Annotated in this window: 76 protein-coding genes, 1 tRNA gene and 6 pseudogenes (2 of these 83 cut by a window edge); 45 read left to right on the top strand and 38 right to left on the bottom strand. The window is 45.8% G+C overall.

Translation table 11 applies throughout. The features are described 5' to 3' along the window. The 4 genes from RS881_RS45125 to RS881_RS45110 all read right to left on the bottom strand — a co-directional run. Positions 1-376, bottom strand: the 5' portion of a protein-coding gene (locus tag RS881_RS45125) for a hypothetical protein (RefSeq protein ID WP_315816800.1). It extends 119 nt beyond the left edge of the window; only the first 376 of its 495 coding nucleotides appear in the window; its start codon is at positions 374-376; its stop codon lies beyond the left edge, outside the window. A 16-nt stretch (positions 377-392) separates the two neighbouring features. Then, entirely contained in the window at positions 393-587 is a 195-nt protein-coding gene (locus RS881_RS45120) for a hypothetical protein (RefSeq protein ID WP_315816799.1), read from the bottom strand. Between the two features lie 148 nt (positions 588-735). Then, entirely contained in the window at positions 736-1,257 is a 522-nt protein-coding gene (locus RS881_RS45115) for a hypothetical protein (protein WP_315816798.1), read from the bottom strand. 84 nt (positions 1,258-1,341) lie between these two features. Beyond that, entirely contained in the window at positions 1,342-1,728 is a 387-nt protein-coding gene (locus RS881_RS45110; protein WP_315816797.1) for a BlaI/MecI/CopY family transcriptional regulator, read from the bottom strand. Positions 1,729-1,923: 195 nt separating this feature from the next. Between RS881_RS45110 and RS881_RS45105 the strand changes: the two genes are divergently transcribed. Both RS881_RS45105 and RS881_RS45100 read left to right on the top strand, forming a co-directional pair. Next, positions 1,924-2,601, top strand: coding sequence for an alpha/beta hydrolase (locus RS881_RS45105; protein WP_315816796.1), 678 nt, complete (start codon positions 1,924-1,926; stop codon positions 2,599-2,601). Then, entirely contained in the window at positions 2,598-2,735 is a 138-nt protein-coding gene (locus RS881_RS45100) for a hypothetical protein (RefSeq protein ID WP_315816795.1), read from the top strand. Before RS881_RS45105 ends, RS881_RS45100 begins: the two co-directional genes overlap by 4 nt. Before the next feature lie 251 nt (positions 2,736-2,986). Here RS881_RS45100 and RS881_RS45095 read toward each other — a convergent pair whose 3' ends face one another. Both RS881_RS45095 and RS881_RS45090 read right to left on the bottom strand, forming a co-directional pair. Beyond that, entirely contained in the window at positions 2,987-3,940 is a 954-nt protein-coding gene (locus tag RS881_RS45095) for a M1 family aminopeptidase (protein WP_315816794.1), read from the bottom strand. Continuing rightward, positions 3,921-4,955 (bottom strand): gluzincin family metallopeptidase, encoded by a 1,035-nt coding sequence (locus tag RS881_RS45090; protein ID WP_315816793.1) that lies wholly within the window; start codon positions 4,953-4,955, stop codon positions 3,921-3,923. The genes RS881_RS45095 and RS881_RS45090 overlap by 20 nt, the downstream gene beginning before the upstream one ends. A gap of 214 nt (positions 4,956-5,169) precedes the next feature. Between RS881_RS45090 and RS881_RS45085 the strand changes: the two genes are divergently transcribed. The 6 genes from RS881_RS45085 (at position 5,170) to RS881_RS45060 (ending at position 7,292) form a co-directional block, all read left to right on the top strand. Further along, positions 5,170-5,535: an MBL fold metallo-hydrolase gene (locus RS881_RS45085; protein ID WP_315816792.1), complete on the top strand. Its 366-nt coding sequence runs from the start codon at positions 5,170-5,172 to the stop codon at positions 5,533-5,535. Next, entirely contained in the window at positions 5,463-6,071 is a 609-nt protein-coding gene (locus RS881_RS45080; RefSeq protein WP_315816791.1) for an MBL fold metallo-hydrolase, read from the top strand. The genes RS881_RS45085 and RS881_RS45080 overlap by 73 nt, the downstream gene beginning before the upstream one ends. A 251-nt stretch (positions 6,072-6,322) precedes the next feature. Beyond that, positions 6,323-6,396, top strand: a tRNA-Asp gene (locus RS881_RS45075). A gap of 173 nt (positions 6,397-6,569) precedes the next feature. Then, positions 6,570-6,887 carry a hypothetical protein gene (locus RS881_RS45070; RefSeq protein ID WP_315816790.1) on the top strand — a complete coding sequence of 106 codons (318 nt, stop codon included), beginning with the start codon at positions 6,570-6,572 and terminating at the stop codon, positions 6,885-6,887. A 23-nt stretch (positions 6,888-6,910) separates the two neighbouring features. Beyond that, positions 6,911-7,066: a hypothetical protein gene (locus RS881_RS45065; RefSeq protein ID WP_315816789.1), complete on the top strand. Its 156-nt coding sequence runs from the start codon at positions 6,911-6,913 to the stop codon at positions 7,064-7,066. A 19-nt stretch (positions 7,067-7,085) separates the two neighbouring features. After that, complete coding sequence (locus RS881_RS45060) at positions 7,086-7,292, top strand: phage integrase SAM-like domain-containing protein (protein ID WP_315824809.1); 207 nt, start codon at positions 7,086-7,088, stop codon at positions 7,290-7,292. Between the two features lie 18 nt (positions 7,293-7,310). Here RS881_RS45060 and RS881_RS45055 read toward each other — a convergent pair whose 3' ends face one another. The 4 genes and pseudogenes from RS881_RS45055 to tnpA form a co-directional block, all read right to left on the bottom strand. Then, on the bottom strand, positions 7,311-7,475 hold the full coding sequence (locus RS881_RS45055) for a transposase domain-containing protein (RefSeq protein ID WP_315824491.1): 165 nt from the start codon (positions 7,473-7,475) through the stop codon (positions 7,311-7,313). After that, positions 7,476-8,857 (bottom strand): annotated as a pseudogene (tnpC, locus tag RS881_RS45050) (IS66 family transposase); the annotation flags it as partial. It abuts the gene before it with no gap. A 234-nt stretch (positions 8,858-9,091) separates the two neighbouring features. Further along, positions 9,092-9,474: pseudogene (tnpB, locus tag RS881_RS60820) on the bottom strand (IS66 family insertion sequence element accessory protein TnpB). A 3-nt stretch (positions 9,475-9,477) separates the two neighbouring features. Further along, positions 9,478-9,795: an IS66 family insertion sequence element accessory protein TnpA gene (tnpA, locus tag RS881_RS45040; RefSeq protein WP_315814461.1), complete on the bottom strand. Its 318-nt coding sequence runs from the start codon at positions 9,793-9,795 to the stop codon at positions 9,478-9,480. Positions 9,796-10,127: 332 nt separating this feature from the next. On the opposite strand from tnpA, the gene RS881_RS45035 reads away from it, so the two are divergent. The 13 genes from RS881_RS45035 (at position 10,128) to RS881_RS44975 (ending at position 20,771) form a co-directional block, all read left to right on the top strand. After that, positions 10,128-10,472, top strand: coding sequence for a site-specific integrase (locus RS881_RS45035; protein WP_315816788.1), 345 nt, complete (start codon positions 10,128-10,130; stop codon positions 10,470-10,472). Between the two features lie 228 nt (positions 10,473-10,700). Continuing rightward, positions 10,701-11,522 (top strand): AraC family transcriptional regulator, encoded by an 822-nt coding sequence (locus RS881_RS45030; RefSeq protein WP_315816787.1) that lies wholly within the window; start codon positions 10,701-10,703, stop codon positions 11,520-11,522. 526 nt (positions 11,523-12,048) lie between these two features. Then, on the top strand, positions 12,049-12,231 hold the full coding sequence (locus RS881_RS45025; RefSeq protein WP_315816786.1) for a class I SAM-dependent methyltransferase: 183 nt from the start codon (positions 12,049-12,051) through the stop codon (positions 12,229-12,231). A 430-nt stretch (positions 12,232-12,661) separates the two neighbouring features. Continuing rightward, the gene (locus RS881_RS45020) at positions 12,662-12,931 is read left to right on the top strand and encodes a DoxX family protein (RefSeq protein ID WP_315816785.1); all 270 of its coding nucleotides are present in this window, start codon (positions 12,662-12,664) and stop codon (positions 12,929-12,931) included. A gap of 180 nt (positions 12,932-13,111) precedes the next feature. Then, complete coding sequence (locus RS881_RS45015) at positions 13,112-13,408, top strand: hypothetical protein (protein ID WP_315816784.1); 297 nt, start codon at positions 13,112-13,114, stop codon at positions 13,406-13,408. A 304-nt stretch (positions 13,409-13,712) separates the two neighbouring features. After that, complete coding sequence (locus RS881_RS45010; RefSeq protein WP_315816783.1) at positions 13,713-13,889, top strand: hypothetical protein; 177 nt, start codon at positions 13,713-13,715, stop codon at positions 13,887-13,889. 35 nt (positions 13,890-13,924) lie between these two features. Continuing rightward, positions 13,925-15,082: a TolC family protein gene (locus RS881_RS45005; RefSeq protein ID WP_315816782.1), complete on the top strand. Its 1,158-nt coding sequence runs from the start codon at positions 13,925-13,927 to the stop codon at positions 15,080-15,082. Positions 15,083-15,089: 7 nt separating this feature from the next. Then, entirely contained in the window at positions 15,090-15,650 is a 561-nt protein-coding gene (locus RS881_RS45000; RefSeq protein WP_315816781.1) for an efflux RND transporter permease subunit, read from the top strand. After that, a complete protein-coding gene (locus RS881_RS44995) occupies positions 15,581-18,241 on the top strand; it encodes an efflux RND transporter permease subunit (protein ID WP_315816780.1) in 2,661 nt (886 codons plus the stop codon). The genes RS881_RS45000 and RS881_RS44995 overlap by 70 nt, the downstream gene beginning before the upstream one ends. Before the next feature lie 169 nt (positions 18,242-18,410). Beyond that, positions 18,411-19,151 carry an efflux RND transporter periplasmic adaptor subunit gene (locus tag RS881_RS44990; RefSeq protein WP_315816779.1) on the top strand — a complete coding sequence of 247 codons (741 nt, stop codon included), beginning with the start codon at positions 18,411-18,413 and terminating at the stop codon, positions 19,149-19,151. Further along, on the top strand, positions 19,055-19,366 hold the full coding sequence (locus tag RS881_RS62430; RefSeq protein ID WP_484557608.1) for an efflux RND transporter periplasmic adaptor subunit: 312 nt from the start codon (positions 19,055-19,057) through the stop codon (positions 19,364-19,366). Before RS881_RS44990 ends, RS881_RS62430 begins: the two co-directional genes overlap by 97 nt. 220 nt (positions 19,367-19,586) lie before the next feature. Further along, positions 19,587-20,231: a helix-turn-helix domain-containing protein gene (locus RS881_RS44980; RefSeq protein ID WP_315816777.1), complete on the top strand. Its 645-nt coding sequence runs from the start codon at positions 19,587-19,589 to the stop codon at positions 20,229-20,231. Between the two features lie 72 nt (positions 20,232-20,303). Then, positions 20,304-20,771 (top strand): DUF6223 family protein, encoded by a 468-nt coding sequence (locus tag RS881_RS44975; protein WP_315816776.1) that lies wholly within the window; start codon positions 20,304-20,306, stop codon positions 20,769-20,771. A gap of 171 nt (positions 20,772-20,942) precedes the next feature. Here RS881_RS44975 and RS881_RS44970 read toward each other — a convergent pair whose 3' ends face one another. Genes RS881_RS44970 through RS881_RS60815 form a run of 3 tightly spaced genes read right to left on the bottom strand, consistent with a single transcriptional unit; the run spans position 20,943 to position 22,146 of the window. After that, a complete protein-coding gene (locus tag RS881_RS44970; protein WP_315816775.1) occupies positions 20,943-21,128 on the bottom strand; it encodes a hypothetical protein in 186 nt (61 codons plus the stop codon). Continuing rightward, the gene (locus RS881_RS44965) at positions 21,122-21,718 is read right to left on the bottom strand and encodes an IS4 family transposase (RefSeq protein WP_315816774.1); all 597 of its coding nucleotides are present in this window, start codon (positions 21,716-21,718) and stop codon (positions 21,122-21,124) included. The genes RS881_RS44970 and RS881_RS44965 overlap by 7 nt, the downstream gene beginning before the upstream one ends. Further along, positions 21,691-22,146, bottom strand: coding sequence for a DUF4372 domain-containing protein (locus RS881_RS60815; protein WP_350340016.1), 456 nt, complete (start codon positions 22,144-22,146; stop codon positions 21,691-21,693). The genes RS881_RS44965 and RS881_RS60815 overlap by 28 nt, the downstream gene beginning before the upstream one ends. A gap of 97 nt (positions 22,147-22,243) precedes the next feature. Between RS881_RS60815 and RS881_RS44960 the strand changes: the two genes are divergently transcribed. Together RS881_RS44960 and RS881_RS44955 are read left to right on the top strand one after the other, a co-directional pair. Further along, positions 22,244-22,555, top strand: coding sequence for an MBL fold metallo-hydrolase (locus RS881_RS44960; protein WP_315816773.1), 312 nt, complete (start codon positions 22,244-22,246; stop codon positions 22,553-22,555). Positions 22,556-22,583: 28 nt separating this feature from the next. Continuing rightward, positions 22,584-22,826: a hypothetical protein gene (locus RS881_RS44955; RefSeq protein WP_315816772.1), complete on the top strand. Its 243-nt coding sequence runs from the start codon at positions 22,584-22,586 to the stop codon at positions 22,824-22,826. Positions 22,827-22,837: 11 nt separating this feature from the next. On the opposite strand, the gene RS881_RS60810 is transcribed toward RS881_RS44955, so the two are convergent. Further along, positions 22,838-22,993: a helix-turn-helix domain-containing protein gene (locus RS881_RS60810; RefSeq protein WP_350340015.1), complete on the bottom strand. Its 156-nt coding sequence runs from the start codon at positions 22,991-22,993 to the stop codon at positions 22,838-22,840. Then, positions 22,969-23,331: a hypothetical protein gene (locus RS881_RS44950; RefSeq protein ID WP_315816771.1), complete on the bottom strand. Its 363-nt coding sequence runs from the start codon at positions 23,329-23,331 to the stop codon at positions 22,969-22,971. Before RS881_RS44950 ends, RS881_RS60810 begins: the two co-directional genes overlap by 25 nt. Positions 23,332-23,728: 397 nt before the next feature. Between RS881_RS44950 and RS881_RS44945 the strand changes: the two genes are divergently transcribed. Then, complete coding sequence (locus RS881_RS44945; RefSeq protein ID WP_315816770.1) at positions 23,729-24,037, top strand: hypothetical protein; 309 nt, start codon at positions 23,729-23,731, stop codon at positions 24,035-24,037. Positions 24,038-24,059: 22 nt separating this feature from the next. Here the strand turns inward: RS881_RS44945 and RS881_RS44940 are convergent, their stop codons facing one another. Beyond that, positions 24,060-24,215, bottom strand: coding sequence for an NAD(P)H-dependent oxidoreductase (locus tag RS881_RS44940; RefSeq protein ID WP_315816769.1), 156 nt, complete (start codon positions 24,213-24,215; stop codon positions 24,060-24,062). Next, the gene (locus RS881_RS44935; RefSeq protein ID WP_315816768.1) at positions 24,212-24,661 is read right to left on the bottom strand and encodes an FMN-dependent NADH-azoreductase; all 450 of its coding nucleotides are present in this window, start codon (positions 24,659-24,661) and stop codon (positions 24,212-24,214) included. Before RS881_RS44935 ends, RS881_RS44940 begins: the two co-directional genes overlap by 4 nt. A 150-nt stretch (positions 24,662-24,811) precedes the next feature. Here RS881_RS44935 and RS881_RS44930 point away from each other — a divergent pair, with 150 nt between their 5' ends. Beyond that, a complete protein-coding gene (locus RS881_RS44930; protein ID WP_315816767.1) occupies positions 24,812-25,174 on the top strand; it encodes a winged helix-turn-helix transcriptional regulator in 363 nt (120 codons plus the stop codon). A 1-nt stretch (position 25,175) separates the two neighbouring features. Here RS881_RS44930 and RS881_RS44925 read toward each other — a convergent pair whose 3' ends face one another. The 16 genes and pseudogenes from RS881_RS44925 to RS881_RS44850 all read right to left on the bottom strand — a co-directional run bounded on the left by RS881_RS44925 (position 25,176) and on the right by RS881_RS44850 (position 34,382). After that, a complete protein-coding gene (locus RS881_RS44925; protein ID WP_315816766.1) occupies positions 25,176-25,442 on the bottom strand; it encodes a hypothetical protein in 267 nt (88 codons plus the stop codon). 70 nt (positions 25,443-25,512) lie between these two features. Continuing rightward, a complete protein-coding gene (locus RS881_RS44920; RefSeq protein ID WP_315816765.1) occupies positions 25,513-25,743 on the bottom strand; it encodes a hypothetical protein in 231 nt (76 codons plus the stop codon). Between the two features lie 5 nt (positions 25,744-25,748). Beyond that, complete coding sequence (locus tag RS881_RS44915) at positions 25,749-26,192, bottom strand: serine hydrolase (protein WP_315824808.1); 444 nt, start codon at positions 26,190-26,192, stop codon at positions 25,749-25,751. A 459-nt stretch (positions 26,193-26,651) separates the two neighbouring features. Then, a complete protein-coding gene (locus tag RS881_RS44910; RefSeq protein WP_315816764.1) occupies positions 26,652-26,834 on the bottom strand; it encodes a hypothetical protein in 183 nt (60 codons plus the stop codon). A 165-nt stretch (positions 26,835-26,999) separates the two neighbouring features. After that, the gene (gene xth, locus RS881_RS44905) at positions 27,000-27,773 is read right to left on the bottom strand and encodes an exodeoxyribonuclease III (RefSeq protein ID WP_315816763.1); all 774 of its coding nucleotides are present in this window, start codon (positions 27,771-27,773) and stop codon (positions 27,000-27,002) included. Between the two features lie 32 nt (positions 27,774-27,805). Continuing rightward, positions 27,806-28,285, bottom strand: coding sequence for a hypothetical protein (locus tag RS881_RS44900; protein WP_315816762.1), 480 nt, complete (start codon positions 28,283-28,285; stop codon positions 27,806-27,808). Further along, the gene (locus tag RS881_RS44895; RefSeq protein ID WP_315816761.1) at positions 28,282-28,776 is read right to left on the bottom strand and encodes a ChbG/HpnK family deacetylase; all 495 of its coding nucleotides are present in this window, start codon (positions 28,774-28,776) and stop codon (positions 28,282-28,284) included. The genes RS881_RS44900 and RS881_RS44895 overlap by 4 nt, the downstream gene beginning before the upstream one ends. Before the next feature lie 46 nt (positions 28,777-28,822). Beyond that, positions 28,823-29,664: pseudogene (locus tag RS881_RS44890) on the bottom strand (copper resistance protein NlpE N-terminal domain-containing protein). Between the two features lie 164 nt (positions 29,665-29,828). After that, positions 29,829-30,314, bottom strand: a complete 486-nt coding sequence (locus tag RS881_RS44885) for a molybdopterin-dependent oxidoreductase (protein WP_315816759.1) — start codon at positions 30,312-30,314, stop codon at positions 29,829-29,831. A gap of 2 nt (positions 30,315-30,316) precedes the next feature. After that, complete coding sequence (locus RS881_RS44880) at positions 30,317-30,550, bottom strand: hypothetical protein (RefSeq protein WP_315816758.1); 234 nt, start codon at positions 30,548-30,550, stop codon at positions 30,317-30,319. Beyond that, a complete protein-coding gene (locus RS881_RS44875) occupies positions 30,511-31,230 on the bottom strand; it encodes a cytochrome-c peroxidase (RefSeq protein WP_315816757.1) in 720 nt (239 codons plus the stop codon). The genes RS881_RS44880 and RS881_RS44875 overlap by 40 nt, the downstream gene beginning before the upstream one ends. 323 nt (positions 31,231-31,553) lie before the next feature. After that, complete coding sequence (locus RS881_RS44870) at positions 31,554-32,567, bottom strand: TonB-dependent receptor plug domain-containing protein (RefSeq protein WP_350340322.1); 1,014 nt, start codon at positions 32,565-32,567, stop codon at positions 31,554-31,556. Between the two features lie 470 nt (positions 32,568-33,037). Beyond that, positions 33,038-33,208 (bottom strand): annotated as a pseudogene (locus RS881_RS44865) (TonB-dependent receptor plug domain-containing protein); the annotation flags it as partial. A gap of 2 nt (positions 33,209-33,210) precedes the next feature. Then, positions 33,211-33,432 (bottom strand): hypothetical protein, encoded by a 222-nt coding sequence (locus tag RS881_RS44860; RefSeq protein ID WP_315816756.1) that lies wholly within the window; start codon positions 33,430-33,432, stop codon positions 33,211-33,213. 123 nt (positions 33,433-33,555) lie between these two features. Further along, positions 33,556-33,813 (bottom strand): winged helix-turn-helix domain-containing protein, encoded by a 258-nt coding sequence (locus RS881_RS44855; RefSeq protein ID WP_315816755.1) that lies wholly within the window; start codon positions 33,811-33,813, stop codon positions 33,556-33,558. Positions 33,814-34,082: 269 nt separating this feature from the next. Next, positions 34,083-34,382 carry a LytR/AlgR family response regulator transcription factor gene (locus RS881_RS44850; RefSeq protein WP_315816754.1) on the bottom strand — a complete coding sequence of 100 codons (300 nt, stop codon included), beginning with the start codon at positions 34,380-34,382 and terminating at the stop codon, positions 34,083-34,085. A 315-nt stretch (positions 34,383-34,697) separates the two neighbouring features. Between RS881_RS44850 and RS881_RS44845 the strand changes: the two genes are divergently transcribed. Then, positions 34,698-35,555: a sugar phosphate isomerase/epimerase family protein gene (locus tag RS881_RS44845; RefSeq protein WP_315816753.1), complete on the top strand. Its 858-nt coding sequence runs from the start codon at positions 34,698-34,700 to the stop codon at positions 35,553-35,555. 97 nt (positions 35,556-35,652) lie between these two features. After that, positions 35,653-35,850, top strand: coding sequence for a hypothetical protein (locus tag RS881_RS44840; protein ID WP_315816752.1), 198 nt, complete (start codon positions 35,653-35,655; stop codon positions 35,848-35,850). Between the two features lie 148 nt (positions 35,851-35,998). Here the strand turns inward: RS881_RS44840 and RS881_RS44835 are convergent, their stop codons facing one another. Next, positions 35,999-37,033 carry a metallophosphoesterase family protein gene (locus RS881_RS44835; protein WP_315816751.1) on the bottom strand — a complete coding sequence of 345 codons (1,035 nt, stop codon included), beginning with the start codon at positions 37,031-37,033 and terminating at the stop codon, positions 35,999-36,001. 261 nt (positions 37,034-37,294) lie between these two features. Between RS881_RS44835 and RS881_RS44830 the strand changes: the two genes are divergently transcribed. The 10 genes and pseudogenes from RS881_RS44830 to RS881_RS44780 all read left to right on the top strand — a co-directional run bounded on the left by RS881_RS44830 (position 37,295) and on the right by RS881_RS44780 (position 45,475). After that, the gene (locus tag RS881_RS44830) at positions 37,295-37,585 is read left to right on the top strand and encodes a BlaI/MecI/CopY family transcriptional regulator (RefSeq protein WP_315824806.1); all 291 of its coding nucleotides are present in this window, start codon (positions 37,295-37,297) and stop codon (positions 37,583-37,585) included. Between the two features lie 132 nt (positions 37,586-37,717). Then, a complete protein-coding gene (locus RS881_RS44825; protein WP_315816750.1) occupies positions 37,718-38,443 on the top strand; it encodes a M56 family metallopeptidase in 726 nt (241 codons plus the stop codon). A 2-nt stretch (positions 38,444-38,445) separates the two neighbouring features. Next, positions 38,446-38,673: a hypothetical protein gene (locus RS881_RS44820; protein WP_315816749.1), complete on the top strand. Its 228-nt coding sequence runs from the start codon at positions 38,446-38,448 to the stop codon at positions 38,671-38,673. Positions 38,674-38,817: 144 nt separating this feature from the next. Then, a complete protein-coding gene (locus RS881_RS44815; RefSeq protein WP_315816748.1) occupies positions 38,818-39,078 on the top strand; it encodes a polysaccharide deacetylase family protein in 261 nt (86 codons plus the stop codon). Positions 39,079-39,092: 14 nt separating this feature from the next. Beyond that, the gene (locus RS881_RS44810) at positions 39,093-40,025 is read left to right on the top strand and encodes a hypothetical protein (protein WP_315816747.1); all 933 of its coding nucleotides are present in this window, start codon (positions 39,093-39,095) and stop codon (positions 40,023-40,025) included. A 503-nt stretch (positions 40,026-40,528) separates the two neighbouring features. Continuing rightward, positions 40,529-41,527 carry a glycoside hydrolase family 95 protein gene (locus RS881_RS44805; RefSeq protein ID WP_315816746.1) on the top strand — a complete coding sequence of 333 codons (999 nt, stop codon included), beginning with the start codon at positions 40,529-40,531 and terminating at the stop codon, positions 41,525-41,527. Then, positions 41,470-42,643, top strand: a pseudogene (locus RS881_RS62000) (glycosyl hydrolase family 95 catalytic domain-containing protein); the annotation flags it as partial. The gene RS881_RS44805 and the pseudogene RS881_RS62000, both read left to right, overlap by 58 nt. 45 nt (positions 42,644-42,688) lie before the next feature. Further along, the gene (locus RS881_RS61995) at positions 42,689-43,024 is read left to right on the top strand and encodes a glycoside hydrolase family 95-like protein (RefSeq protein ID WP_425476404.1); all 336 of its coding nucleotides are present in this window, start codon (positions 42,689-42,691) and stop codon (positions 43,022-43,024) included. A gap of 149 nt (positions 43,025-43,173) precedes the next feature. Further along, positions 43,174-43,833, top strand: coding sequence for a hypothetical protein (locus RS881_RS44785; RefSeq protein WP_315816742.1), 660 nt, complete (start codon positions 43,174-43,176; stop codon positions 43,831-43,833). Between the two features lie 401 nt (positions 43,834-44,234). Further along, a pseudogene (locus RS881_RS44780) lies at positions 44,235-45,475 on the top strand (IS110 family RNA-guided transposase). Positions 45,476-46,845: 1,370 nt separating this feature from the next. Here the strand turns inward: RS881_RS44780 and RS881_RS44775 are convergent. After that, positions 46,846-47,931, bottom strand: coding sequence for a polysaccharide lyase 6 family protein (locus tag RS881_RS44775; RefSeq protein ID WP_315816740.1), 1,086 nt, complete (start codon positions 47,929-47,931; stop codon positions 46,846-46,848). A gap of 50 nt (positions 47,932-47,981) precedes the next feature. Further along, entirely contained in the window at positions 47,982-48,254 is a 273-nt protein-coding gene (locus RS881_RS44770; RefSeq protein ID WP_315816739.1) for a chondroitinase-B domain-containing protein, read from the bottom strand. Between the two features lie 237 nt (positions 48,255-48,491). Here RS881_RS44770 and RS881_RS44765 point away from each other — a divergent pair, with 237 nt between their 5' ends. The 7 genes from RS881_RS44765 to RS881_RS44740 all read left to right on the top strand — a co-directional run bounded on the left by RS881_RS44765 (position 48,492) and on the right by RS881_RS44740 (position 52,875). After that, a complete protein-coding gene (locus tag RS881_RS44765; protein ID WP_315816738.1) occupies positions 48,492-49,178 on the top strand; it encodes a YncE family protein in 687 nt (228 codons plus the stop codon). Then, positions 49,109-49,600: a YncE family protein gene (locus tag RS881_RS44760; RefSeq protein WP_315816737.1), complete on the top strand. Its 492-nt coding sequence runs from the start codon at positions 49,109-49,111 to the stop codon at positions 49,598-49,600. The genes RS881_RS44765 and RS881_RS44760 overlap by 70 nt, the downstream gene beginning before the upstream one ends. Next, positions 49,503-50,642: an alkaline phosphatase family protein gene (locus tag RS881_RS44755; protein ID WP_315816736.1), complete on the top strand. Its 1,140-nt coding sequence runs from the start codon at positions 49,503-49,505 to the stop codon at positions 50,640-50,642. The genes RS881_RS44760 and RS881_RS44755 overlap by 98 nt, the downstream gene beginning before the upstream one ends. Then, positions 50,570-50,965, top strand: a complete 396-nt coding sequence (locus tag RS881_RS44750) for a hypothetical protein (RefSeq protein ID WP_315816735.1) — start codon at positions 50,570-50,572, stop codon at positions 50,963-50,965. Before RS881_RS44755 ends, RS881_RS44750 begins: the two co-directional genes overlap by 73 nt. A 61-nt stretch (positions 50,966-51,026) precedes the next feature. Next, positions 51,027-51,371 carry a DUF488 domain-containing protein gene (locus tag RS881_RS44745; RefSeq protein WP_315816734.1) on the top strand — a complete coding sequence of 115 codons (345 nt, stop codon included), beginning with the start codon at positions 51,027-51,029 and terminating at the stop codon, positions 51,369-51,371. An 803-nt stretch (positions 51,372-52,174) separates the two neighbouring features. Then, on the top strand, positions 52,175-52,456 hold the full coding sequence (locus RS881_RS60805) for a DUF3307 domain-containing protein (RefSeq protein WP_350340321.1): 282 nt from the start codon (positions 52,175-52,177) through the stop codon (positions 52,454-52,456). Beyond that, positions 52,426-52,875, top strand: a complete 450-nt coding sequence (locus RS881_RS44740) for a hypothetical protein (protein WP_315816733.1) — start codon at positions 52,426-52,428, stop codon at positions 52,873-52,875. The genes RS881_RS60805 and RS881_RS44740 overlap by 31 nt, the downstream gene beginning before the upstream one ends. Positions 52,876-52,909: 34 nt before the next feature. Here RS881_RS44740 and RS881_RS44735 read toward each other — a convergent pair whose 3' ends face one another. Continuing rightward, complete coding sequence (locus RS881_RS44735) at positions 52,910-53,059, bottom strand: hypothetical protein (RefSeq protein WP_315816732.1); 150 nt, start codon at positions 53,057-53,059, stop codon at positions 52,910-52,912. 88 nt (positions 53,060-53,147) lie between these two features. Between RS881_RS44735 and RS881_RS44730 the strand changes: the two genes are divergently transcribed. Beyond that, positions 53,148-53,396, top strand: a complete 249-nt coding sequence (locus tag RS881_RS44730) for a hypothetical protein (RefSeq protein ID WP_315816731.1) — start codon at positions 53,148-53,150, stop codon at positions 53,394-53,396. Between the two features lie 26 nt (positions 53,397-53,422). Here RS881_RS44730 and RS881_RS44725 read toward each other — a convergent pair whose 3' ends face one another. Beyond that, positions 53,423-54,104: the 3' portion of a hypothetical protein gene (locus RS881_RS44725; protein ID WP_315816730.1), read on the bottom strand. Its footprint extends 119 nt past the window's final position; the window shows 682 of its 801 coding nt (coding positions 120-801); its start codon lies beyond the right edge, outside the window — the gene reads right to left on this strand; the stop codon is at positions 53,423-53,425.

Genomic DNA, 54,104 nt, shown 5'->3' with positions numbered 1-54,104 from the left:
GTTTTCCATAGTTCATCGCATTTTTGGCCAGTCGGCTTGACGAACACAAGGCAAAATCTTCGGGCTTGTAATTGGACAGTACTTCATTGCTTACCCGTTTATTGTCGATCCAAACCCCGTACATTTTCGCATCTTCCCAGTCCTTAAGTTGGGCTGCACTGGGCGTTTTGCGGGTTGGCGGGGTGACAAACATAAGGGTGGGATATTCCTTTCTTTGCTCGAGGGTCATGGCCCGGTATATATCTTTTAGCCACTTTACATCCTCCTTGCTATAATGATAGCGGCCTTCACCTCCACTTGGGTTCTTGAAAACAGTATTAAATTTTTCCAATTGCGTGGCACTTGCGCCGGGGCCAGGAGGGAGGTAGGGGCCCACGTGTACTAATTTGTCGCTATCTACCGTCGGGGGTTAAGGCTATCCTTTTCCCCTGTTTTGGCGGTAGCAGCAGCGGGCTGTTGTTTTTAGTTTGGGGTTTTTCCTGTGCGTAAGTTCTTTCACTGAATAAGAAAACGGCAGCCAGGAAAAGGGGGAGTAATGCCAGTTGGAGGCAAGTAATCCTTTTGTTGTTGGGGATTTGGGTCATCATTACCAATCGTTTTTAGTGATGAAATAATTGAATGCACTCGTTAGCCTGAGGGATGGAGGTTGTTGTATTTTGTCCAGGAGTAAATACTGATAACTACGGATATCGCCATGCGCTTTGATTACCGCATCATCGGCCTGCAGTTCATGATTCAGTTGAATAGCTTTTTATAGAAGAAGTAAATGGGATTGAACCAATAAAACACCTGCAGCAACTCCAGGAAGAGGATATCCCAGGAGTGTTTTTGGCGTACATGAGACAGCTCATGGGTGAGTAAAGCATTGCGGGTATGCGGATCGTTGTAATCAGCACTGCTCATAAATACATATTGCAGGAAGGAATGGGCTGGTATGTCTTTGTTTACCAGGATGAGCCATGCTTCGTGGTAGTGGAGCACCTTATTGCCCGTTATTGCCTGCCGGATGCGGTACAGGTTGCGAATAAAACGAACTAATAAGATAAAGGTCACCAACACATATATGATCAAAGCTATTAGGGAGAAGGGTATTGTTCTAGCTGCTTCCACCGGTGGGTTGGTTACTTCCGGGGCCTGTTCCTGGGTTATCGGGATGATGGCAGGCAGGTAGATGTTTTCCAGTACATCGGGTGTGTGTTGAGTTACCTGGAACGAAAGATAAGGGACCAGGAGGGAAAACAGGATGCTGAATAACAAATACAGCCTGTTAAAGGCATACATTTTTCCCGCTGCAGGATGAACCTATAAACAAGCAGGAATAGTATGGCACAGCAAGCGGATTTAATGATATAAGTAATCATTTTTTTCTTTTTCGATTTCCAGATCAATGATCTTTCTTAACTCTTCCAACTCCTTGGCAGACAGTTTGGTGGATTTGGTAAAGAAGGAAGCAAACTGAAGAGCTGAGTCGTTAAAGAAGTTCTTGATCATACCATTGACATGTTTCGAGAAATAGTCGGCCTTTTTCACCAATGGAAAATACTGGCGTGAGTTTCCAAATAGTTTATGGTCCACAAATCCTTTGTCCTGCATTCTTTTGAGCAGGGTTACCACCGTGGTGGTAGCTGGTTTGGGGTCAGGGAAACAGTCGATCAACTCCTTCAGGAAGGCCTTTTCCTGTTGCCATAGATATTCCATTAACTGTTCTTCTGCTTTGGTTAGTTGCATGCTCTACATTTTTAGATGTTGTTCTACAAATGTAGAGTAAAAGACCGAACGAGCAAATATATTTTTGTGGGCACAGAAAGAGAGAGGGGCCATGGTAGCCATTGGCGGTTTTTCAAGCTGGGATACACTGATTTTAACGGGGGATATTTATATTTACAAACACGCTCATTCAATACTTATATGATGATAAACAACATGTTTAGGAAGATAAGTTTCATTTGTGTACTGCTATTTATGGTGGCTGGTGTTTTAGGCGCCACGATAGATACGGTAACAACCTTCAGTGCTTCTATGAAAAAGGGAATTAAGACGGTAGTAGTATTGCCTGCCGGGTACGACAAGGGCAAAACCTATCCGGTGGTATACCTGCTGCATGGGTACAGTGGCAACTATGCCGATTGGGTAAAAAAGGTAAAGGGAGTGGGTCTGGCGGCCGACCTGTATAATATGATCATTGTTTGTCCGGATGGTAATTTTTCCAGCTGGTATTTTGATAGCCCGATAGACAGTGCCTGGCGGTATGAAACGTATGTATCGAAGGAATTGGTGAACTGGGTGGATGAGCATTACAGTACTATTAGGAATAGAGCGGGCCGGGGTATTACGGGCCTGAGTATGGGCGGGCATGGTGCTTTGTACCTGGCTTTCCGCCACCAGGAGGTGTTTGGTGTAGCAGGTAGTATGAGTGGCGGTGTAGACTTAAGGCCATTTCCTTTGAACTGGGATATTGCCAAACGCATTGGAAGTTATAAAGATAATCCCGAGCAATGGGAAAAGAACAGTGTTATCAATCTTACTCATTTGCTTACCAAAGATGCATTGGCATTGATTATTGACTGCGGTACGGCTGATTTTTCTATACAGTCAATGTGAACCTGCATGAAAAATTGTTGGAGAGAAATATTCCCCATGATTTTATCAGTCGGCCCGGAGCGCATAACTGGGAGTATTGGGAAAATGCAGTGAACTACCAGTTTTTGTTTATGAGTAAGTACTTTAAGAAATAGCTTAATTGTCACTTTCTTTGCCTTGATGCAAAGAAAGTAACCAAAGAAAAATCAAGGCAGGCCCGATCGCTCTGCGCGTCCTGCTTTGCCAACTCCCCCAGTTACAACAACGTAAGTATATTCAAGCAACCATAGCCTTAAGTGGATAAAGAATGCTAAGGGTTTAATTGTAAAAAAAGTTGGGCCTCCCAAAAAGGAGACCCAACTTTTTCAATCTGTTATCAGTAAACGCTTGCAGTTCGTTGCTTTTCCTAAAACCCTTGCAATGGCCAGGTGTTGTTTTTGTTGTTTACATCAGGCAAGGTATTGTCGGGATCGATGGTAACCTTTTGGAGTTTGGAAGTAGACTTGTAGCCAAATTTCCAGGTAGCGCCATGTTGCCAAACTTCAACAGGCAATTGTATACGATCTTTCTTGCCATTTTCTTCAGTTACTTCAACCACTACAGGCATGGGTAATTTTTGAAGATTGGCAATAGTGATGATGCTTCCTTTGGCAGCATCATCCTGTATGTAGGTTACATCCTGCACGGCCTGATCGACTTTCCAGTTTTCGAGGAACCAGCCTCTCCAGAACCAGTCGAGTGTTTCACCGGCATGGTTTTCTATGCAATGGAAGAAATCGTAAGGAGTAGGATGTTTGAAAGCCCATTTGTGCACATAATACCGGAATGCACTGTCAAAGCGTGCGGGCCCCAGGATATTCTCACGCAGCAATTGCAAGCCAAAGCCTGGTTTACGGTAGGCAATGGTGCCCAGGTTGGCAGGACTGGTAACATCGGGTACGGTAGAGATGCTTTCTGCATTGGGGCCAAAGAAAGCATTCACAAAGTTGGTAGCATTCATGGCACGATTGCCAGCATACTCACCATTGTTGAATTTCTTTTCGGCCAGGGTATTGATGAAAGTATTGAAGCCTTCATCCATCCACGGAAATTTTCTCTCATTGCTTCCTACGATCATGGGAAACCAGTTGTGGCCAAATTCGTGCGAGGTTACACCCCATAAGCCACCCTTCCTGGCGCGTGAGCCGCAAAATACAATGCCGGGATACTCCATACCACCCACAATACCGGCTACATTGACGGCCATGGGATAAGTATAGGGATAGAGGTAATCAGAATAAAATTCAATAGCGCCTTTTACGTATTCTGTTGAGCGGCTCCAGGTTGTATCAGTAGCCACTTCAGCTGGGTAAGCCGACATGGCTAGTGATTTTTTTACCACCAGGCAGGTTCATCCGGGCAGCATCCCACACAAAGGAGGTAGAACTGGCCCAGGCTACATCACGTGTATTGATGCATTTGAATTTCCAGGTCAGGTTTTTAGTACTGGTAGGACGTGTGGCCGGATTGGTCACTTCTTCGGCAGAGCGCAGTAATACTGTTTTATCACTGTTTTTCGCTGCATTCCAGCGTTTCAGTTGTTCGGCAGTTAAAACTTCCTGTGGGTTCAACAATTCACCGGAACCTACTACAATGTGGTTGGCGGGAGCGGTGATGTTGTAAGTAATGTCGCCATATTCGAGGTAGAACTCGCCCTGCCCTAAATAGGGCAGAGTGTTCCAACCTTGTACATTGTCATATACACAGAGGCGGGGGAACCATTGGGCGATCTCATAGATCCAACCGTTTTTGGTTTGGAGTCGTCCCATACGATCGGTTCCATATTCAGGTACCGTAAAGTTGTAGGTGATCTTTAATTGCGTATTGCCGCCATTGCCTTTTACGGCCTGGGGCAACCTGATCTTCATGCGGGTATCTATTATGTCGTAAGGCACCGGAGTAGCTTTACCATTTACGATGAGGCTTACAGACTGTACGGTGTAACCTCCATCGAAGGCATTGCGGTTGGCCCAGCGGCCACCGCCTACGGCTGTAGCTGCTACGCCCCTTGATTGAAGGTTGTAAATATTCTGGTCAAGCTGTAGCCAAAGGAAGGACAATGCTTGTGGGCTATTGTTGGTATAAGAAATTTGTACACTGCCTGCCACCTGATGCTGAGCATCGTTGAGGGTAGCTTCAATTTTATAATCGGCTTTGTTTTGCCAGTATTTAGGGCCTGGGGTACCATCAGCTGCTCTTACTTCATCGCCATAGGCAGGGTAGAAGAAGGGCGCGAAAGCTTCGTGCTGGTCATATACAGAGGTGGTTTGTGCAGCAGCCTGTAGTCCCATAACTACCAGACAGCTACTAAGGAGTCTTTTGGATGAAAAGATCATGATGAATAGCGTTGATTTTAATGAAAGAAAACCTAAATATAACAAAACGGCGATGTTGCGCTATGCCATTAATCAAATAGCATGCGTTTTTAATGTGACGGAGCTTTTATAGTGAATAGGATGACTTTTTTGGAGACAATGTGGTAGTAGGGCAGCCAGGCATGGGATTTAAAGCCGGGAAAGGGCAACAAGGTTAAACAGGAAGAAATGTTGATTGAATAGTTATAATTTGCAGCCCGATATGTCATTATACATCACTTCACTCAATTCGGGCAGTAATGGGAATTGCTACTACATTGGCAACGATGAGGAAGCGATCTTTGTGGATGCTGGTATTTCATGCCGGGAAACGGAGCGGCGGATGCGCCGATTGGGGTTACTGATGGAGAAGGTCAGGGCCATTTTTGTATCGCATGAGCATTCGGACCATATCTCCGGAATTCCGGTATTGGCCAAAAAGTACCGCTTACCTGTATATGTAACGGCGGGCACCTTAAAAATGGCGGTTTGCAATTGGCGCCGGAGCAGGTGGTCCCTTTCCAGGCCTATGAAGGAGTACAGATTGGGGGATTGGAGGTGACGGCATTTCCTAAATTTCATGATGCCTATGATCCCCATAGTTTTATTGTATCGTCGGGAACCGTGCGGGTTGGGATCTTTACTGATATTGGTAAAACTTGTGCGCATGTGATCAATCATTTTCAGCATTGCCATGCTGCTTTCCTGGAAACGAATTATGACGAAGATATGTTGATGAATGGGCGTTATCCGGCTGCTTTGAAAAACCGGATCCGGGGCGGACAAGGGCATTTGTCGAATGCTCAGGCATTGGAGTTGTTTAAACAACACCGGCCTGAGTTCATGAGTCATTTGTTGTTGTCACATTTATCGAAGGACAATAATGATCCCCAGTTGGTGAAGGCATTATTTGACCAGCACCGGGATAACACTTCAATTGTAGTCACTTCCCGTTTTGAAGAAACAGCGGTATATCATATACAATCAACGGGCGAAATATTGGCTGATATTGAGCGGCCGGTGGAGCCTGTGGCGAAGGCGTTTGTTTTATCAAAGTCCCGGCGTCGACCGAATGACCAGCAATTGTCGTTGTTTTAATGGGAATTGATAAATTGCTGGGTTGTTGAATAGTGGAGTGGAGTGTCTAAAATGGGGTAAAAAACATGCTGGCCGGTGGGGATCAAAAAAGTAGAAAAATAAAGTTTCTGAAATCTGTTTTTTTGTTGGTTGAAATCAAAAAACTGCTATCTTTGCCATCCCAAAAACGACAGAACGGTAGATAGAAGGGATTGGTTATGAGTCGTTTACGGCGCAATAATGTTTTTAAGCGATCATTCGCTCAACATATTGGATCGGTAGTTCAGTTGGTTAGAATGCCGCCCTGTCACGGCGGAGGTCGCGGGTTCGAGTCCCGTCCGGTCCGCATCTTAGGTTCATCAGCAATGATGGACCTTTTTTGTTTTTATCCATCCTTACTTTCAAGGGTTGATTTTCAGTATTTAGCAACAAAATCACCTAGTCATTCTTCCTACCTTTATTTCAGCTTGGCAATTTAAAAACTCGACCCAAAATTCGGCCCTTTAAAATGTCAAGATTATGCGGTTACCTATCAAGTTTATTTGTCGCGCCAATAAGATGAATAGCGACGGCACTTCTACAGTGTTTATACAGTACTGCTACAATGCAGAACAAAAACGCTGCTGCACACTGGTATTAAAATCCCACCCACGTATTGGAACAGTGCCCAATGGCGCATTACCAATAATGCTCCCTGCTCATCATGGCAACCACGAAGCAATGAATAAGGAGCTTAGGCGGCTATTCAGGATCGCGGAGGACCTGGTATCTCATGCCATTGACAAGAAAATGCCCGATAAGGGTGCTTTTGTAAAAAGACTTTCTCTCCCTACCTAGAAGTAACAACTGTGGAAGAACGAGTGAGCGAGGTTACCAAAAAGGAGGCTGAAGAAAAAAGGTCCAAGCTGGATCTTTATTATCAGTTTGACGAATACATCAAAACAAAGCAATGGAAGGTTAGCCCCGCTACGCTTACGGTTTATGGTAACGTAAAAATCCCACCTTCAGGCATTTGAAGTCTTTCGAGGCGGCAAGATCACCTTTGATAGCTTCAATTTCACGTTCTACGAAGATTTTGTGGACTACCTGACTTTCGAGCAGGTTCGCATGCGCCGGCAAACTGTTTTAACCGGCTTAAAACTCAACACCATTGGCAAAACCATCAAATACCTACGCGGCTTAATTAAAGACCGGGTGAAAAGAAATATCATTGCGCCCATTGAACTGTGTGTCTCCGAGTAGCCTAAAAAATCGTATTGTTTAGTTGCCTAATTTTGCTTTAAGCCTTAGTGATGGCTTGTGTTTTTTCCACTGGTGGGGTAAGAGTTTCCTGAGTTGCGCGGTAGTCATCTCGTTGATGTTATGACTAAGCACTTCGCGGAGCCACTCATAAGGGTTTACGGTATTAAGTTTGCAGGTAACCAGCAGCGAGTATAAGAGGCCTGCTCTTTTGGCCGCTTCATGCGAGCCACAGAACAGGTAGTTTTTGCGTCCGACAGCCAGGTTTTTCATACAGCGCTCTATGGGATTATTATCAATATGCAAATGATTAGTAGAGGCATAGAGACTTAAGCCGTCCCAGCGTTTGATGCTGTAAGCTATAGCCTGTGCTATAGGGCTTTTCGGTTTTAGCTTTACATACTCCTGCTTCATCCACTCTCCCAGTTCTTTTAAAATAGGCACAGATTGTTCTGTCCGCCGCACTTTGATCTGGTCCGGGTTGAGCTGCTCTTCTCTACATTGCTCCTCGATCTTATAAAGCTTCGCTATCTCGGTCAAAGCATATTCTGCCCGAACTTTATCATTGCCTTTCGCCTCATAAAAATGACGACGGGCATGGGCCATACAAAAGAACACATGTATTCCTTTGATGTCCAACTCTTCATAGACATCATAACCATCTACCTGCAAGTGACCCTTAAAATGTTGTAAGATATGTTTGGCTGCCAATGTATCCCTCCCCGATGATAATCAAAGTAGATCAGTTGCCCGTTATGCGTTAAGTACGTCCAGTAATACCCCTGGTGGGTATCTTTCTTCTTATTCCTGTCCAGAACCTGTATGGTTGTTTCATCACCATGCCAATAATCATATTGGTACATCTCATGCAGGTGCAGATGGCCCAGTGGCGCTACCACGTTCGCAACCTGCCGTACCCAATCGGTAATGGTTGAATAAGCAATGGTGACATTACTTCTCTTGAAGCAGTCCAACTGACGATTCAGCGGTTTATGATCTATAAACTTATCTATAATGATCTGTGCTAACAACTCCGGCGTGGCAATGCTCTTAGACAAGGCTTGCTCTGGAAGATGCGCCTGCACTATACGATGCTGATCAGGCCGTTCTGCTACAGAGCATTTATACTGAGGGATAATAGTACGTTGGAGAAATATTTCTCCCGGCTTCCAGCCAAGCTGTTCCTTTACTTCTTCTCCCACCTTCTCGCATCCGCTCACATCTTCCGGAGGCTCTATCACGGTCTCTTCCACCCGTAGATGATCCGGAAAGGCATTGGCTAACCCGTTTTCCCGTTGAACCTGTTTTTGCTTTACGTAACTTATCTTTTGAACATCAGCAAGGTTGGTTGCTTTATACCCCTGCTCAAAGGAAAGGCCTAATTCCTGCTGTTGCTGTAAAGGGGAAGGAACAAACTTCTCAGTCTTAAAACCACCCAGTAACTTCGTTAGTTGATACAATTGATATTGAAGCTGCGTTACCTGATCGCGTAATTCTTTATTGCTTTGTAATAGCTCCTGGTTGTTTTGTGGTAATTGTCCATTATTTTGTTGCTGTAGTTGCAGCATTGGAAGCAGTTGCTCATAGAGCGCTTTGTAATCTATATTTTCTGCTGCTGCTGACATTATACAAAGATAGCCCGGCTATGCATTTAAGCTATATCGTATAACCGAAAGTTATACAGCCGATGCGTGGATAAACCCGCATTCAAAAATGATTTTAAAAAACAGCACCAAAAATGTGGATAACCCGGCCTGTTTTTCTTAAAATAAAAAACGTTGCCATTTTTTTCGATGGCAACGTCAAATATATTCAACCCATGATCCATAAGGATTACATCGTACCGATGTACCGCTTTCGAAAAACGCTTTCTTCAAAGAAACGCCCTGTAAGATCATACTTAATTGTTTAGCCGTAATACTACTGTGAGTGCCTTCCATAATACCTGCCGGTAACTCAAAGGTACCTTCCTCTAATCGCTTATAGTATAAGCTAAAACCATCCCCTTCCCATTCTAACGCCTTCAGGTGCGTTTGCCGTTTGTTCAAAAGATAAATACATCACCCGTCTGAATTTCCATTCCCAGTTCGTTGGTAACAAGCCCGCTCAAACCGTCAAAACTCTTCCTTACATCCGCCCACTTATGATACAACCAGTAATGGGTGCCGTTGTTGATCTGTAACATAAGTTAACTGATTAAAGCTTTTAAAAAACTCACAGATGGCTCCCGGTAAAAACGGATGCCCCGGTATTCCGCAAAGAGATCCTGGGAAATGGAAACCTCTTGCTGCCCTGTCACTGTTAGCAAAGTGAAACTACTTTGATTCTCCATCGGCTTATCTTCCAACCGGGCGTGATATTTCTTCTGCCAGTAGTGATATGTACCAGGTGAAAGATCATACAACTCACAAAAATCTTTTACTGTCATCGAACTGGCTTCATGTTCAGCTATCAACGCGAACATTTTTTGCTCCTTCGATAAGCCACTTGATTGCTTTTGTTCCATACGTTTACATTTTTGATAAGCCCAAAAAGTAAACTTTTTATAATATCTTAATTTTTAGCTACTCGGAGGTACACATTGAACTTACTGATTTCAAGATACCTGAATCGGAAAGCGACGCTATTTACCTTTCGCATGAGGAAATAGCAACGATCTATCAAACAGATTTATCTGAGCATTCCCACCCGGTTGGGTACCGGGATTTGTTTATCCTGGCTGCCTGACGGGGCTAAGGTTTTCGGACCTCTCCACCCTGAAGCCGGAGGATTTGCGGCAGGATATGCTTTATAAAAAGCAGGAAAAGTCTGATCACCCCGTAGTCACCCTCTTGCAATATGAAGCAAAGCCTGATCTTCACCCGGCAGTTCCAGGACCGGATTCCTAAATTGACTAACCCGGAGTTTAACCGCCATATTAAGGCCATTGGAAAGCTGGCTGGTATTACACAGCCCATTATGTTCTCGTACAAAAAGGGAAACCAGCAGGTGGTTGTCATCAAGTCCAAATATGACTGGATTACCTCGCACACCGCCCGGCGCTCATTCTGTACCAATGAGTTTTTAGCAGGTACCCTAGTGGATTTGATCATGAGAATTAGCGGCCGCAGGAGGGAAAAGGATTTTTATAAATATATCCGTATCAGCCTGGAAGAGGCGGCTAAAAAGGTCAAGGATTTGTAGCTGGCAAGGGGTGATATGAAACTAATTAAAGAGAAAGTGGAAAAGATGGGATTGGCAATTTAAGTACATCATAGTTTCTGTCGGGATAGCGCTATAATAGAAAGATTTCGGCTATTTTTGTGACATCGTTTCATAATCCGGGATATTCTGTACATTGAATGCGGAGCCTTGGTTTTTCTATAAATATCTTTGGATTACCTACTCCATCTAAACAGTTCAAATGCTATAATGGCCACCAAATTTCAAATAAAGGATAAAATCGAAAGTGGAAAGCCCATTAAGATTGCACCTTTCAAAAAGGAAATCAGGAAAACAACGCCGCATAAACACAATAACTATTTTGAAATTCTTTACCTCTCACAGGGTAAAGGGTTCCATTATATTGATGCGCTAAAATTTGAAGTCAAGCCGCCTGTCATGTATTTCATCCGCAGGGAGCAGGCACATTATTGGGAGCTGAATAGCGAGCCTGATGGGTTCGTAGCCATAATAAAGAAGCCATTTTTAGAGAAAAGCCTGGATAGTGAATTAAAAGCCCTCTTTACCAAAATCAGTGGACAAACTGCCCTATATGTACACGATGAAAGCACCATTCAGGCGCTTTTTGAATTACTTGCCGAAGAAAACAAAAACGAAGGGAAATATACGTTTCATGTCGTCGAGGGCCTGCTCAAAGCACTGCTGGCGAAAGTGCTGGAAGATGCAAAACCAATTGCAGGCAGAGTAGCAACCAATTCCAGCCTCTATCAATCTTTTCTCTCCTTGCTGAGTACGGAAGGAATAATTAAAAACAGCGTCCAGTATTATGCGGGACAACTGAACGTATCAGCGCAAAATCTGAATGCCGCCTGCCGTAAGGCCGTTAACCAATCATCAGAGGAAGTACTTTCGGAATTTATTATCAGCGAAGCAAAACGACTGTTGATTTATACAGATATAACGGTTGCTGAAATTTCTTTCAGGCTCGATTTTACCGATCCATCCCATTTTGTAAAGTACTTCAAACGAAAAACCCTTCAAACACCACGCGCTTTCCGGGATGGTAATTAGAGGCCTGCTATTTTCAAATATACCATAAAATTGACCTTTTATACCATAAACCGGGAATTTAATGTTTCATATTTGTCGCAGGGTAAGTTGTGCATACCGGTACGCTCTATGAAATCGTCCATCCCCATCATTATAGCCGTATTTTTGCCGTTTGATATTTAGATGGGCGGGAAGTGAAGGGAAATTGGATAAAAGGTTCTGAATAAGAAAAGATCGGAACAATTTAAATTCGATTCCGTGGCTTTGACCTGGCGATGGCAGAAACAGAATATCGATACCTGGAATGGTATTGGGCCGGCCAAGATGCAAAACTGGGATTATGCAGGTTATCAATTAGAGAAAATAAAATTCAATATGATGGAGTCAAAAATCATTGGGAAAACATTTACGCTACCAGGCAACCGAACGAACTTAGCTGGACACAGGAAATTCCTCAAACTTCGATTGACTTTATTCATGCTGCAAATTTGAACAAGCAAGCCAGCATCATTGATGTTGGGGTGGCGATAGTAAACTGGTGGACTTTTTGCTCGATGAGGGCTTTGAAAATATATCCGTATTGGACATTAGCGAAGAAGCCTTGATAAGAGCAAAAAAACGACTTGGCGACAAAGCCGCCACCGTTAAGTGGATTGTTACTGACATTACAGCGTTTGAACCAACGCAAACTTATGATTTTGGCACGACCGTGCCACCTTTCACTTCCTGACAACTGGACCGCAAATCACAAAATATCTTTCTACTGCACGAAAAAGTGTAAAAGAAAATGGTGTTTTAACAATCGGAACTTTCAGTGAAAACGGGCCCAAAAAGTGCAGTGGACTTGACATCAGGCAATACAGCGAAGGCACTTTGGCAAACGAACTGAATAACGGTTTTGAAAAATAGAGTGCATCACCGAAGACCACACAACACCATTTAATACGACACAAAATTTTTTGTTTTGCAGTTTCAGAAAAAAATAAGAGGGCGGCGATTTTTAAATACCGACAATTCCAAAACCACTATTCTTATTCGGTTAATGGTAGGTATTGTCTTCCTCTCCGAGGGCATACAGAAATTTTTATTCGCTGCTGCATTAGGGATCAGGTCGCTTTGCGAAGATCGGATTACCCTCACCGGAATTTTTAGGCCCGTTTGTGGGCAGCTTTGAGATCATTTGCGCAGTATTAGTTCTGGCAGGATTGCTCACACGGCTGGCAGCTATTCCGTTACTCATTATTATGCTGGTGGCCATTGCTACTACAAAGGCTGCAGTTTTAGTCAATGACGGCTTTTGGGAAATGATGCATGGCAGCCGTACAGATTGGGCCATGTTGTTGGGCAGCATCTTCTTAATTGTTAGAGGCGGAGGCAAGTGGTCGCTTGACCGGAAACTCACAAGGAAACTATGGAAACAGTCATTTTAACACTGGCCGCTTTTATCGTATCCATCCTCACTTTTTTTCAGGATTTGGCTTAGGTACTATTCTCACGCCGTTATTTATGATTTTCTTCCCCGTTGAAGTAGCGATTGCCTTAACAGGAGTAGTGCATTTTTTAATAACACCTTCAAGCTGGTATTGGTAGGCAAAAAGGCTGATAAACAAGTGCTGCTGCGGTTCGGTATTCCTGCTGTAGCAGCTGCTTTCGCCGGGGCCTGGTTGCTGCTTCAAATTACGGACTTACAACCGCTTTTCTCCTATTCCATCAGTGGGCGGACATTTGAGGTTTCGCCCATAAAATTCATTATCTCTATACTGCTGATCATTTTTGCGCTTATTGATTTAGTCCCCTTTTTCAGCAAACTGCGGTTTGGAAAAGAGAAATTGCCTATTGGCGGGGCATTAAGCGGATTTTTGGCGGGTTATCAGGTAACCAGGGTGCTTTACGCAGCGCTTTTTTAATCAGAGCCGGCCTGTCGAAAGAAGCCTTTATTGCAACAGCAGTAGTGGTATCCACCCTGGTAGATTTCACCAGGCTGTCCGTATATGCTACCCGGTTTGCAAAATCAGGATTGCATGAAAATGGGACATTGGTCATCTGTGCCGCCCTCGCAGCCGTTACCGGATCGTATATGGGGAACAGGCTGTTGAAAAAAAGTTACGCTGAAATTCATACAAACGCTTGTAGCCATCATGCTGATCATTATTTCATTGGCATTGGGTGCAGGAATAATATAAACTAAAAAATCTGTAAAACAGAAAATTAATGACGCTAAAACTCTCGGCAGCCATCCTGTTACAAGGTTGGATTATGCTGGCAGGCATAAAGGTAGTTGCGCAGCAACAATCAGCTACCTTGCCCCGGCTATTGCAAATGGCAGAAACCAATTACCCGCTGCTAAAATCAAAAGTATTGGACGTGCAGGCTGCGCAAAAGGTGTAAATGCCAGCAAAAGCACGTTTATTCCCTCGCTGGACGTGTCTTACCAGGCCAACTATTCCACTTATAACAATATTACCGGCATGGCATATCCGCAATACCTTATTCCGATCAGCGGGCCGCCTTCTGCCGACAATGACTACAGCGGCGTGTTTGGCAGTGCCACCAGCTTACTCCTGAACTGGCAGCCGTTAACCTTTGGGCAGCGGCAGTCGCTGGTAGGTTTTGCGAAAGCAGGTGTACAATACGCACAGGCGGATGTACAGAACGAGATTTTTCAGCATAAGATCAGGGTGATCAACGCGTACCTGGACATGGTGACGGCTATGGAGCTGGAGAAAGTTTACCAGGAAAACCTTGCCCGTACAGCCGCCAGTTTATCCGTTGTAAAAACGTTGGTGATAAATGGTATCAAACCGGGTGTGGATACGGCTTTGCTTAAAGCAGAAGTTTCCAGGGCAAAAGTAGACCTACTGAACAGCCGCAAGTATAAAGATCAAACTGCCATTACCCTTTCCGGGTTACTGGCATCAGATAATATGCCCTCCGTTGCTGATACCAGCTATTTTGGAAAATTGCCTACCGGCTATACCGTTGCTGATACAGCCCGGAATCCCCTATTGACTTTATATCATTCAACGATTGAACTAAGCAAAGCAAAGAAAAAGGTGTTGTCTAAAACTACCATGCCTACACTTTCCGTCTGGGGAACGGCTTATGCAAGAGGTTCCGGTATTGACAATAATGGCATGGTGAAAGCAACGGACGGTCTTTCTTTTCAGCGGTACAATTATGGCGCGGGATTACAGTTAAGCATTCCCCTTTTACAGTTTACGAGAATAAAATCACAAGTACAGCAACAGGATTTCTTGATTAAATCCAATGAAGAAAAATTCCTTGAAGCCGCTTTGCAGATCAGGAAACAGAACGAGCTGGCAGATACTACCCTGGGCACAGCCTTGGCAGTGGCACAGGAAAGCCCCTTATTTTATGAATCGGCCAGTTTCTCTTATAAAGCATTACAATCCCGTTACCAGTCAGGCTTAGCCAATTTTTCCGATCTGATGCAGGCCCAATATGTACTTGTGAAAGCGACGGTTGATAATAAGACCGCTTATGTGGCTGTGTGGAAGGCGTTGCTGTATAAAGCTGCGGTAAATGGTGATCTGAACTTATTTTTAAAACAGGTTAATTAGCAAGGTTATGATCAGATTAATAGCATTGGCATTACGCAGGCCATTAGCGATAGTGGTAACCTTTATAGCGATCGTCTTTTTTTCATGGCTCACCATCAAAACCATGAAAGTGGATATCTTCCCTAAAATGGGTTTGCCTACCATTTATGTAGCACAGCCTTATGGCGGCCTTTCCCCGGAGCAGATGGAGGGGTTTATCGCCTCTTATTATGAATATCACTTTTTATATGTAACGGGGGTAAGGTTTGTAGAATCCAAATCTATCCAGGGAGCCACTATCATTAAAATACAATTCAATGAAGGAACGGATATGAGCCAGGCGATGGGAGAAGTGGTAGGGTATGTGAATCGTTCCCGTGCTTTCATGCCGCCCGGTGCAGTACCTCCTTTTGTTACCCGTTTTGATGCAGGCAGCGTACCGGTAGGGCAATTGGTGTTCACGTCCGAAACCAGGTCGCTGGGGAGATACAGGACCTGGCGTTGTTCAAGGTACGGCCTATGTTTTCAACACTGCCAGGCGTATCAGCACCCCCGCCTTTTGGCGGCAACCAGAAAACCGTTATTATAAAAGTTGATCCCGAAAAGATCAGGAATTATAATTTGTCGCCGGATGAAGTGGTGCAGGCATTAGCCCGTTCCAACAGCATTACCCCGGCAGGTAATATCAGGGAGGGCGATGAGACGCTGATCATTTCACAGAATGCTGTAGTGGAAAACATCCGGGAACTGGAAAATATTCCGCTGAAGCTTGGAGCTGGCCCGTCGGTATATGTGCGGGATATCGCCAACGTGGAATTAGGTTCAGACGTAACTACCGGTTACGCACTGATCAACGGCAAAAGATCGGTCTATATCCCTGTCACCAAACGCGCCGATGCTGCTACCTGGGATGTGGTGCAAAGAGTGAAAGCTGCATTGCCCGATATGCAGGCAGCAGTTCCGGAAGATATCAAGGTAACATACGCATTTGATCAATCGGGCTACGTTATCAACTCATTAAAAAGCCTGATGGCGGAAGGCATACTGGGTGCTATCTTAACTGGTTTGATGGTGCTGTTGTTCCTTCGGGATATCCGGGGTGCCTTTATAGTGGTGATCACCATTCCACTGGCTTTGCTATCTGCTGTTATCTTCCTGAAAATTTTCGGACAAACACTCAATGTAATGACTTTGGGTGGCCTGGCACTGGCGATAGGTATTTTGGTGGATGAATCTACCGTGACCATTGAAAACATACACCATCACCAGGAACTGGGTAAATCAAAGGCAAAAGCAATTTGGGATGCCTGCCGGGAAATTGCACTGCCCAAACTGCTCATCCTGCTTTGTGTAATTGCAGTTTTTGTGCCTGCATTGTTCATGACCGGCATTCCCGGTTCCATGTTCCTGCCGTTGTCGCTGGCCGTAGGGTTTGCTATGGTGGCTTCTTTCCTGCTGTCGCAAACCCTGGTTCCTGTTTTGTCTCACTGGCTGCTCAAAGACCGGATGCCGGAAGGAGAAGCCGGCGCCGCCAGGCGGTTCAACCATTTCAGGGTGCGGTATAAACACTGGTTGAAAGGCTTTGTAGAAAAATCATCGTGGGCTACGCCTGTTTATCTTTTATTGGCATTCGGATTATTGGCCGGTGGATTTATGTTAATGGGCACGGAGATATTCCCAAAAACGGATGCAGGGCAGGCACAGGTACGGTTAAGACTACCCGCCGGCACCCGCGTGGAAAGAACGGAAACAGCCACGCAGGAAGTATTGCATTGGGCAGATAGTATTGCAAACGGTCATATTGAGATCAGCTCGGCTTTTGTAGGGGTGCAGCCTTCCAGCTACCCGGTCAACCTGATCCACTTGTGGACAAGCGGGCCTCATGAGTCCGTTATAAAAATAAAGCTGCGGAAAGGGACTGGTATTCCCATTGAGGAGTTTAAGGAAGCATTGCGTAAAGCTGCCAAAACAGCCATGCCAACAGCCACGCTATCCTTTGAGCCTGGTGATATGGTGGAACAGGTGGTCAACCTCGGTTCTTCCAATCCCATTGAAATTGCAGTGATGGGCAGAAATCTTTCTCAAAGCCGGAAAGTTGCTGCTGATCTGAATAAGAAGCTGCAGGAAATTGCGTACCTCCGGGACGTTCAGATTGCCACACCGTTGGAGTATCCCGGAATCAAATTAAATATTGACCGCGTAAAAGCCGGGCAGTTGGGCTTAACAGTTGATCAGATCAGCAAATCAACAGTGACCGCTACCTCCTCCAGCCGATTTACCCAACCTAATTATTGGCTGGATAAGAACACTGGCACCGCCTACCAGGTGCAGGTGGAATATCCCCAATACCGCATCAATAATAGTGAGGAATTGGGATTAGTGCCCGTTACAGCGGGTACCGGCAATGCCATTTACCTAAGAGATGTAGCCACTCCACAAAAATCACTTCACCAGGCGAATATGATCGCATTAACCAGCAGCGGTACATCACCCTTACAGCGAATATTTATAAAAGACGTGGGAACGGCTATAAAGGATGTCAAAAATGCCATTGCTTCATTGGGCCAGTTACCAGCAGGGGTAAAAATAATGTTGCGGGGCCAGGCGGACCTGCTTGATCAAACGATGAGTGAGTTGGAAACCGGGTTATTGATCGCCATTGTAGTGATCTTTTTGATGCTGACGGTCAATTTCCAGTCGTTCAGGTTATCATTGACAGTTTTATCGGTAGTGCCTGCGGTAATTGCCGGTGCCGTACTGATGTTGCTGGCAACGGGTCAAACCCTGAACATACAATCGTATATGGGTACGATAATGGCCGTGGGTGTGGCAGTAGCCAATGCCATCCTGCTGGTGACCAATGGTGAGCAATACCGGAAGCTGGAGTTAAGTTCCGGTTTTGCTGTGACTGGTGCCAGCAACCGTTTGCGTCCCATCCTGATGACCAGCCTTGCCATGATTGCAGGCATGGTTCCGATGGCTATCGGGCTTGGTGAAGGAGGCGACCAGACAGCGCCGTTGGGCATTGCAGTTATTGGAGGGCTTATCTTTTCCACCATCAGCACGCTAGTTTTTCTCCCGGCTATCTATACAAGAATGATGGGCAGAAAAGCATACCATAGCCCTTCGCTGTACCCGGAAGATAGGGACAGCCGGTATTATGATGCAAACAATGAATAAATTCACTTTCTATAAAAAATCTTTCAATGAGACTTTCATATTCCATCATAGGATTAGCATCAATCATTACCATGGTAGCAACAGGCTGCCAACAGGGAAGCGGTAATGCAGAAACGATAAAAAAACGGGCGTCGATTCCATTCCTGTATTTATTCTGCAAAAGGATACCGTGAATAAACAGATCACTTTCCCGGCAGAACTGGTACCACTGGAGCGGGCCGAGATCTTTGCGAAAGTAAGCGGGTATGTAAGTGCCTTGAAAGTTGATATTGGCGATAGGGTGAGTAAAGGGCAATTGCTGGCAGTGCTGGAAGCGCCTGAAATGGTTGCCAACTATGTACAGGCTAATGCGGAGGTGCAAACTGCCCGTTCAAAATATCTCGGAAGCCTGGATGCATACAGGCGGATCGTTAATGCCGCGAAAATAGAGGGGACGGTAGCTGCCGGGGAACTGGAGAAAGCAAAAAGCCAGATGCTGGCGGATAGCGCTATCCTTGATGCAGCCCGCTCTAAAACGAATGCTTATGCCCAATTGAAAGATTATTTGACCATTCGTGCGCCTTTCAGTGGAATTGTAACCCAACGAAATGTAGATCCCGGCACATTGGTTAATGCTGGTAATACTAAACCTATGCTGGTAATGGAAAATATTAGTACCCTGCGCCTGAGGGTACCTGTACCTGAAGCCTACACCGCTGCGAATGCAGCAACCGCTTCAATCAGGTTTACAGTAGATGCCCGGCCAGATATTACCTACCAGGCAAAATTGTCGCGTAAATCCGGTGCTATAAATCTTTCTAACAGGACTGAAACATGGGAGTACCTGTTTCAAAACAACGATGGGCAGTTGAAATCAGGCATGTATGCCAATGCGGTGCTGCAACTGGGCAGAACCGCACCAACCTTTTAGTGCCGTCTGCAGCGGTAGTTACCAATCTGGAAAAGCGGTTCGTGATCTGTTTAAAGGACAGTAAAACAGTGTGGGTGGATGTACGGGCTGGTATTAATACAGGAAATAAGATTGAAATTTTTGGCGACCTTACAGAAGGAGATACGTTGCTTGTAAGAGCAACAGATGAAATAAAGGCAGGAACGGTTGTTGTACCAAAATTTTTGAATAGATAAGCGCTGTCAGCTTGTAAACATAGGGCGCAACACGTAAAATAATATGAACTATTATACCATCTCTCCCCGGCTAAACTTGCGGAGTACATCCAGTTTTTTGGGTACTGGAAGGCTCGGCTACAGCCGAAAAGCCATTCAATCACCGGGTGCTGGCCGAGAGCTCACCGGAATGGATCTTTTATTGCAAAGGGCAATTTGAAGTGCGGGTGAAGGGATCTGAATGTCAAAAACGCCTTCTTCCTGCCTGTCCGGTCAGATGCAGGGCTTTAAAAAGTTGAATACAGCGAACGATTTTTGCCTGTTTGGCGTATATCTGTTTCCATATTCCATACCGGGAATTTTTGGTTTACCTGCCCATGCACTGAGTGATGAAACAGTTGATACAGCAACACTGCTCGGCCACGAAGGGTTGTTGCTGGAAGAGAAAATATATGCAGCGCCCGATCATCGAAAACGTGCAATGCTTATTTCACAATTTATTCTACAACGGCTGGCAAAGAGGCGGGAAACGGAGAACCCTGTTTTTGATTCGATCAGAAATATACTTTTCTCCTCCGCTGCGTTGTCTATTCCGGCGCTGGCAGATGGTTGTTATTTGTCCCGCAGACAGTTTGAGAGAAAATTTATTCACTATGCCGGATACAGCCCTAAACAATTCCAGAGAATTGCCCGGTTCAATGCCGTTATAAAAGGATTTGAAAAACGGCCCGGGTCGCTGACGGAAATGGCTTATCATTGCGGTTATTACGATCAATCCCACTTCATTCATGACTTCCGGTTATTTTCCGGCTATAATCCAAAGGCTTTTATCACGCGTCAAAAGGATGCGGCTGATTACCGGGCGTTTGAAGAATTCAATCCCTGATCCAGGGCTGAAACATGTCGTGATTTTACAATTTTATCCGCTTCATTGTGTATAGCTTTGTCAAAAATTCCTATGAACTTACAGTTACAGCACAAGACCGTCATGAAAAATTTTGCATTATTCCTTCTACAGGGCTGCTTAATTATTGGATTTTTCTTTTTAGGAACGGGAAAAGTATTTTCACAGTCAGTACCTGATGGAACTTCTCCGTATGTTACCGGCATTACTGCAGGACGCGCCACTTCCATAGTTGGAGGCGTAATAGCACTCATCAGTTTAATTTTGGGATGGCGGGCTAAAGCAAGTTCAAGCTCAAGTAACCTTTCCGGCGTTGGGGCCAAGGGGAATAGGCGAACACAAGCCATTATTGCCTTATCACTGGGAGGGATAGCCATTATCCTCAGTGTGATACATCTTAGCACCTCTGCCGGCGCTGTTTTTGGTTCGGGCAGCGGAAAAGCCGGAGCAATCGTTTCCCTTGTACTGGCTCTGACCGGCGCGGCATTAAGCGGACTGGCACTTCGCCCGAAAAGAGCGTAAAATTTTTTACGTAATAATGGTGTTGGGGAGTTGTCATAGACGATGGTACATTCATATAATGAATCATTGTTGTCCGACAAAAACCGGGTTAAAAATGCCTGTATCCCTTTGCTAATAAGGGTTACATGATAAAAACAGTTGTTTCAAAACCGGGGTACTACCCCTGTTTTATTACGGCGAAAAAGCAAACGATGCATTGTGTGTCTTTCTCCAGCCTTTATAAGTGTCTTTGATAAATTCCATCAATTCCTCATAACTCATCAAATGCAATCGTATAACGGTAATCATGTTAGCAAATGACTTTTTGGTAGCCGCTTTCTTCCTGATTACTACCATTAACAGTTGCGCTATCAGCACGCAGTATACCTGCATTTTAATAGCATTGGGGCTGGCTCCCAGAAATAGCGCAATGGAAAGTTCTGTTTGATCTGTTTAAACAGCAATTCAATCATCCACCGGGTTTTATAAATGGTAGCAATTTGTTTTGCCCATAGGGTAAAATTATTCGTCACAAATACATAGACCTTTCCGTCATCGGATTTAAATATAATGCGCCTCAGTTTTAGCCGTTCCACTTCTATTCCATTCTTCTTGACCCCAACGGTAATATATTGTTCCTTCAGAACCCCTTTGGCGTTGTGCTTTTTGGTATTGTCCACCAAAACTTTTGTTACATGATAAACAGCATTGTCCTTCATCCGCGATACAAACCATATCTTTTGGCTGGTCCATTTAGCAAACTGTTCATATACAGTATAAGCTTTATCGAACACCAGCCAGCTATTCGCCGGTAGTTTCAGATGATATAGGAATTTTCGGTCATGTTCCCGGGCTTCTGTCATGCGGACAAACTCCGTCACATCACTAAAGGCATCCATCAGGGCATGCACTTTAAGACTTCCTTTTTTTCTGGCCCCATCTAAGCGGTTGCGACCGACACCCCGCAATAGCTCGCAAAAAGCTGGATAGTAGTACTGTCTATAATCTTCAGATTCCTGATACTCAATCCTTTTAACCGGCTGTCCGGGATAAAGCTGTGGTACTGCTTAAGCAAACCGTAATAAATTGTTTCAAAGACCTGGTAGCTGCGTTTATTATTCGCATCCGATATCGTGCTACGGGCCGGCGCTTTATCTAAACCCAGGTGGGACAACTTTCCTTCACATGCCAATAACCCCTCACATAGTTCCCGTAGCCCATTGCAGTAACAAAAGACTCCATACAACAGGCTCACTAAGTGAATCCGCAAAGGCAGACGTTTATAATACCGGTTTGCCTTATGTTTTCTGTTTGCTGCATTGATTATGGAGCCTGGTATAACATTTAATATCTGTGACAAAATCGGCTGTCCGGGAAATTTCTTATTTTCACCCATAGTTATTTTTAAGTGTGGTAACTCAAACTTAACTATTTAGGGTGGTTCTTCAGAACTGCCCTTTTTAGCCCCTTTCTTTATTTTTAGTCGGACAATAATGATTTTTTTAGTAGAAAAGGTAGATGGTGACCGGAATGTTATTTTCATCAATATGGAAAAGTACCTGGTGCTTACGGAAGCCCCTGTTTCGGAGGGGGCTACACAGGCTGTGTTGGAACTGGTACATAAAACCTTGCCCGGTAAACCCGTTAAATATGTACACCTCTCTCATTTTCATAAAGACCATGTTGCGGGGCTTGGTAAGTTGGTTGATGCAGGGGCTACTATTATTTGTACCCCCACCATGGAAAAACCGATCCGTCAATTACTTAAAGACAGGCAACCCGCTTTCTTGTTTTTTTTGTGGTGATACGTCCATCAGCGACGGTCATCATCAAGTGGGTTTTTATAAAGTACCCAATAGTCACGCGCAAGGATTATCATTTTTGTATTTACCGCTTGAATCCCTCATTTATGAGGGCGATCTGTTGTCCATGCCCGAAGATGGAACGATCACACCAGCCATCCAGGTATCAAGGGAGTTTTACCAATTTTTAAAGAAGAAGAAACTGCGGTATAAACGTATTATTGGTCACCACGGTCTGTCAGATATAAAACCTTCCCTTTTGAGCAAGCCATAACTGCTACGCATTCAACTGGCCGATGATTTCCTGAAGGCAATGGGTTGAACACCATAATGTGATTTGAAAGCACGACAAAAGGCGCTGACGTTCTCAAAGCCGCATTGCCAGGTAATTTCATGTACCGGCTGATTGGTGTGCTTTAATAAGTGGGCAGCCCTTTGCAATTTAACCTGGGTGAGGTATTGATGGGGGTAGTTTGAAATACTGATTTGAACTGCCTCACCAACTGCGGAACAGATAAACAGGCGATCGTACTAATGGCCTTCAGGTCGGGATTTTCCATATAAGTGGAATGCAAAATATCCCTGGCAATGGCAACCCGCCTATAGATCTCGGTCCGGGTAGCTGCTTTAATGGCCTGAACATTGGCTACGCGGATAGAGGCTGCATGTTGTGTTCGCACCAAATGACGTAACAGATAAACCAGGTGTTCGTCTACCATATTATCCGAATATCCCTGGCTATCCAAGGCTGCCAGGAGGTTTGTCAATTGTCCCTGCAAGGCAGGCGTGTGAAATACATAACATCCTGATTGATAAGTTCCTCCCAATAAAACGGAAGGCCTGCTGCAATTTAGTACTTAAAGCCTGATTTTGGAGGGCCCCGGGCCCCGATCTAACCATTTTAACAAGTTTGTTCAACTGTATTTTGTGGCAGTTCGGGCGGTGTTTTAGCGTGCCGGGGTTATAGGGCATTTGATTTACCAACTATTTGAACTTGCTTTGCCATTACTTAACTATCCCATCGGGAAAACAGGAATCACCTACCGTTCTATATACTGCTTATAAAGCACCACACACCACCCTCCAAAAATCCAAGTTCCTTTTTTGTCCTGATTTACATCCATGTCTAATAGTCAGGTTACTTCGGTACCCATGAAAACTTTTATACCCTTTAGTATGAAAATACATCTACGTTATATCCTCACCGTTCTATTGCTTACCGGTTTGCTGGAAAGCAATTATTGGGCGCAGGCGCAGCCTGCGTCTGGCAAGCAAAGTCTTGCCGGGGGAACTGGTTATGGTATGCCGGTTAGTATTCCCCTACAAATGGCAGATGCAGCTTCATTACTGATTGATATGGTTGCCATGCACCAGGATGTTGAACAGGTGTTCTCGCTGTTACACAAAGACCAACCTGCCCAAGGATTAACCTACGGTGGATTGTTTTATAAAGCTGGCGCCATCGGTACCATCGTAAAGGAATAAAATTGGTGGCACTCGCCACACTTCATGATACAGCCACGCTTTCCAATCCCTTTTGTAAGGCGGTTTCCATGATGCCTGGCATACCAACTCCTTCTACGCGATAGGTAGTGATATCGGTGATACCCATGAAGCCGAAGATAAACCGGAGATAGGGCTCACCAAAATCAAAGGACTTCATCGGCCCATCCGAATAAACGCCATTGAGGCAATCGCCAGGTAAACCTTTTTGTTTGTAAGTAATCCTTCTGCTTTGCCTCCAGCATAAGAAAAGGTTTTGCCGGCTCTTACTATATGATCTATCCAGGCTTTCAGGGCCGAAGGAATATTGAAGTTGTACAATGGTATACTGATCACGATGATGTCGGCCTGCACTAATTCATGTACGGCCAAATCAGAGCTGTAGAGCGTATCTTTCTGTTCCTGGGAGTGTTCGGCGTCCGGCATTCTATAGGCTACCGGATGAATGGCATTCAGGTGGATATAATTCTTTTCAACCGTATCGTTAACGCTCAAAGTACTTCCCGGATACCGGACTGAGAGTAATTCGATAATGCGGTTGGCCAGCATAATGCTATGTGATTGGTTACCTCTGGGGCTGGAGGTAATATGCAAGATGTGCTTCATTGTATTGTCAATAAAGTAGTTATGAATAAAGTGTGAATGTTTCGCCCCTGCGCAGGTTTGCAAGTGCAAGCTATGTACATTTGTTGGGGTATTACGCAGGCTAACCTGAAGGTTAGTGGTTCCCTGTAGTATACTGTCTAATACGTTATTATGAATACAGCTCAGGTTTCAGTTAGCCTTTCTACAGGGTGTTTAAATGCGCTAAGCGCAGTGGAAGATGCTATGTATGTAGTGGGTGGTAAATGGAAGTTAAGGATCATTATTGCACTTGCCGATGGCAATAAGCGATTTAATGAATTGCAGCGAATGGTAAAGGGTATTTCGGCCAGGGTCTTGTCCAATGAATTGAAGAACCTCGAATTGAATGGATTTGTACTAAGGAATGTAGATACCTCAACTACTCCTGCCTCAGTTGAATATGCACGTACTGAATATGCTGAAACTTTGCGTACTGTGCTTGTTTCATTGCAGGAGTGGGGCGCTATGCACAAGAAGAAGATAACCCAGCGATGAACTATTTGGCCAGGTCCAATACCAGTTGTTTAAATTCTGTAAAGTTGTCATTCTCCTCCTGGAAGCTATCGTGACTGATCATCCGGATAGCCGCTATTTTAGTGCTGGGATCAACTACAACATAATTGCCCAGATAGCCATCAGCACGGTAGACCCTGTTTCCACTGTACTCTTTCCTGCTTAAAGCTAGATTAACAGGCCCCAGGTTTTCACTTATATAAGGCCAGGGATTTTCACCAAATACTTTTTGAATGGCTGCAAAGTACACGTCACGCGAAGTATACCTGCCCTTTATTTTTGTACTTTCTCCATAAACGATTTCGACAACCCGGCTTTTGTCAAAGTGGCAATATGAGCATCATCAATGATGGAGGTTGTTTTTCATAGTCTATCCACCACAACAGCCCATACCCTTCAAATTGTTTACAAGGGGTAGTTACTTGATCAATAAACCTGGCTGCTATTATTTGCTGCCCATTGTAATTTCCTTTATGCAGCAATAAAAGCCCGATCTTGGCAAAGTCGGCCGGCTTTAGCTGACAGCCCGACATCACATGGGGGTTGCCCACACTGTCTAATGACCAGGTAAAATCAGTAATGCCCAGTGGCTTAAAAAGCCGCTCACCAATGTATTCATCCATCCGCTTGCCGGTGATCTTTTGATAATGCCGGCCATGAGGTTCAGCGATTTATTGTTGTAACTCCATACCTCGCCAGGCTTGCTCGAAAGCTCTGCTGTCAATGCTAACTGTACAAAGTCCGGACTGGGGTGGATCTCTATGGAGGCATTCGGATTGTTTTGAATGCCGGTAGTCATGTTCACCAGGTGTCGCAAAGTAATCAACTGCTTTTGTCCTTGTCTCCATTCGGGATAGTATTGGGCAACAGGAACATCCAGGCTGTCAATCAACCGGTCATTAAGCATACAGGCAACAGAAAGTCCTACAATGCTTTTGGTACACGACATCGTTTCAATCTTATTATCCGCACGCCCAATACCAAAATACTTTTCGGCAATTAATTCATTGTCCTTGTAAATGATAATCGCTTCAGAGTGTGTTTGTGCTGCTTTTTTTTTAGTAGAGTATCAAGCTTGATCTTATTGACCGTTTGTGCGTAATCAAACAAACTGATCAAGCAACCAAGTGCGATCAAAAGAGTTGTCTTGTTCATGGCTTCCTGGGTTTAAGATGCGGTGGATGATTACTAATTTAAACTTTTTCCAGGCAAATGCTGCTAGTGCTTTTGAATCAAGGTATGCTTTGAAACCTGGCAGGAGCCTGGTGAGAGCATGTTGCTAATATGTAAGCAGTTTGATAATCAATAGGGAATAGGACGTAGGAAATAGTGCCAATGAAATGAGCTTTGCTTAAGCCCTGCCGTAGTACCGTAAAGCGTTTTCTGGCAGTATGATCCTGTAATTGGAAGGGTACAACTTTCTTTCCGGGAGGAGATGCCGGGTTCTATTGGGGTTACATTAGGCGCCGTCTATCCGGCCCAGGTAGTATTGTAGCTTTTGGGTGATCAATTCTATTGGTAAGTCTTCCTGGGGGTCAATCTGAAAAGATTCATACTGGTCTTTGGGTTTTACACCGGGCGGAAATGCTTGCAGACTTTTGTCGAGGCAAAAACCCAACATGAGTTTTTGCGGTTGAGCCATAGGTAGCCCAGCTTTTTGCCCTTATAGCTGAAGAAGGGTATCTGGAATTTCCGTTCGTGTACAATGGCAGGGTTAAAGCCGGTTATGAGCTGATAAAGTGCCAACAAGCAGCCTTGATAAGGTTCGGGTTTGCTGAGGTAATATGCTTCCAGTTTGGAGTTCATGTTATTTAGACAATTCAATCCATACGGGTGCATGGTCGCTTGTTTTTTCCCATCCACGTACTTCACGGTCTACACCGGCAGATTTCAAACGGCCGGCCAGTTGGGGGCTTAATAAAAAGTGATCAATGCGCAGGCCGGCATTGCGGCCATAGGCGTCCCGGAAATAATCCCAAAAGGTATAGATTGTTTCATTAGGGTGAAGTGTACGCAGCGCATCCGTCCAGCCCTGTGCAGCCAGTTTGGCAAAGGCAGCTCTTGTTTCGGGGCGAAACAAAGCATCCTCCACCCAACGTTCGGGTTTATACACATCCAGTTCAGTGGGCATTACATTATAATCACCGGCCAGTACCACCGGTTTATCCTGTGCCAGCAGGGTTTTCGCATGTACCGTCAGCCGCTCAAACCAACTTAGTTTATAATCGAATTTGGGACCAGGCGCCGGATTGCCATTGGGCAGGTATAAGCACCCGATCACGATGCCATTCACCGTTGCTTCAATATACCTGCTATGCGCATCTTCGGGATCGCCTGGCAAGACACGGGTTATTTCTTTGGGTTGTTCATGGCGGGCCAGGATGGCTACCCCATTCCAGCTCTTTTGCCCATGCCAGATGGCATGATAACCTGCTTCTCGGATCGCTTCTTCAGGAAACTTTTCCTGTGGCGCCTTCAGTTCCTGCAGGCATACTACATCCGGTGTCGTTTCACCCAACCAGCGTAATAATACAGGTAAGCGCCCATTCACGCCATTCACATTGTAGGTAGCTATTTTCATGGTAAGGACCTTTTGTTGTCCGAACCTTAAAATTAGGGAATCCGCCGGAAGAAATGGGTGCGAGGATCAATGACAAAATTGAGAAATAACAAAGCCGGAGGCTTTGAAATAGCCGTCATCCCGCCATGTGGCAGGAAGGCTGGCGACTGAGATGGATTATTTTTGAGGTCAGCGTAGCTGATGAGTTGGATCTTCAACTCCTGTATCAATGCTTTGATCTCCTTGTCCGTCCATAGGTCCGTAACGCCCTGGCGGTCTTCCGCTACATTTTCATAACCAATATGGTGAATGGCTTTGGCTTCTGCATCGTTGAGTGCGGGATGGTCGAGGTAGAGATAGGTTTTGCCAGGTTGTAAAGAACGTAACATGCGGGCAAAGCTTTTTTTCTTTTCGGCCAGCGTGGCATGAGCCCCATCGTAAGTAACGTATTGAACAGCATAATCGGCCAGGTCGATATCGATCTTGTATTCCTGGGCCAGCTTTTTAGTAAGGGCCCTTACTTCATTGTTCATATCCGTGCAGCCCATATGGGCAGATACATGGCTGATGCGGGGAATTTTTTCAGCGCCAGTTCAATCTGTGCACGGAATTCTTTTTCAATGTCTGCTATTTTCCACGGATGTTCTATCAAGGCGCCATCGGGGTAGTTTTTATTGGGCCATATCATAGGATAAAAATAACCGTCCGCGTTGGTGAGGCTGGGGCAATTGGATACCGGCCTCCATTTTATATTATCCCACTCGCTGGTAATAGCCAGGTGGATGCCTACATCCACACCGGGATTGGCGGCCAGTAAAGCAGCCGCTTCGGGAAACCAGGGAGAGGGCACGATCACTTCTATCGATTGTTCGATGCCTTCTTTATAGGTTTTAATAAGGGCCAGGTTACCACTGTGTGAAAACCCCATATCATCGCCACGGATGATGAGCCGGGGAGCTGATTGTTGGGCACAGGAGGAGTTATATACAAGGAGGGCCAGGATAAAGGGCAACAATTGTTTCATAGAAAATAAGGTGGTTTAATAAAAAAACTTGGGCCCTTAAAAGCGGTTAGCGATGGGTGAGGCACCAAGGGTTGTTTACTAAATATACATCATTTTCATTTGGCATGGTACACCGACTTGAACCTGGCCAGGGAGCCATGCGTGCGCGGTTCAAACTGAGGTTATCGGCCGAGATCGTAAAATTGTCAACCATTTGCAGAGCTTTCAGGAAACTGGATTCAAGAGCCAACTGGCGGCAGGCCATTTGGGTAGATACCATCTTTGAAAACTTAATGCGGTTGAGGGGCTTATTTCAAAACTACCTGAAAAGCCATTGCACCCGCCATTGCCAACAATCCTGCTGCCATCGTCTTGCAGGATCAGGTGGGGTTCCTTTATGAATGTGCTATCCACCAGCACCGGTTTGCCCATCAGTTCAACCAATTTCCAATAGCGGTTCAGGACGGCGTAGGCCGATTTGGAGAGTATATAATGAGCCGCATGGTTGCCTGTAATTTTGTTGCCACTCATATCGAGTTGGGTAAGCGTATTTTCTCCTACGAAGTAGCTGGCAGGCCCATCGGCATTGAGTAAAGTGATGGTATTGCCGGCTGCGTTCCAGCTAAAATTGCCCTTGCTTTCCTGGGCACTATCATTCCTGTCCAGGTATTTTGTTCTTCTAAGGTAGGTCAGGTCCCTGTTGAGGTAAATGGTGGTTTGTATGCCGGGACAATCCGCGCAGGGCAATACACCGCGGTAGATGCCATCCCAATCGAGCGCATTTTGACTACTGTGCGGATCGGTGGAGGTGGTGGGTGTAGTGCTGCTCGTGGCTGGTGTGGGTGTATTGCATTGAAATAAAATGACGGCCAACAGGATGAGTGTGCAGATAAACGTTGTCTTTTTCATTATTTCAGCTTTAAAGTAAAATAATAGAATACGCTATCTACGGCTGTTCAGCGGGCAGTTATGTCTATGCTTGTTAGATTAATAAATATAGTTAAAATATTTTATGAAAAGGACTGATCAGGCAAGGGACCTTGCCCGGTTTTATCAATCCTTGGCAAAGTTGATCACCATTTCTGTGACCTGGAAACAACTGCGGGCAGGCTTTTTTTCGCCGGGCACCACCAGGCGAAAGGGACCTTCCCTGCTGGCAGGGGTTTTCCTTCCAGTTCATGGGCCAGGATCACTACCCGGTCAGTAAAGGACGAATCCAGTTCGGCCAGGGAGAAAGTTACTTCGTATCCATCGGCGCAGCGCACCAGCAGGTATTGCGCCATGTTTTCCCTTTGCAATTGTTTGCCCGTAGCAGCACCTGCCAGCGTAAGGATGTCCTGAACTGCTACACCTGAATATGTATGGTTATTGCCATCGCGGTCCTTCAGTGTGGCTGTTGTTTGCTTCATTTTGACAAGGTCGGCAACAGTAAGCTGCAACGGCTTTTTTACTTCTCCGCTTATTTTGATAAAGTCAGGCACGGCTTTTTCCTGTGCCTGCAGGTAATGGAATGATAAAGTAGTAACCAGGAGTAAAAGATACAAGCGGGCTGTTTTCATGTTCATTGCTTTATAAAAGGATTGGAAAAACGTTTATCAGTAATAAAAGTTGAATCGGTTAGCATCTGCAGAAAGGCGATGAGGTCCTTCTTTTCACCAGGCGTCAATCCCAACTGGTGATCGTTCATGCCCGACTGGTTGTTTTGCAAAAAAATACTCAAGGTGGGGCTTTCCTGTATATGTTCATTGTAATGGTCTACCACTCCCTCCAGCGTGGCAAAGCGGCCATCGTGCATATAGGGGCTGTAAGGGCAATATTGCGCAGCGTGGCTACCCTGAACCTGCCCCGGTCGTAAGACCGGCCCGTAATGGTTTCGCGGCCTGCATCTTTTGAAATACTATCCAGTCCATTGTTGTGATACTGTTCCGTGAAAGTTTTCGGGCCTCCATGGCAATGCGCACAGCCGGCGCCGCGCTTGTTGCTGGAGGGATTGGAAAAGAACAGGTCCATCCCATTTTGCTCGCTCGTAGTCGGTTCGTATTGACCTCGCAGGTAGTCGTCATATTTCGCATTGGCACTGATGAGCGTTCGCTCAAACTGCGCCAGCGCTTTTACTATTTGGTCACCTGTTATGTAAGACGAGCCGAATGCTTTTTTGAATAAGGTAGGGTAGGGGTGGGTGTTTTGTAATTTTTTGGCCGACAGTTCCAACGCCTGGCCCATTTCATGGGCATCAGTCAGTGGTACCTGCGCTTGTGCTTCCAGCCCATTGGCCCGGCCATCCCAAAAGAAGTTACGTACCCAAAGCAGGTTGGCCAGCGACATGGAATTGCGTGGCGTACGTGTACCGTCTATACCCGTGCTCAAAGCCTGCCCGTCCGTAAAGGCCCGTTCCTGCTGGTGACAGTGCGCACAGGAAATGCGATTATTGGCCGACAGCTTGGTTTCATAAAACAAACGCCTGCCCAGGTACACCCCTCTTCCGTGAGGGGATTATCGGCGGGTATATATAGCCTGTTGCTGAAATAAGCAGGGTATTCCAGCTTGTAAGGCTTGGCAGGTATTGTAGGGATGGTCACAGCGGCCAGGCACACAAAGGCCACTACAATACATCCGGCTTTCATAATAGAAGCTTGCATGCTGTTACACGTATTTTTACAACCGGTATATCAAGTTAGCAAAATAATTCCTGCCTGGTTCCGGATAGCCTTCTGCCAGGGCATAGTTTTCACCCGTCATATTATTGATGCCGGCTTCAACGGAAAAATACTTCCATATAGGAGCCTGTACCCGTGTGTTCAGCAAGGTAAAGGACCCCGTCGTCGTGCCATAGGTCGTACTGTATCTTTTGAATTGTATTCTGAATTGACCTGTATAGAAAACTTATCCTGCAACTGGTATTGCACAAACGCAAAGAGTTTATGTTCGGGAACATCTATAAACCGGATAGCCGGATTGCTTAGGTTATTGCGTTTCACATAGGTATAATTGGCTCCGGCCCTAAATGAAGGAATAACCAGGTATTCAGCGCCCAGTTCGGCGCCCAGGTATTCCGACTGACCTACATTCTGCAACTGACTTTGCCATACCTTCCTTACCGAATCATACTTTACATTGTTCACCATCAGTATCGTATTGTTGATCTTGCTATAGAAAAGGGCAGCCTGCACCGTAAGACGGTTATTGAAATAACCTTTGTAACCCAATTCATAATTCAGTGCATATTCGGCATTAAGGTTGGGATTGGGGATCGCTGTTCCCAGGCGGTACGAGTACCGGTCTTTCGTAGTGGCAAAACGGGTTTTACGCGCTACAGCGAGGTTGAGCGTATTGCCGGCATCCAGCCTGTATTCAAATCCTCCCTGTATATTAAACGCATCGTTGTTGTTCGCAGGGTAGGGGCTGATGGTTTTCGTGGTGGCGTTGTAATCCTGGGCTTTGATGCTCGACCTGCTATTAAAGCTAAGGCCGGTCAATAACAACAGCCTGGGTGTGAGCTTCAATTCATTTTCAATGCCGGCTGTCCAGGTCTGGTCCGACATCCTGCGCCTGGGTTCCCCTTCATTGTTTTCGCGGTGTACATCCTGCTTGTATTGAAGCGTTGCTTTCAGCGTATTCTTTTGCTGCCAAAAGGTATGGCCATATTCAGCTATGCCGCCAATCGTATAATCATTGTAATGGCTTTTAAAAGCATAGGGCCGCGATATTGTGGTATAGCTGGCATCGTCGTACGAGTTGAGCTGGTTTTTAAAACGGTCGTAATAGAACCTTGTTTTAATGTATTGCTGACTGTCGATGGTGGTATGCGAAATAAAGTACAGGCTTTGTTTATCCCAATAAGGCCACTGCCAGTAGCGGGGCTTTTGAGCTGGCTGTTGAGCGTATCGTTACCAGCATATACGGGCGATCCTTTTTTACCATGCTGGTACATATAGCTCAGGGCATATTCCGATCTTTTGCCGGGTGTATAACCCAGTTTGATGCTGTATTTTTCATCCGTGCTATATGAGTTGTTCCGGCTGTTTCCATTCTCGGTTTTCGTGGGCTTGAATTTTGACGACAAAGGAAAGGAGTCCCTGTTCATTTTGGAAGCACTGGCCTGTATATAAAACTTACCCAGGTTGCTGCCTATATTGATATTCGCGCGGTAGCTACCCGAAAGCCATCCGCTGGCCCCATTCAATTCAAATTGTTTAACCGACTTGCTGGTTACCAGGTTGATGGCGCCGCCCAGGGCATTAGGGCCATAGAGTACCGAGGTGTATCCTTTTGATACATGGATGGCGGCCAGGTCGAATGTGGTAAAGCGGGCAAGGTCTACATAACCGTCATAAGGTATGTAAACAGGTATGCCATCAATGAGCAATGGAACCTGGCGCAGGTCAAACCCACGTAAGTAGATCATGGCTTCATTGCGGGCACCCACGGCTGATAAGTGGATGCCGGGAAGCATGTTCAAGGATTTCGATACATCGTTCTTAGCAAATTCCTGTAGCCTGCGGGCACTAAGGAAGGTATTAAGCGGAGGTCTTTTTCACTGGTCACCACTACTTCTCCCATCGTGAAGATATGCTTGGGTAGTGAATCTGTTGTAACAGGTGCGGGAGGTTTTGCCGGGGTTTGTGCCTGACCTAGCTTGCCCAGTATGCACAGGGTAAAAAGCAGTCTTTTGATCATAAATTCTCAGATTATTAAGCGTTATGTCTTCAAATATATAACGCACTGACTAGATTCCCATATTATGGTATGGAGGCTACCGGGAGGTAGTGGAAGGAGTGAAAAGTTGATAAGTTGAAAGGCTTAGGATTGCAGCCGTTTAGTTTCCTGTTCCAGGAATTTGTGGAATCGGTCCCGCAATTGGTAGTGGTAGGTGATCATTTGACGGGCTTCTGCTGAAATGGAGGAGCCACCGCCTTTTTCGCCACCGGTAGCGGTGATCACCAGCGGGGTGGCGCTCATTGTGTTGAGGCGGTTTACAATTTCCCAGGCTTTTTTATACGACATGCCCATTTGCCGGGCCGCTTGATTAATAGAACCGGTTTTTTCAATATGTTCCATCAGTTCAACCGGACCGGGGCCTAAAAAGCGGATGCCATCGCCTTCTATCCAAAGGCTGCCACTTACTTTATAGGCGCCCTTTTTTTAGTATGTCCTTTATTGGCTTTTTCATGCATGTACGCCCATTGTCTTGTTGGATGGGATAAGACGGTAAAGGTATTGCCTTTTCCACATTGCCCCACGCCTGATATTAAAACTTGAACGGTGTCTTTCCTTTGCTGATGAAGACCTCTTTTTGCGGCGGCTCACTTCTATTTCCATTCCGTTGGTCACCACCACCGTACCCCTTCTCCACGTCGGTATTCGTCAATATGCTGCAGGTTAATGAGAAAGGTTTTATGAACGCGCAGAAAATGCGTGGTAGAAAGCAGGTCGTCATAATCCACCAACGGCCTGGATACCATCACCGAGCGGTTGTGTAATAAATGAACAACTGTATAACTCCCTTCGGCTGCGCAATAGATGATCTCTTCCAGTTTTACCACCGTAAAGCCTTTGAAGGTAGGCAGGCAGAGCCGCATTTCCGGCAACGTGCCGGCTTCCATGATGGTTTGTTCAAGCGTTTCCATATCGTTCAATTCTTTTTCAAAGATGGTTTTCGGTTGTGTACCTGGTTAGTATACAAATATGTTCCAATAAACCTATTTTACCACCTGTTTTTGAGTAGATGAATATAGGGCGGGTATTTACACTGCTACTAAAGAAAACACCCTTTTACTCAAATGCGTAATGGGTTTATGGGCAGTAGCACAGTAGCCGGCTGGCCAATACTAAGCCCGCTATCATGTTGAACAAGTGTTGTAAGGCGCACTTTAAAATTTTAAGGTCAAAGCGCGTTTTGATACAGTATATTCGCTCCTAAATTTGTAATCAATTCCAACAGTATGAAGCGTTTTCTGTTAATCCCACTCCTTTTTATAGCCAGTGTATTGTTTTCCCAGTCAACCAGTACCGAGTTGCTCCTACCCGATTCATTGGGTTGGAAACTGGGCAGCCAGGCTTATACGTTCCGCTTGTTCACCCTGGAAGAAGCCTTGGTAAAAATGAAAAGCATCGGTCTAAAGTATGTTGAATTGTATCCGGGCCAGAAGATCACCAAACAAGGAACGGCCACCACTGCTTTTACGGCCTCGGCCGAGGACCGGGCGCTCATCAAAAAATTATTGAAAGATAATGGCATCAAGGCTATTTGTTATGGTGTGGTAAGTGGTAGGAATGAAGAAGAGTGGCGCGCCATTTTTGAATTTGCCAAAGAGATCGGTATTGAACACATTACTACCGAACCACCTATGAACCAGTTGGAAACGCTGGACAAATTTTGCAAAGAGTACAATATCCGGGCAGCCCTCCACAACCATCCCGTACCTGCCGTGTACTGGCATCCGGCCATCTTGCTGGATCAATTGAAGAACCGCAGCAATATGATCGGTGTATGTGGCGATGTGGGTCACTGGGTACGTTCAGGACTTGATCCCGTAGCTTGCATTAAAGAGCTAAAGAGCCGTTTAATTGCTTTCCATATAAAGGACCTGCACGTGTTTGGATCAAAGGCGGCGCACGATGTTCCCTGGGGCACAGGCGTAAGCAATATTGCCGGTGTGCTCAATGAGCTGAAGCAACAGGGTTTCAAAGGTTATTTTTCTGTGGAGTATGAATACCAGTGGGAGAACAGCCTGCCGGCAGTACAGGAAAGCACACAATATTTTATGCGCGTGGCCAAAAGGATCAATACCGGTAATTAATCGCTTTTTGTCTACCCATCTTCCCCTGTGGTCTACTGATGAGCTGTCGGTAGGCCACAGGGGTTTTAGCTTTAGGCCAGGTATCAATAAAAGCAGTATGAAAGCATCTACCGAAAGAAAAATTATCCGCTGGCTACACATCATACTTAGTATCCCTGTAGTGGGCTATATCTATGGTCCCGTGGCCTCCTTGCACTTTGCAGCGCTCTTTACCAAAATTGTTTGCTTTCCTGTAATCGTACTCTCCGGGTTGTGGTTGTGGAAGGGACAGCAGCTAAGGAAATGGATACGCTAGCGCTTCTCCCGCACATAAAGGATGGCGCATTCTCCAGTTCCTTGTCGCAATTTCCTTCTGTCGCCAGCCTCTGGCTGGTGACGTCTATTTCAAAGCCTCCGGCTTTGTGTCCAGGAAAAATGCTTATCGCCTAGCCACTTGCCTTCCCCTACGCCTCCTTGCCACGTTTTAATATCTTCCATCCACTGATGGAAGGCGTTACCGATGCTGCCTGATACGGCCCGTCATAGCCAAGGGCCTCGGGTGATTGGCCTACCCACTCACTTTTCCTGCCCTCGAAAGTGATCAGGGAGCGCAGTGGGTCGATCGTCATCGTGGTAAACAAAGCATCTTTGTAAGGGCAGGTGCTGGCAATCAGTGGATGAGCCTGTATAATATCTTTTGCATAACTCTCATGCGAGTACTTGCCGCCACCAATCCAGAAATAAGAAGCCGAATTAAGGTGCACATAATAAATATCCTTTACCTGGTATTGTGCATCAATGTGCGTATGGCCATTGATCGCTACTAATATTTTGTCGGCGGCCGTGCTTAGTATATCCTGTATCTCCGTGGCATTGTCAACGGCTGCAGGCCCCGCCAGGGGCTGGTGCGATACCACCACAATGGGACCATTGGTGCTTGCTAATTTTTCTTTGAGCCAGGTGCTTTGTTCGGCATTTATAAACGAGGGATATCCCTCTTTATAAGTGGGCGAACCTTTATCGTTTCCATCCAATACAATGAAAGTAATGTCATCCACCTTTTGTGTATAGTAACGGCCGGGCATTCCATAGGCGCTAATGCATTGGTCTTTGGTGAAGCCGCCATCCGTATCGTGGTTGCCAATTACATGCAGCCGGTTGGAATGCGCCTGGTTAAACAGATCGATCACGCTCTTATTCTTATCGGCGGGAATGGCAAAATCACCCATTTGCAGTATGGCATCAGGCCTTACCTTTTTCATGTGCTGTACAAAGGCCTGCATACGACCCGGGCCATCGTGCATAATGTCCTGGTGAAGGTCTGTGATCACACCCACTTTTACCGCCTTCTTCATGCCTTTGACCGTATTCATAGCGGCGGCAGGAATAGTGAAGGCCATACAGGCGCTGGCAGTGGTGGCTATAAAGTCGCGGCGGGAAAAATAACTTGGTTTTTGGTTGGTTGGCTGGCCATATACGTTGGTGATGGTAATGGGCATAAGTTACACAAACAAAGCCGCCCTTTTGATAAGAAAACGAAATCCAGCCGTTCATGGGAGCAGCCCGCTTACCGTGTTATTTATAATATTTTAATAATCAGGTAGATATATTCGGCCGTCCACGTTCTATCCGCCTCTGGTCCGAAAATATTGGGAATGTTCCTAATAAATTAGTTGATCTCCGAATTAATTAGTAGTATTGTTCTATAAAGCAACAACAATGGTAAAACTCGCTAAAAGGGAAGAGCAGATCATGATCGTATTCTGGGATTTGAAAAAGCCTTTATACGTGATATCATCCCCCACCTGCCCGACCCCAAACCCCATTACAATAGTGTAGCCACCATGGTAAAGATCCTGGAGGATAAAGGTTTCCTTAGCCATGAGGCCGTAGGTAATATGTATGAATACTTCCCCGTGGTCGACCGGGAAGATTACCAAAAACATGCCATCAAGGATATCGTGAGCCAGTACTTTGATAATTCTTATCCGCGTATGCTGGCCTTTTTGCCAAAGAACAAAACCTATCAGCAGAAGAGCTTAGTGAGATAGTGAACATCATTAAAACCAAGAAGAAATGATGCATTATATTACCAATGCCGGCATCATACTGGCAGGCTGCTTGATCTTTTACAAGCTGCTGTTGCAAAAGAAACCTTTTTCCGTGCCAACCGGTGGATACTATTGGTATGCCTGGCCTTGTCTTTCGGGTTGCCCTTGTTGCAGGTGCCCCAGCAATTTTCCTTCCGTAAGGCCAAAGCCGTAGTGGAAGAGCCCGCCCTCGAAATACCCGCCGTAAACAAGGTGGTCAATGCACCACAGGAATCGACGCCTGTTACTACACCCACTACTACCAGCCCCACCGTCAACAATACCCGCGAATTAAAAGCACCGCTTATTACCTGGCAGCAGGCCCTTACCTGGGCAGGATGGCTCTACTGGTTTGGGGTTATTGTATTTGCCATCAATTTCCTGGTGCAGCTTATTAACTTATTGTACCGTGCTTATACAAGGCCGGTCATCCGCGACGGGCGCTACCGTATTGTAGAGCTATCGGGCGATCAGGCCCCCTGTTCCTTTTGGAACAATATTTTTATCAATCCCGAAAAATATGATTGGGAAACCTATAACCAGATACTGCTCCACGAAAAGATCCATATAGAACAGCGCCATAGCTTCGATCTGCTGCTGGCCGAGCTCGTTATCGTTTTTCAGTGGTTCAATCCCTTTGCCTGGCAGTACCGCAAAGCCCTTGAAAACAACCTGGAGTATTTGACAGATGACCAGCTGGTCAATCACCAGGAAGTAGAAAGAACTACTTATCAGTTGAGTTTGCTCAAGGTATCGGCCCCACATTTTCCTTTAAACCTTACAACCAATTATAATCAATCCCTCCTCAAAAAAGAATAGCCATGATGAACGTAAAAAAATCGAACCTGCACACTGCCTGGAAGTATTGTTTTCTGCTTCCACTGCTGGTATTCCTGGTATGCCTGTTAAATGAACCGGTAGCCTATGCCCATAATCCTGTTGCTGATAAGAAAAATGACAACCCCGCCCCCTGCACAATGAAAACATTGATACAGAAGGCGTATGGTTTGCTACCATTAAAAGGAGGATGTGTCCATCCAGTTCCGTAACGACCAGGATGATCATTCTACCAACAGTAGTTCTTTTAAACTTAGTGACCTGGGCGAGTTGCCACGCGAAAAGGCCGGTGTTTTTCCGTAACGCGTGAAGCGGGTACCATACAGTTTAGCGGCCGCTTTGAAGGCGATCAGGGTATGGGCCGTTATAAATTTACTCCCAATACAACTTATGCCGAGGCCATACGCAAAGAAGGCATTGAATTGAGAGATGATAAAGATATTATGGTCTTCTTCCTGGTAAATGTCAGCCAGTCTTATGTAAAAATGCTGAAGGCCAATGGGTATACCGAATTGCGCCGGAATGATGTGATCCCCATGGCTGCCCTTAAAATTGATGAAGCGTATATCCAATCCATCAAAAAAGCGGCATACCTGATGTATCCTTACGTAACCTGATTCCTTTTAAATCTTTGGGTATTAATGGCGATTACATAGCCGAGATCCGCAAAGCAGGTTATCCCAATGTAACCGCCAACCAGCTCATCACGTTTAAATCGCAGAACATTGATGCCAAATACATTGCCTATGTACGCAGTGCTACGGCCACACCTTCCAGGCCTGCATCAAAAGACGCTAATGCTAAGGAAGAAACAGGTAAGGTGGATATTAATACCAATGTCAAAGTAAATACCAATGTAAATACAGATGTATCGGCCAATGACCTGGTAGCCATCAAATCCCTGAATATTGATCCTGCTTATATTCGTTCTATAAAAGAAGCTGGTTTTGATGACCTGCCCAATCACCAGTTGATTGCTATGAAATCGCAAGGCATCACGGCCGAATACATCAGGGAGTTAAGGTCGGCCGGGTTCAAAGACCTGCGCGCCAATGACCTGGTAGCCATCAAATCGCTGAATATTGATGCCGCCTATATCAAATCAATAAAGGAGGCCGGTTTTGATGACCTGCCCAATCACAAATTGATTGCCATGAAATCACAAGGCATCACGGGCGAGTATATAAAAGGGTTAAAGTCATCAGGCTTCAAGGATCTGTCGGCCAATGATGTGGTGGCTTTCAAATCACAAAACATAACGGCCGAATACCTGAAGTCGTTTGAAGCATTGGGATTTAAGGATATACCGGCCAGGAAGATGATGCCGCTGAAATCCCTGAATGTAACGCCTGAGTTTATCACAGCTTTCCGGGATGCAGGATACAAGAATATTACCCTGCAGGATGCCATCACCTTAAAATCGCTGAACATAACACCTGCGGTGGCCAAAGAATATAAGGAATTGGGTTTTGAGGATACCTCCTTGCAGGACATCATCAGCGCCAAGAGCACAGGTACCACACCAGGTTTTATTACTTCGATGAAACAAAAGGCCATAACCTGAAAAGCCTTAGCAAATACATACAGTTAAAAACAATTGTAGACTAAAAGTATAATTGTCAGGGGGAGCCCGTCGAAACCGACTTAGGGTGGGTCGCCCTCTCATGGCGGCTCACCCTGATCCTCAGCACTCGTTCGCGGCTGGCGAGTGAGGTTTTCAGTAGCCTCCGGCTATAGACCTGAACAGTAGCCTAAAAAGCCTGTCGAAGTCCATACCAAGTGTACTTATAATAGCCATGAACACAGAAAAAGCCTTCCGGTTTACGGGAGGCTTTTCTTATTTCGTAAGGTGTTATTTGAGATGAGTGGCCAGGAATTTAAAAACGTTTTTGCGGATGGGTTCCGAATCAAACGTGGGTCCAAACTGAGGTGCGCGGGCACAGGAAGAGGAATAAGGCGGCATATTTTTTCATATAGGAAGGTATTTAACCAAACTTACAAAAAAGCCGGCATCGATTGCGTGAGAGCAGTATGGAACATTGGTGGGGATGCAATATCTTTCGGGTCATGAAAAGGATATTCCTGTTAATGATGCTTGGCTGCTGTTGCCTGGTGCCTGCCGCATGGGCGCAGGGCACTCAAAAATTATGGTATACAAAACCTGCCAAGGCGTGGACCGAGGCCTTGCCGGTGGGCAATGGCCGGTTGGGCGCCATGATCTTTGGGGGCGTGCAAGAAGAATTGCTCCAGCTCAATGAAGCTACTTTGTGGAATGGAGGCCCGGTAAGAACCAATGTCAATCCCGGGGCGTATGATCAACTGCAATTGGTGCGCGAGGCATTGTTCAAAGACGAGAATTATACCCGGGCCTGGGAGCTTACCAAAAAAATGCAGGGTTATTATTCTGAAAGTTACCTGCCATTGGGTGATCTGCGCATCAGGCACCTGCTGAATGATACAGTGACCACAAGCTATTACCGAGACCTGGATATTACAAATGCAATGGCCACTACACGGTTTACCGCTGGTGGCACTACCTATACCCGCCAGGTGATCAGCAGTGCGCCCGACCAGGTGATCCTGATCAGGTTAACAGCCGATAAGCCGGGTAGCTTGAATATTCAGTTGCAGGCTTCTTCACCCGTCAAGCACCAGGCCTATGTGATCAGTTCCACCGAAATAGCACTTAAAGGAAAAGCGGCTTCTCATATCGATCCCAATTATGTGAGGTCTGAAAAACCAATTACCCAGGATGATCCGGCAGGTTGCCGGGGCATGCGGTTCGATTGGCGCATCAAAGCCTCCAGCCAGGGTGGGCATATTACAGCCGATAGCAATGGCATCAGCATTACAGGGGCCACCGAAATACTGGTATATGTAACAGCAGCTACCAGCTTTAATGGGTTTGATAAATGCCCCGATTCGCAAGGCAAGGATGAAACCAAAATAGTTACGGGTTACCTGACGGCTGCACTTAAAAAAACTGGAGCAGTATATGGAAGGCTCATGTGGCCGATTACCAGCGCTTTTTTAACCGCGTACAATTTGAGCTGGCTGGTGGGGTAGGAAATACCAATGCAGCATTGCCTACCGATCAGCGTTTGTTGGGTTATACTGAAGGTGCGAAAGACCCTGCGTTGGAAACCCTCTATTTTCAATATGGCAGGTATTTGCTCATCGCCTGTTCGCGCACGCCTGGTGTGCCGGCCAACCTGCAAGGCATTTGGAACAAGGAAATGCGGCCACCGTGGAGTGCCAACTATACCACCAATATCAATGCCCAAATGAATTATTGGCCGGCGGAGGTAACCAACCTGCCAGAGATGCACCAGGTATTTTTGCAGTTCGTTAATAATGTTTCCAAAACCGGCGCGGTTACCGCCAAAGAGTTTTATCGGGCAGGTGGCTGGGCGGTTCACCATAACAGTGATATATGGAGTTTAAGCAATCCGGTGGGTGATATTGGCAACGGTGACCCCATGTGGGCCAACTGGACCATGGGATCGCCCTGGCTGGCGCAGCACCTGTGGTGGCATTATGAGTTTACGCAAGACAAGGCCTGGTTACGACAAACGGCCTATCCATTGATGAAAGGGGCCGCGCAGTTTTGTTTAGATTTCCTGGTAAAAGATAAAGCGGGTTACCTGGTTACGGCGCCTTCCCTATCACCCGAAAACCGGTTTTTGACGACAAGGGTAAGGCAGGCAGTGTATCCATTGCCACTACGATGGACATGAGTATCATTTGGGACCTGTTTACCAATATCATTGAAGCCTCTACCGTATTGAATACCGATTCGGCCTACCGGGCGATGCTCACGGCCAAGCGCCAGCAATTATTTCCATTGCACATTGGTAAAAGGGCAACCTGCAGGAATGGTATAAGGATTGGGAAGATCCCGAGCCACACCACCGCCATGTATCCCATTTGTTTGGCTTGCATCCGGGACGGCAGATATCGCCGGTAAAAACACCGGAGTTCGCGGCGGCTGCGCGCAAAACACTTGAGTTGCGGGGCGATGAGGGTACGGGCTGGAGCCTGGCCTGGAAAATTAATTTCTGGGCACGATTGCTGGATGGCGATCATGCGTATAAAATGATCCGTGATCTGTTGCGTATTACCGGTCAGGCTGGCACCAACTACGAAAGGGGTGGCGGTTCTTATGCCAACCTGTTTGATGCCCATCCGCCTTTCCAGATCGATGGCAATTTTGGTGGTATTGCCGGTATGACAGAAATGTTGCTGCAAAGTCATTTGGGCGAGTTGCACCTGCTGGCGGCTTTACCAGCTGAGTGGACAACTGGCCATGTAAAAGGCCTCAAGGCACGTGGTAATTTTGAGGTGGCGATGGAGTGGAAGGATCATCAGTTGACCAGGGCTACCATCACTTCGCTGGCTGGCGGTAGGTGTAGCATTCGCACAGCGATCCCGATCCGGGTAGAGGGCGTACAGGTTACTACAGTAAAGGACGGCAATGGATACCTTACACGATTGAATACGGTGAAGGGTAAGGCATATAAGCTTGTGGCGAATACAGTAACATTGAGCAGTGAGCATGATTAGTGGTGAATGGCTGGCGACTGGTGGAGAATGCTCCTGGAAGCTTTCAAGGGGTGTTTGAAGTGAGAGCGATTGTTAGCTGCAAGTAGCCTGGAGAGCTTTGGGGAGTGTGTACCTCTGCGTATGTTTTGTACGGGCACGATCCGGTTTTTATGGTAACCGAAAAACTTCTTGTTGGCACTTCCGGATTTCAGCCATACCTCATTATGGGAATGATTGAAACTGCTGATAGAAAAGCATTACGCAGATATGTAACGGAATTCATGAAATCTATTAAATCAGACAGCTTGTACAATACTATTCCTTCCATTGCAAATGAAAAAGGTTGGTATGCACATGCACGTGGCGATCATCCTGAAATAAGGGCTAAGTTCTTTGAACTAATCCGAAACTTGAAAGGATACAAAGCTCATATAGTCATAGCAAAAAAAGACCTTGATGTTTTCAATCGAAAGCATAATAATAACCCAACAGAGTTTTATTTCGATGTACTGCATCATTTGCTAAATGGTAAACTAAATGACTGCAAAACATTTTATAACATATACCTTTCACAAAGGGGTAATAATTCGTTGCACGACTTCCAGGAGGCTGTAGCGAAAACGCTAAAAGCCGATGAGGCCAAAAACAAGGGAGTAGTATGTTGCCACCTTGAAATTGTACCGGGGATCGAAATGCCGGAATTCAGCGTAATTGACTACTTGATTTGGGCTGTACAACGTAAACTTCTATTAGGAGAGAGTCGTTATTTTAACGCACTAAAAGATAAATATGAGACGATAGTAAACCTATATGAAGAAATAAAAAACTAAAAATCCTATTGCCCCCGTGCCAGTACTGGCAACACCCATCAGGGATGAGATATGCAGACTAAGAACTTTTTAGCCACCTAAAGGTACGAATTTTATAGCACTTGCATGCAATGGTATGAAATGGGATACAATTAAACGTTTCTTGCTGTAAACCTCAAAGTCCTGGAAACTACATTTAAACCTTATTATGGCTTGTGTTAGGAGTATGATTTGAAAATGATTATCAACGCCTTAGGTGTCGTTAGCCAATCCCCGGCTTCCATACCTCAACCGATAAACAAACCGCTGGAAGCCATTTGGAAGTCACAAAAACATTGATGCCTTTTGAGCACCCGCGCCCATGAAAAGTGTGAGCCGTTGAAAAATGGTAACTTTCCTATATACAAAACAAGGAGGTTACTATGGTAAAGTCAACAATTGAGTTTGACCAGGTAGTAGCTGCAGGCTGCGGTCTGGACGTTCATAAGAACAGTGTGGTAGCCAGTATTGGAGGTCAAGGGATAGTGGAAGAAACCCGAAGTTTTGAGACTTTTACTGCTTCTTTAGAGCAGTTGCGCCATTGGTTAAAGCAAACTGGTATTACCCACGTAGCCATGGAGAGCACCAGTGTTTACTGGAAGCCTGTCTATAATATCCTGGAAGAAGACTTCGAGATCCTGCTGGTTAACGCCCGGCATGTAAAAAATGTGCCTGGCCGCAAAACGGACAAGGCCGATAGCCGTTGGCTGACCAAATTATTGCTCAGTGGATTATTGAGCGGCAGCTTCATTCCACCTTCAGACATAAGAGAAATGCGAGACTTGTTCCGCTATAAAAAGAAACTCACCGGTCAGATTGCTGCCGAGAAGAACCGCCTTCAAAAGATACTGGAAGACGCTAACATCAAGCTCGGCAGTGTCATCAGTGATGTGTTTGGCAAAAGTGGGTCAGCTGTGATCGATGCCATCATTGGCGGCCAAACAGATCCTGCTGTTTTGACCTCCCTGGCCCTTGGTCGGGTAAAAGCATCCAAAGACACCTTGCATAAATCCCTGCAGGGGCGTATCACTGCTCATCATCGCTTCATGCTCAAGACAATCAAAAAGTCTATAGCCCAAATACAGGCAGTTATCGCAGACGTTGACCAGGCGATCGACGAACATCTGCAAAGTCACCAACTGTCTGTTGATCTACTGCAAACCATACCAGGAGTTGGGAAAGATAGTGCCGCTACTATCATTAGTGAAATTGGTGACAATATGGAGGCTTTCCCATCTTCACATCACCTTGCATCGTGGGCTGGTATTAGTCCTGGCAATAATGAAAGTGCTGGTAAAAAAAAAGCGGCCGAATAACAAAAGGCAACCCCCAACTCAAAACCGTTCTAGTAGAATGTGCCTGGGCTGCTACACATTGCAAGGGCGAGGGAAAGGACTACCTACGTAACAAATATTATAGCCTCGCGGTACGAATAGGCGCTAAAAAGGCGCTCATCGCTATAGGGCATAAGATCCTGTGTGCAGTCTGGCATATGATTAAAGACAAGCAACCTTTTACACAACCCGATCCAATTGTATTACAACAAAAAATAAAAACCAAACAGCTTAATGCATATCTGCAGAAGATCAAACAACTCGGATATGAAGCTGTATTGCAACCTTAAAGGCCGAGGCTTTACTGGTATATAAACCGGCACAAAAACTGGCTTCACCTATCAAGCATCCGCAGCTGTGCCTCAGAGCACGTAGAAAAAAATTTGATCCCTTGATAGGTTGATAAGGAACTTCTTGAAGGCTTTTCAGAAAAAAGCCTGTTATATCGATCAACGCTATTTCCACCCTATTACTACCCTTCGACTACCCTAGGACTACCCTTCAGCTACCCTTCGGGTACCCTGTCTTCATACTGTCTTCTTCATTAAATTTACTAAAGCAAGACGTTATTCCAACCGAGCTTGTCCGCTTTTGGCCTTTACCGGCTAAGCTGGCTGCATTGGACTATTTATGGCCTGATGCCACCTAAAAGCCCCCCCGGGATCCTACCAACAGCCATGCAGGGTACATGGGGAATCCATGCGGGGTACACTGAGAAGCCATGGGATATTCAGGTGGGCTACACGGGGGATATACTGCCGCTAGTGTATCCCCAGTGGACTCCCAGTGGACTCTTAGTGGACTCCCAGTGAATACCACTTGAACCACTCCGCCATTTTAGTGGATCGGTACAGCGTATTGTGCGCTTTCTTCACATGGGCATCCTTGCATTGCCATTTTTAGCTCAAAAAGAACAGGGAAGCGTTGCTTTAAGGTTGTCTTAAGGTAGCCTTAACCTTGTGTTAAGGTAGGGTGGGCTTTTATGCTACAGAAGCGCCAAGAAAATGGTCAATATTGGATGGCTGGATGTTTCCACGATGGGCACACAGGAATAATCGGGCAACAAGAAACAGGTTTTGATTGGCTTCGCATATAAGGCTGCTGGAGGCAATTGGCGGGCCGATTGGTTTCAGTGAGGGTTGGTGAAGGATTGGTTGAGATATGGGCTAAATGGGGTTGTAATGGAGTTTAAATAGTATGAACAAGCAGGGGGCATATTGGCTAACCAGCAATGCACTTTGTGTGGGATTTACGCAACGGCGGAAACAAAAAGCAAATCCCTGGTGATGCAGGGGATCTATGATTGGGTTTGGTTCTTTTTTGTCTGGTGTTTGCCTGATCATTGCCTGGTGTTTGCCTGGTATTCCCTTGGTAAAGTCCTGGTAAAGTCCTGATCAAGTCCTGGTCAACCTGTGATCAACCCTTGGCTAACTTCTGGGTAAGCCTTGGGTAAGCCCTGGGTAAGTCTTGCCCATACCCTGATCACCTCCTCATCAGCTCCTGGTCAGCCCCTGGTTTTCCATTTTCCCGCGTATGCTTACTGCCAGGCAGGCTGCCCTTCAGCAGGTATTACCCTCATTTCCCCTATATCCATTGCCGTGCAAGAAATTGCCTACTTGCCTTTCTGCGAAATCCGTCACCATCTTGCATAATCTGCGATTCATTTCCCCTCCACACCTACTTCCTTTACACTGAGCATCACCGCTTTTACAGCGCCCGTACTCACCTGGTCAGCACCGGCATCCAAAGGCGCTTTGCGCAGCTGACGGTCCATATCATAGGTAATGCCCCGGTAATCACTTTTGGCCGCGCCAACGGCCGGACTGCCAGCTTGTAAGTGATAGGTGTCCGTAGCATCCTTTGCCAGCAAGGGATTGACTTGGGTATAAGCGGTATCGGGCAGCTGGCCTGCTCCCTTCGTATTGTAAATAATATTGCCCTTCCAGATGGGGCTGGTATAAGGCCCTTTGATACCAACAGCTTCACCACCGCCCTGAATAACATTGTACGCAATGGTGATATAGGTTGATCCCAGCCCATTGGGCCGCTCAGTGCGCGTAATATTTTCTTCGTTGTCCACCAGGGTATTGAAGACGATCAATACGCGGTCGGGCCGGTCATGCGAGCGCAGGTCGGCTCCATCCGCCACTTCCGCACCGCCATTGCCAATATTGATGGCGGGTTTACAGTTCTCAAAATAATTGCTGTGTATGATATGATCATCACCAAAGATGCGCAAACCCGGTGTGCGCGTAAAATAGTTGCCATATACCTCACAATGGTTGCCATGGCGTAGGGTAAACTGCGCTTTGCAATCGCGGATGGTATTGTAACGTACCGTTACAAAAGAGGCTTTCACCGAGATCAGTTCATTTTCTCCGGCGCATTGTTCAAACAGGTTGTACTCCAGCAAGCTGTGACTGGCCGAAAGGCTATAACCACTAAGGCCAAATTGCAGTGCCTCCGCACCATTGCCTTTCTGCGGTAAAAAGTCATAGAAGTAGTTGTGGTGAATCCATAGGCGCTCCGCAATCTGGTTGCCTTCGCCACGCACACCAATGAATTTGCCCAGCGCATTTTTATGTTGAAAAGTATTGTAATCTACCTGGTGGTCACTGCCCCCAATTGTCAGGTAATTGCCCTCGCCTTGGGTTTGAAACACATTCCTAGTCCACCGGCAAAAACGCGTACCCGCCTGCATCACCGCTTTTTCAGAAGCATGGGTAAACACAAAGCCCTGGATCACGATATAGGCAGCAGGGCTTTCGATCGAAAAGCCGCCCGTGCCTTTGATCTCTACCCCACCTGTTTTTGAGCCATGATGGTAATGGGGCGGGAAGAAGTGCCGCTGTTTTGGATGCTAATATTGGCCGTAGTCGTATATACCCCATTGGCCAGGGTAATTACATCGCCTGGGGCGGCATTGTTGATAGCCGTTTGCAGGGCCGCCAGTGATTTAACGAGGATGTCCTTGGCCAGCGCATGGACCGTGGTACCCAGCAGCAAAAGGGAGGATATAATTCCCTTTAGTAAATAACTGAGCAGCCGGGCTGAGGTATAATTATTCATAGTGTATGCATTGTATCAGCGCACAAGTACGACCAAATAGTGCATCGGATTATCTGTCTTATTTGCTATTAATAAAGGAATATTAACCTAATTTCAGGAACAGACAGGCCGCCGTGTTAAGCTATTGTGAACCAGGTGGTGGGCAAAGGGTATAAGACTATTTTTAGGTCGGAAGCCGGAAAGTCCGCATAACGGATACTTTATCAGGAAACCATAACACACCCATAATACTCGGATATGAAATTCTTTTTACCCTTTTGTTGTTTTGTTATGCTGTCTTCAATAGTTGGGGCGCAAAAACCTGAGGAATTAGCGCAGGCCATGCACGACAAACGGGTACGCTTGCCCAATGGCTGGCACCTGTCGCCGGCCGGCAGTAGTTTGCCCCTGGGCGATCTGCCCCTCAACCTGGCCTTGTCCCGCTCCCAAAAATGGCTGGCTGTTACCAATAACGGACAAAGTGTACAAAGCATTCAACTTATCAATACCCGCCAGGAAAAAGTGGTCGACAATGTAGTGATCGCCAAAAGCTGGTATGGCCTCAAGTTCAGTGCCGACGAAAAATTCCTCTATGCCTCCGGCGGTAACGACAACCGCATTTTACAATATGCCATCAACAACGATAAACTGATCCTGCAGGATAGCATTGTATTGGGCAAACCCTGGCCCGTAAAGATCTCGCCGGCCGGTATCGAGATCGACGATGCAGCCCAACTGATGTACGTGGTAACGAAAGAGAACAATGTATTGTACATCATCAACATGACCACCAAAAGCATCCTGCAACAAATACCCCTCGACAAAGAAGCGTATACCTGTTTGCTGTCACCCGATAAAAAGAATTGTACATCTCCGTGTGGGGCGGCGATAAAGTGTTGGTACTCGACACCCGGGAAAGAAAGATCACCGCCGAAATTGCCGTAGGCGATAATCCCAATGAACTGCTGCTTACCCGCAAAGGCAATTATTTATTTGTAGCCAATGCCAACGACAACAGCGTATCCGTTATCGATACCAAAGAACGCAAAGTGCTCGAAGTATTGAATGCCGCCCTGTATCCGGCTGCACCGGCAGGTACCACCTCCAATGGACTGGCTTTATCCACCAACGAAAAAACATTGTATGTGGCCAATGCCGATAACAATTGCCTGGCCGTATTTGATGTCAGTGAACCAGGATCCACCCGGTCCAAAGGATTTATTCCCACCGGCTGGTACCCAACGAATATCAAAGTAACCGGTAAAAAATATGGGTGGCCAATGGAAAAGGGTTTTCCTCCTTTGCCAATCCCAATGGGCCCAGCCCCTCAGGCCAAGGGGTACCGTCATCAGGCACCAGGGCGATAGCAATGCTGCCAAAGAGGTAGAATACATTGGCGGATTAATGAAAGGCACCATGTCTATTATTCAAGAGCCCAAAGAGGCTGCCTTAAATGTGTATTCAAAAGCTGTGTACCAAAATACGCCTTATTCCAAAGAAGGAGAGTTATTAGCGCAGGGCGAAGCTGGCAATCCCATCCCCATGAAAGTAGGCGATGCCTCACCCATCAAACACGTATTCTATATCATTAAAGAAAACAGGACCTACGACCAGGTATTGAGTGATATACCTACGGGTAATGGCGATACCAGTCTGCTGTTGTTTGGCAGGCATATTACACCCAACCAACACAAACTGGCCGAAGAGTTTGTATTGCTCGATAATTTTTATGCCGATGGCGAAGTAAGTGCCGATGGCCACAACTGGAGTACATCGGCCCATGCTACCGACTACCTCGAAAAGAACTGGCCTACCAGTTATGGCAATCGGGGTGGTACCTATCCGGGCGAAGGTCAGCGGGCCGTAGCCAATCCCAAGAAAGGATTTATCTGGGATTACTGCCAGCGCGCGGGCGTTACCTTCCGCACCTATGGCGAGTTTGCCGATGATGGCAAGGCCAATATACCCGTATTGGAAGGCCACCTTTGTCCTTATTACAGCAGCTATAGCCTGGCCATCAGGGATACCACCCGTTTTTACCAATGGCGCCGGGAGTTCGATTCACTGGTGACAGCCAATGCCCTGCCACAGTTCAACAGCATGCGTTTTGGTAATAACCATACCGAAGGATTAAGAACAGGCCGGCCAACGCCATTTGCGCATGTAGCCGATAATGACCTGGCAGTAGGTATGTTCCTGGAACACCTGTCTAAAAGCCCGGTATGGAAAGAGTCCGCAGTATTCATTGTTGAAGATGATGCGCAAAACGGCCCCGATCATGTGGATGCACACCGTACCATTGCTTTTGTAGCCGGACCTTTTGTAAAAGAAATTATGTGGATCATACCATGTATTCCACTTCTTCCATGCTGCGTACCATGGAGCTCATTCTTGGCCTGCCACCCATGAGCCAGTACGATGCAGCAGCTACTCCCATGTGGCGCAGTTTTACCGCCACACCCAATTATACCGCCTTTCAATCATTGCCGGCCAATGTAGACCTGAATGATAAGAACCGCGCCAACAATGCAACTGCCCGCCTCAGCAATACGTTCGACTTTAGCAAGGAAGACCGGATACCCGACTTGCTCTTCAGCCAGGTGATCTGGAAAGCCGTAAAAGGCGAAGAAAGCGAAATGCCTGCTCCGCGCCGCAGCTCCTTTGTAAAAACAGTGAAAGGGGATGACGACGAGGAAGAAGAAAGGGAAGAAAAGGGAAAACGGAAGAAGTGAGAGGTGAGAGGTGAGATCTGACGTCTCACTTCTCACGATTCAGGATTGCCAAAAAGCGCCAATGCAACTGCAATTAAAAAGAGTGTATGAGCTGCCGGCCAAAGAAGATGGTTTGCGTATACTGGTCGACAGGTTATGGCCGCGCGGCCTCACCAAAGAAAAAGCGCAGGTAGATCATTGGTTCAAAGAGATAGCCCCCAGTACCGAACTGCGTAAATGGTTTGACCACGACCCCGCCAAGTGGAATGAGTTCAAAAAACGATACCGGCAGGAATTGAAGTATAACAAAGAACAGGTAGCCATGCTTAAAGATTACCTCAAGCAAGGCAGGGTAACCCTGGTATACGGCGCCAAAGACGAACTGCACAATGATGCCGTGGTACTCAAAGAATGGCTGTTAGGGTAACACTTTTCCACTTACGCCTTCGCTTCACATGCATGCCATGGATCGTGTTCTTACGAACCGGAATAGAGTTTGTTCCCATCTTATTCTTAATTTCACCTATCGGCTTTTTAGCCGATATATCCATTTATCGGCTAATTAACCGATATTTTCATTTATCGGCTAAAAAGCCGATATTTGATAATATGACCAGCGTTATTACAGGAGATATTATAAATTCAAGATGGCAGATCAACTCAAAAAAGTGGTTAGCCTCTTTAAAACGGATATTGTCCGTATATGGCAAGACTCAAAAGTGTGGGAGATATATAGGGGCGACAGTTTTCAGGTTGAGATTAAAAACCGGAAGAATCATTCCTGGCAGCCGTACAAATAAAAGCTGGCATTAAATCTTTCAAAGATCTGGATGTTAGAATGGCTATAGGAGTTGGTAAAAGACTTTCAATGCTTCAAGGATCGCCGAATCAAATGGAGAAGCTTTTATTAATTCTGGTGAGCTGTTTGAAAGTATAAAAAAAAATAAGCAAACCCTGGCTATAAAGACCCCATGGTCAGAAATTGACAAAGAATTAAACCTGATAATAAGTCTTGCTTCCATTACAATGGATAAATGGACCCCCTTTTCTGCAGACCTGGTTAGTAAATCCTTACAATTTAATACCTCATCACAAAAGGATTTGGCACGAATAATAAAAATAACCCAATCCTCTATAAGTGAGCGGCAATCAAGAGCCTATTACAGAGAAATCATGGAGGTGGAGAATTTTATCCGCCAGAAGGTCAAACAAAAAATTAGTTAACATGCTATTATTTCTGCAGCTTTTTCTGGCACATATTGTAGGGGATTTCTTTTTCAAACTGATAAGTGGATAAAAGATAAAGAGCAGAAGAAGTGGAGATCTATTTTTCTTTATGTACATTCCCTTATTCATTTTGGTTTAATAATTGTAATTACCTCCACATTAAGTAGCTGGAAAATCGCTTTGGTATTGGCTTGCCTGCACTTAATTATTGATGGAATTAAGCTACAGTTTCAACAACCTCCAACAAAAAGGAAATGGTTTTTATTGATCAAGGCTTGCATATAATTACAATTACCATTGTTTGGTATCTGAAAGAAAGCATAACATTTGACTGGAATTTCTTGTCTGACCCTAAAATACTTATATTCATCACAGCGGTACTATTCTTATTGAATCCCACATCATTCATAATTAAGACTATTATTTCAAAGTGGATAGCTGTTTCAAATGTCAGTGCGAACGATTCCCTTCAAAATGCAGGTCAATGGATAGGCATTTTAGAAAGGCTACTGATACTGACCTTTATATTGATCGGACAATGGGAAGGTGTTGGGTTTTTGTTGGCAGCAAAGTCTATCTTTCGCTTTGGAGATCTGAAAGAGGCGAAGGAAATGAAATTAACTGAATATGTACTGATAGGTACGCTTTTAAGCTTTTCCCTGGCAATAGGCGTTGGCTTGATAACGAAGGGAATAATCGAATAGGCTCATTTAGCCTGAACAGTATCCGCATATTGCCTCACCCCATCGGGCGCAAAATCATATACTTTTTCCCATCCCTGAACCAGGTGTCCTTGATTGCCCCCACCCCATTAAAGCGATATTGTACACCCACAATACCTGTAGGCTCACCGGGAAAAGTAACCGTATAAGCCTGTCTGCCATTCACAAAAAAAAGTCATTTGCTTGTTTCTCTTGCTTTCTACCCTGAGGGTAACCCACTGACTTAGGTCGGCGCCAAACTTCGACAGGTCATCATGCTTACTGTTGGCAAAGGCGCCGCAGGCAATCAATTCCAGGTCGCCCGTACAAGTGGGGGCCGCCAATGGAATAATGATGATATCATTTTTGCATTGTATCAATACCTGCACAGACTGACAGGCGCCGGTACCTGTAGTAAAATCATTTTTGAGTTTGGTTTCAAAAGTGAATTGGTCACTTTGCAGCGTGCCCAGGTCGCCCTGGTTAAAGAACCTGATCTTCGGGGCCTGCGGATGCAGGGATAAACCATAGGCATGCAGGGTATTGGTGTCTATTTCAATCCGGTCACTTTTAGGAAGGTCTCTTTTTTGAAATACAACGGCACCGGTTCATTTTCCACCAGGCCCAGCCAGCCATTGGAGGTGATCTGCAGGTTATGTCGCTGCACCACCGTTCCATCTACAATTAACCGCGTTCTGAAATATCCGGGATAGTAGTAAATGGCGGAATGCACCTTTTTGTCTTTTGGCACCAGGGTTTTGCGCCGGATATCCCAGCTTTGTACAATAAATACCGAATCGGTAGCAGCGGCCATAGCATCATAAGTAAAAACAACCGTATTGGGCACCCCTTCCGATACCACCTTATTGGCCGAAAAACTAAACTTTGCGGGATCAGGTGGCGTATTCCGCCCAACCGTCATAAAGCCAATCAGGGTGGCCAGTACCAGTACAACTGCCACCAGGTACATCAATTTTTGCGTTTCGTAGTGGTGGACGGTGGTGGCGCCGTAGCGATGACCGTATCCACCAGGGGGTAAGGCCGGGTTGCTCCCCGGTTGTTTGCGGTACGGGCCTGAAAGGTTGTTGCCAGGCTCGCCAATCGGCATAACCCAGGTATTGCGCCAGGGTATCCAGGGTGGTGAGCGAAGGCGTATTCGTATACGAAACCTTGCCCCACAATCTTTTTTTAAAGTGGAAAGACTTAATACCACACCTGTTTCCTCAGCTATT

The organism is Paraflavitalea speifideaquila (assembly GCF_032395985.1).
In the GTDB taxonomy this organism is placed as follows: domain Bacteria; phylum Bacteroidota; class Bacteroidia; order Chitinophagales; family Chitinophagaceae; genus Paraflavitalea; species Paraflavitalea speifideaquila.
This window is presented reverse-complemented; position numbering and strand designations above follow the sequence as displayed.

Coding starts and splice junctions, on each gene's coding strand:
- RS881_RS45120 (WP_315816799.1), bottom strand. CDS start 587: ATGATGACCCAAATCCCCAACAACAAAAGGATTACTTGCCTCCAACTG.
- RS881_RS45110 (WP_315816797.1), bottom strand. CDS start 1,728: ATGCAACTAACCAAAGCAGAAGAACAGTTAATGGAATATCTATGGCAA.
- RS881_RS45105 (WP_315816796.1), top strand. CDS start 1,924: ATGTTTAGGAAGATAAGTTTCATTTGTGTACTGCTATTTATGGTGGCT.
- RS881_RS45095 (WP_315816794.1), bottom strand. CDS start 3,940: ATGTCGGCTTACCCAGCTGAAGTGGCTACTGATACAACCTGGAGCCGC.
- RS881_RS45090 (WP_315816793.1), bottom strand. CDS start 4,955: ATGATCTTTTCATCCAAAAGACTCCTTAGTAGCTGTCTGGTAGTTATG.
- RS881_RS45070 (WP_315816790.1), top strand. CDS start 6,570: ATGCGGTTACCTATCAAGTTTATTTGTCGCGCCAATAAGATGAATAGC.
- tnpA (WP_315814461.1), bottom strand. CDS start 9,795: ATGGAACAAAAGCAATCAAGTGGCTTATCGAAGGAGCAAAAAATGTTC.
- RS881_RS45035 (WP_315816788.1), top strand. CDS start 10,128: ATGAAGCAAAGCCTGATCTTCACCCGGCAGTTCCAGGACCGGATTCCT.
- RS881_RS45030 (WP_315816787.1), top strand. CDS start 10,701: ATGGCCACCAAATTTCAAATAAAGGATAAAATCGAAAGTGGAAAGCCC.
- RS881_RS45010 (WP_315816783.1), top strand. CDS start 13,713: ATGACGCTAAAACTCTCGGCAGCCATCCTGTTACAAGGTTGGATTATG.
- RS881_RS45000 (WP_315816781.1), top strand. CDS start 15,090: ATGATCAGATTAATAGCATTGGCATTACGCAGGCCATTAGCGATAGTG.
- RS881_RS44995 (WP_315816780.1), top strand. CDS start 15,581: ATGTTTTCAACACTGCCAGGCGTATCAGCACCCCCGCCTTTTGGCGGC.
- RS881_RS62430 (WP_484557608.1), top strand. CDS start 19,055: ATGGGAGTACCTGTTTCAAAACAACGATGGGCAGTTGAAATCAGGCAT.
- RS881_RS44980 (WP_315816777.1), top strand. CDS start 19,587: ATGTCAAAAACGCCTTCTTCCTGCCTGTCCGGTCAGATGCAGGGCTTT.
- RS881_RS44975 (WP_315816776.1), top strand. CDS start 20,304: ATGAACTTACAGTTACAGCACAAGACCGTCATGAAAAATTTTGCATTA.
- RS881_RS60815 (WP_350340016.1), bottom strand. CDS start 22,146: ATGGGTGAAAATAAGAAATTTCCCGGACAGCCGATTTTGTCACAGATA.
- RS881_RS44960 (WP_315816773.1), top strand. CDS start 22,244: ATGATTTTTTTAGTAGAAAAGGTAGATGGTGACCGGAATGTTATTTTC.
- RS881_RS44945 (WP_315816770.1), top strand. CDS start 23,729: ATGAAAATACATCTACGTTATATCCTCACCGTTCTATTGCTTACCGGT.
- RS881_RS44940 (WP_315816769.1), bottom strand. CDS start 24,215: ATGAAGTCCTTTGATTTTGGTGAGCCCTATCTCCGGTTTATCTTCGGC.
- RS881_RS44935 (WP_315816768.1), bottom strand. CDS start 24,661: ATGAAGCACATCTTGCATATTACCTCCAGCCCCAGAGGTAACCAATCA.
- RS881_RS44930 (WP_315816767.1), top strand. CDS start 24,812: ATGAATACAGCTCAGGTTTCAGTTAGCCTTTCTACAGGGTGTTTAAAT.
- RS881_RS44910 (WP_315816764.1), bottom strand. CDS start 26,834: ATGGCTCAACCGCAAAAACTCATGTTGGGTTTTTGCCTCGACAAAAGT.
- xth (WP_315816763.1), bottom strand. CDS start 27,773: ATGAAAATAGCTACCTACAATGTGAATGGCGTGAATGGGCGCTTACCT.
- RS881_RS44900 (WP_315816762.1), bottom strand. CDS start 28,285: ATGAACAATGAAGTAAGGGCCCTTACTAAAAAGCTGGCCCAGGAATAC.
- RS881_RS44895 (WP_315816761.1), bottom strand. CDS start 28,776: ATGAAACAATTGTTGCCCTTTATCCTGGCCCTCCTTGTATATAACTCC.
- RS881_RS44885 (WP_315816759.1), bottom strand. CDS start 30,314: ATGAAAACAGCCCGCTTGTATCTTTTACTCCTGGTTACTACTTTATCA.
- RS881_RS44880 (WP_315816758.1), bottom strand. CDS start 30,550: ATGCACGATGGCCGCTTTGCCACGCTGGAGGGAGTGGTAGACCATTAC.
- RS881_RS44860 (WP_315816756.1), bottom strand. CDS start 33,432: ATGATCAAAAGACTGCTTTTTACCCTGTGCATACTGGGCAAGCTAGGT.
- RS881_RS44855 (WP_315816755.1), bottom strand. CDS start 33,813: ATGGAACATATTGAAAAAACCGGTTCTATTAATCAAGCGGCCCGGCAA.
- RS881_RS44850 (WP_315816754.1), bottom strand. CDS start 34,382: ATGGAAACGCTTGAACAAACCATCATGGAAGCCGGCACGTTGCCGGAA.
- RS881_RS44845 (WP_315816753.1), top strand. CDS start 34,698: ATGAAGCGTTTTCTGTTAATCCCACTCCTTTTTATAGCCAGTGTATTG.
- RS881_RS44840 (WP_315816752.1), top strand. CDS start 35,653: ATGAAAGCATCTACCGAAAGAAAAATTATCCGCTGGCTACACATCATA.
- RS881_RS44835 (WP_315816751.1), bottom strand. CDS start 37,033: ATGCCCATTACCATCACCAACGTATATGGCCAGCCAACCAACCAAAAA.
- RS881_RS44820 (WP_315816749.1), top strand. CDS start 38,446: ATGATGAACGTAAAAAAATCGAACCTGCACACTGCCTGGAAGTATTGT.
- RS881_RS44815 (WP_315816748.1), top strand. CDS start 38,818: ATGGGCCGTTATAAATTTACTCCCAATACAACTTATGCCGAGGCCATA.
- RS881_RS44805 (WP_315816746.1), top strand. CDS start 40,529: ATGAAAAGGATATTCCTGTTAATGATGCTTGGCTGCTGTTGCCTGGTG.
- RS881_RS61995 (WP_425476404.1), top strand. CDS start 42,689: ATGACAGAAATGTTGCTGCAAAGTCATTTGGGCGAGTTGCACCTGCTG.
- RS881_RS44785 (WP_315816742.1), top strand. CDS start 43,174: ATGGTAACCGAAAAACTTCTTGTTGGCACTTCCGGATTTCAGCCATAC.
- RS881_RS44770 (WP_315816739.1), bottom strand. CDS start 48,254: ATGAATAATTATACCTCAGCCCGGCTGCTCAGTTATTTACTAAAGGGA.
- RS881_RS44765 (WP_315816738.1), top strand. CDS start 48,492: ATGAAATTCTTTTTACCCTTTTGTTGTTTTGTTATGCTGTCTTCAATA.
- RS881_RS44755 (WP_315816736.1), top strand. CDS start 49,503: ATGGGTGGCCAATGGAAAAGGGTTTTCCTCCTTTGCCAATCCCAATGG.
- RS881_RS44745 (WP_315816734.1), top strand. CDS start 51,027: ATGCAACTGCAATTAAAAAGAGTGTATGAGCTGCCGGCCAAAGAAGAT.
- RS881_RS44740 (WP_315816733.1), top strand. CDS start 52,426: ATGGTTTTTATTGATCAAGGCTTGCATATAATTACAATTACCATTGTT.
- RS881_RS44730 (WP_315816731.1), top strand. CDS start 53,148: ATGCTTACTGTTGGCAAAGGCGCCGCAGGCAATCAATTCCAGGTCGCC.